Annotated in this window: 38 protein-coding genes, 1 tRNA gene and 1 pseudogene (2 of these 40 running past the window's edge); 25 read left to right on the top strand and 15 right to left on the bottom strand. The window is 70.5% G+C overall.

Annotated elements, in window-relative coordinates:
• The 4 genes from WMF20_RS07660 to WMF20_RS07645 form a co-directional block, all read left to right on the top strand.
• Positions 1-1401 carry the 3' portion of a DUF1592 domain-containing protein gene (locus tag WMF20_RS07660; protein WP_437611952.1) on the top strand. Its footprint begins 222 nt before the window's first position, so the window shows 1401 of its 1623 coding nt (coding positions 223-1623); its start codon lies beyond the left edge, outside the window; the stop codon is at positions 1399-1401.
• A 35-nt stretch (positions 1402-1436) separates the two neighbouring features.
• Positions 1437-2783: a DUF1552 domain-containing protein gene (locus tag WMF20_RS07655; protein ID WP_437617089.1), complete on the top strand. Its 1347-nt coding sequence runs from the start codon at positions 1437-1439 to the stop codon at positions 2781-2783.
• A gap of 84 nt (positions 2784-2867) precedes the next feature.
• Entirely contained in the window at positions 2868-2996 is a 129-nt protein-coding gene (locus WMF20_RS07650) for a hypothetical protein (RefSeq protein WP_437611950.1), read from the top strand.
• Between the two features lie 19 nt (positions 2997-3015).
• The gene (locus WMF20_RS07645; protein ID WP_437611948.1) at positions 3016-3777 is read left to right on the top strand and encodes a hypothetical protein; all 762 of its coding nucleotides are present in this window, start codon (positions 3016-3018) and stop codon (positions 3775-3777) included.
• Between the two features lie 269 nt (positions 3778-4046).
• Here WMF20_RS07645 and WMF20_RS07640 read toward each other — a convergent pair whose 3' ends face one another.
• The 4 genes from WMF20_RS07640 to WMF20_RS07625 form a co-directional block, all read right to left on the bottom strand.
• Entirely contained in the window at positions 4047-4970 is a 924-nt protein-coding gene (locus tag WMF20_RS07640; RefSeq protein WP_437611946.1) for a hypothetical protein, read from the bottom strand.
• A 255-nt stretch (positions 4971-5225) separates the two neighbouring features.
• Positions 5226-5705 (bottom strand): SRPBCC domain-containing protein, encoded by a 480-nt coding sequence (locus WMF20_RS07635; RefSeq protein WP_437611944.1) that lies wholly within the window; start codon positions 5703-5705, stop codon positions 5226-5228.
• 164 nt (positions 5706-5869) lie between these two features.
• A complete protein-coding gene (locus WMF20_RS07630; RefSeq protein ID WP_437611942.1) occupies positions 5870-6271 on the bottom strand; it encodes a hypothetical protein in 402 nt (133 codons plus the stop codon).
• A gap of 127 nt (positions 6272-6398) precedes the next feature.
• Complete coding sequence (locus tag WMF20_RS07625) at positions 6399-6821, bottom strand: hypothetical protein (RefSeq protein WP_437611940.1); 423 nt, start codon at positions 6819-6821, stop codon at positions 6399-6401.
• 19 nt (positions 6822-6840) lie between these two features.
• On the opposite strand from WMF20_RS07625, the gene WMF20_RS07620 reads away from it, so the two are divergent.
• The 3 genes and pseudogenes from WMF20_RS07620 to WMF20_RS07610 all read left to right on the top strand — a co-directional run bounded on the left by WMF20_RS07620 (position 6841) and on the right by WMF20_RS07610 (position 8889).
• On the top strand, positions 6841-7086 hold the full coding sequence (locus WMF20_RS07620) for a hypothetical protein (protein WP_437611938.1): 246 nt from the start codon (positions 6841-6843) through the stop codon (positions 7084-7086).
• Between the two features lie 111 nt (positions 7087-7197).
• Positions 7198-7373: pseudogene (locus WMF20_RS07615) on the top strand (helix-turn-helix domain-containing protein); the annotation flags it as partial.
• 85 nt (positions 7374-7458) lie between these two features.
• Positions 7459-8889: an ATP-binding protein gene (locus WMF20_RS07610; protein ID WP_437611936.1), complete on the top strand. Its 1431-nt coding sequence runs from the start codon at positions 7459-7461 to the stop codon at positions 8887-8889.
• Between the two features lie 454 nt (positions 8890-9343).
• On the opposite strand, the gene WMF20_RS07605 is transcribed toward WMF20_RS07610, so the two are convergent.
• The gene (locus WMF20_RS07605) at positions 9344-10210 is read right to left on the bottom strand and encodes a hypothetical protein (protein ID WP_020733588.1); all 867 of its coding nucleotides are present in this window, start codon (positions 10208-10210) and stop codon (positions 9344-9346) included.
• Between the two features lie 649 nt (positions 10211-10859).
• Here WMF20_RS07605 and WMF20_RS07600 point away from each other — a divergent pair.
• From WMF20_RS07600 to WMF20_RS07540, 13 genes are all read left to right on the top strand, one after another.
• Positions 10860-11057: a helix-turn-helix domain-containing protein gene (locus WMF20_RS07600; RefSeq protein ID WP_437611934.1), complete on the top strand. Its 198-nt coding sequence runs from the start codon at positions 10860-10862 to the stop codon at positions 11055-11057.
• On the top strand, positions 11054-11758 hold the full coding sequence (locus WMF20_RS07595; RefSeq protein WP_437611932.1) for a hypothetical protein: 705 nt from the start codon (positions 11054-11056) through the stop codon (positions 11756-11758). The genes WMF20_RS07600 and WMF20_RS07595 overlap by 4 nt, the downstream gene beginning before the upstream one ends.
• Complete coding sequence (locus WMF20_RS07590; RefSeq protein WP_437611930.1) at positions 11758-16020, top strand: protein kinase domain-containing protein; 4263 nt, start codon at positions 11758-11760, stop codon at positions 16018-16020. The genes WMF20_RS07595 and WMF20_RS07590 overlap by 1 nt, the downstream gene beginning before the upstream one ends.
• Positions 16017-17186, top strand: a complete 1170-nt coding sequence (locus tag WMF20_RS07585; protein WP_437611928.1) for an AAA family ATPase — start codon at positions 16017-16019, stop codon at positions 17184-17186. Before WMF20_RS07590 ends, WMF20_RS07585 begins: the two co-directional genes overlap by 4 nt.
• A complete protein-coding gene (locus WMF20_RS07580; RefSeq protein ID WP_437611926.1) occupies positions 17180-17806 on the top strand; it encodes a DUF4276 family protein in 627 nt (208 codons plus the stop codon). Before WMF20_RS07585 ends, WMF20_RS07580 begins: the two co-directional genes overlap by 7 nt.
• Positions 17803-21636 (top strand): BREX-2 system adenine-specific DNA-methyltransferase PglX, encoded by a 3834-nt coding sequence (gene pglX, locus WMF20_RS07575; RefSeq protein ID WP_437611924.1) that lies wholly within the window; start codon positions 17803-17805, stop codon positions 21634-21636. Before WMF20_RS07580 ends, pglX begins: the two co-directional genes overlap by 4 nt.
• Positions 21633-25334, top strand: coding sequence for a hypothetical protein (locus tag WMF20_RS07570; protein WP_437611922.1), 3702 nt, complete (start codon positions 21633-21635; stop codon positions 25332-25334). The genes pglX and WMF20_RS07570 overlap by 4 nt, the downstream gene beginning before the upstream one ends.
• Positions 25331-28105, top strand: coding sequence for a BREX-2 system phosphatase PglZ (gene pglZ / locus WMF20_RS07565; protein ID WP_437611920.1), 2775 nt, complete (start codon positions 25331-25333; stop codon positions 28103-28105). Before WMF20_RS07570 ends, pglZ begins: the two co-directional genes overlap by 4 nt.
• A complete protein-coding gene (gene brxD, locus WMF20_RS07560) occupies positions 28102-29415 on the top strand; it encodes a BREX system ATP-binding protein BrxD (protein WP_437611919.1) in 1314 nt (437 codons plus the stop codon). Before pglZ ends, brxD begins: the two co-directional genes overlap by 4 nt.
• On the top strand, positions 29415-31556 hold the full coding sequence (locus WMF20_RS07555) for a DEAD/DEAH box helicase (protein ID WP_437611918.1): 2142 nt from the start codon (positions 29415-29417) through the stop codon (positions 31554-31556). The genes brxD and WMF20_RS07555 overlap by 1 nt, the downstream gene beginning before the upstream one ends.
• Positions 31553-32350 carry a hypothetical protein gene (locus tag WMF20_RS07550; protein ID WP_437611917.1) on the top strand — a complete coding sequence of 266 codons (798 nt, stop codon included), beginning with the start codon at positions 31553-31555 and terminating at the stop codon, positions 32348-32350. Before WMF20_RS07555 ends, WMF20_RS07550 begins: the two co-directional genes overlap by 4 nt.
• A gap of 68 nt (positions 32351-32418) precedes the next feature.
• A complete protein-coding gene (locus WMF20_RS07545) occupies positions 32419-33345 on the top strand; it encodes a PD-(D/E)XK nuclease family protein (protein ID WP_437611915.1) in 927 nt (308 codons plus the stop codon).
• Positions 33329-33874: a hypothetical protein gene (locus tag WMF20_RS07540; protein WP_437611913.1), complete on the top strand. Its 546-nt coding sequence runs from the start codon at positions 33329-33331 to the stop codon at positions 33872-33874. The genes WMF20_RS07545 and WMF20_RS07540 overlap by 17 nt, the downstream gene beginning before the upstream one ends.
• Before the next feature lie 50 nt (positions 33875-33924).
• Here the strand turns inward: WMF20_RS07540 and WMF20_RS07535 are convergent, their stop codons facing one another.
• The 7 genes from WMF20_RS07535 to WMF20_RS07505 form a co-directional block, all read right to left on the bottom strand.
• Positions 33925-34236: a hypothetical protein gene (locus WMF20_RS07535; protein ID WP_437611911.1), complete on the bottom strand. Its 312-nt coding sequence runs from the start codon at positions 34234-34236 to the stop codon at positions 33925-33927.
• A 49-nt stretch (positions 34237-34285) separates the two neighbouring features.
• Positions 34286-36562 carry a DUF262 domain-containing protein gene (locus tag WMF20_RS07530; RefSeq protein ID WP_437611909.1) on the bottom strand — a complete coding sequence of 759 codons (2277 nt, stop codon included), beginning with the start codon at positions 36560-36562 and terminating at the stop codon, positions 34286-34288.
• Positions 36559-38298, bottom strand: a complete 1740-nt coding sequence (locus WMF20_RS07525; RefSeq protein ID WP_437611907.1) for a DUF262 domain-containing protein — start codon at positions 38296-38298, stop codon at positions 36559-36561. The genes WMF20_RS07530 and WMF20_RS07525 overlap by 4 nt, the downstream gene beginning before the upstream one ends.
• 334 nt (positions 38299-38632) lie before the next feature.
• Positions 38633-39319, bottom strand: a complete 687-nt coding sequence (locus WMF20_RS07520; RefSeq protein ID WP_437611905.1) for an ABC transporter ATP-binding protein — start codon at positions 39317-39319, stop codon at positions 38633-38635.
• Positions 39312-40532, bottom strand: coding sequence for an ABC transporter permease (locus tag WMF20_RS07515; protein WP_437611903.1), 1221 nt, complete (start codon positions 40530-40532; stop codon positions 39312-39314). Before WMF20_RS07515 ends, WMF20_RS07520 begins: the two co-directional genes overlap by 8 nt.
• Position 40533: 1 nt before the next feature.
• On the bottom strand, positions 40534-41742 hold the full coding sequence (locus tag WMF20_RS07510) for an efflux RND transporter periplasmic adaptor subunit (protein WP_437611901.1): 1209 nt from the start codon (positions 41740-41742) through the stop codon (positions 40534-40536).
• 149 nt (positions 41743-41891) lie between these two features.
• Positions 41892-41967: transfer RNA gene (locus WMF20_RS07505), tRNA-Asn, on the bottom strand.
• A 194-nt stretch (positions 41968-42161) separates the two neighbouring features.
• On the opposite strand from WMF20_RS07505, the gene WMF20_RS07500 reads away from it, so the two are divergent.
• From WMF20_RS07500 to WMF20_RS07485, 4 genes are all read left to right on the top strand, one after another.
• A complete protein-coding gene (locus WMF20_RS07500) occupies positions 42162-43793 on the top strand; it encodes a lipopolysaccharide biosynthesis protein (RefSeq protein ID WP_437611899.1) in 1632 nt (543 codons plus the stop codon).
• Positions 43794-43996: 203 nt separating this feature from the next.
• The gene (gene ettA, locus WMF20_RS07495; RefSeq protein WP_129573686.1) at positions 43997-45670 is read left to right on the top strand and encodes an energy-dependent translational throttle protein EttA; all 1674 of its coding nucleotides are present in this window, start codon (positions 43997-43999) and stop codon (positions 45668-45670) included.
• A gap of 94 nt (positions 45671-45764) precedes the next feature.
• A complete protein-coding gene (locus WMF20_RS07490) occupies positions 45765-46877 on the top strand; it encodes an endonuclease/exonuclease/phosphatase family protein (RefSeq protein ID WP_437611897.1) in 1113 nt (370 codons plus the stop codon).
• Positions 46878-46911: 34 nt separating this feature from the next.
• The gene (locus WMF20_RS07485) at positions 46912-51399 is read left to right on the top strand and encodes a translocation/assembly module TamB domain-containing protein (protein ID WP_437611895.1); all 4488 of its coding nucleotides are present in this window, start codon (positions 46912-46914) and stop codon (positions 51397-51399) included.
• A 17-nt stretch (positions 51400-51416) separates the two neighbouring features.
• Here the strand turns inward: WMF20_RS07485 and WMF20_RS07480 are convergent, their stop codons facing one another.
• Positions 51417-52220 carry a phosphate/phosphite/phosphonate ABC transporter substrate-binding protein gene (locus WMF20_RS07480; protein ID WP_437611893.1) on the bottom strand — a complete coding sequence of 268 codons (804 nt, stop codon included), beginning with the start codon at positions 52218-52220 and terminating at the stop codon, positions 51417-51419.
• 323 nt (positions 52221-52543) lie between these two features.
• On the opposite strand from WMF20_RS07480, the gene WMF20_RS07475 reads away from it, so the two are divergent.
• Complete coding sequence (locus WMF20_RS07475; RefSeq protein ID WP_437611891.1) at positions 52544-56137, top strand: POTRA domain-containing protein; 3594 nt, start codon at positions 52544-52546, stop codon at positions 56135-56137.
• 106 nt (positions 56138-56243) lie between these two features.
• On the opposite strand, the gene trpA is transcribed toward WMF20_RS07475, so the two are convergent.
• A complete protein-coding gene (gene trpA / locus WMF20_RS07470) occupies positions 56244-57068 on the bottom strand; it encodes a tryptophan synthase subunit alpha (RefSeq protein ID WP_437611889.1) in 825 nt (274 codons plus the stop codon).
• On the bottom strand, positions 57065-57671 hold the 3' portion of the coding sequence (gene trpB, locus WMF20_RS07465) for a tryptophan synthase subunit beta (protein ID WP_129573682.1). It continues 587 nt past the right edge of the window; only the last 607 of its 1194 coding nucleotides appear in the window; its start codon lies off the right edge, out of view; the stop codon is at positions 57065-57067. The genes trpA and trpB overlap by 4 nt, the downstream gene beginning before the upstream one ends.

The following is a 57671-nucleotide window of genomic DNA, read 5'->3' as shown; positions in this document are numbered from 1 at the left end:
GGCAACGACGCGGACACGCTGTCGGTCTCGAGCCTGCTGGCCGAGCAGCTGGGCACCGTCGCGGAGGGCGTCGCCCAGCGCGCGACCGCCACCCCGGAGGCGCTCGCGAAGCTCGCCCCCTGCGCGCGCAACGTGGCGGGGGCGGACGAGGAGGCGTGCGCGCGCACGATCATCGAGAGCCTCGCCCCGGTCGCGTACCGCAGGCCGCTCGCCGGCGGCGAGGCGGAGGAGCTCCTCGCGCTGTACAGAGTCGGCAGGACCGACGCGACGTTCGCCACCGGCGTCGCGACGGTGATCGAGGCGCTGCTCCAATCGCCAGACTTTCTCTACCGCATCGAGTGGGGCACACCCGACCCCGAGCGCCCCCAGCTCCGCCGGCCGACGGGCGACGAGATGGCGACGCGGCTCTCGTACATGCTCTGGGGCACGATGCCCGACGAGCAGCTGCGCACGGCCGCGCAGGCGGGTGAGCTATCGACGAAGGAGGGCGTGCGCGCGCACGCCGAGCGCATGCTCGAGGATCCCCGGTCCCGGCCCACCATCCGGTTCTTCTTCGACAACCTCCTCCCCATCAGCAGCCTCGCGGATCTCGAGCGGAACGCGGAGGCGTTCCCGACCTTCTCTCGCACCATCGGCTCGCTGATGCGCGAGGAGACACAGCGGCTCATCGAGCACGAGATCTTCGAGGGGGGCGGGACATGGCCGTCCATCTTGACGGCCCCGTACTCGTTCATGAACGAACGGCTCGCGGCGTTCTACGGCGTCTCCGGCGTGACGGGCGACGAGTTCCAAAAGGTAGAGATCGACACGACCCAGCGCCTCGGGCTCCTCACCCAGGCGGGCGTGATGGCCGGGACGACGCACTCGAACAACACGAACCCCGTGGTCCGCGGCTCGTTCGTGCTGCAGAAGCTCATGTGCATCCCGATCCCGCTCCCCACCGGCGATATTTTGGAGAAGGTGAAGCCGCCGGATCCGTACTCCGGCGCGACGGCGCGCGACCGCTTCAGCCAGCACAGCAAGGACAAGGCGTGCGCGGGGTGCCACCAGTTCATGGATCCGGTCGGCTTCGCGTTCGAGAACTACGACGCGGTCGGGCTGTACCGCACCACCGAGAACGACGTCGTGATCGATCCGAGCGGCACGGTCCCGGGGACGCTGGGGGACGTGAGCGGGCCGATCGAGCTGGTGCAGAAGCTCGCCGCGTCGGAAGAGGTGCAGCACTGCTTCGCCAAGCGCTGGAGCGAGTTCGCCTACGGCCTCACCCTGCGCAGAGAGGACCAGTGCACCGAACAGGCTGTCACGACCGCCTTCGAGGCGTCCGGGTACAACGTGAAACAGCTCCTGATCGATCTCACGCAGACGGACGCTTTCCACTATTTGGCTTCAGGACAGGAGTGAAGGTCATGTCGAATTTTCGTTTGAGCCGACGTGCCATGCTGCGGGGCGCCGGCGCCATCGCGGTCTCGCTCCCCTGGCTGGAGATCATGGGCCCCGAACGCGCGGCGCACGCGGCCCCCGCCCCCGCCAAGCGTTTCCTCGCCGTCTACACGCCCGGCGGGACCGTGATGAACCGCTGGAGGCCGACCGGCTCGGAGACGAGCTTCACCCTGAGCCCCATCCTGGCGCCGCTCGCGCCCGTGCAAAACCGGCTGCTCGTCGTCGACGGCCTCGACATGAAGAGCGCGCGCGGCGAGCAGCATCAGGCCGGGATCATCGCCTGGCTCACGGGCACGGCGCAGGACGGCGCCAACAACGGCGGCTACGGGAGCGGGCCGTCCATCGATCAGGTGATCGCCGCCCGGATCTCCGCCGGTCAAAAGGCGAAGGCCAGCATCCAGATCGCGTTGCGCTGGGCCACGGGCAAGTCTCACGGCCTGCTGTCGCCGATGAACGCCGTGAATTTCGAGAACGACGCGCCGCACAAGCCGATCCCGCCGCGCCTCGATCCGGTGGAGATCTTCACCGAGCTCTTCGGCACGCTGAACCCGAACGACGGCAACGACGCCGCCCGTCGCCTCGCGCGGAAGCAATCGATCCTCGACTTCCTGGATCGGCGCTACGCCACCCTGTCCGGGAAGCTCGGCGCCGCCGACAAGCAGAAGATCGACCAGCACCTCACGAAGATCCGCGAGATCGAGCAGAGCCTCAGCAACATTCCGGTCGAGACGAGCGCGTGCAAGGTGCCGACGAGGGTCGACACGTCCGACTACAACCCGCGCACGGGGCTCAACTCGTCCGACAACGGCTCGATCAAGGACACCTCGACCGACGCGGCGATCCCCAAGGTCGGCAAGCTCTTGACGGACATGATGGTGATGGCGCTCGCCTGCGACATCACCGCGGTCGGCACCCTGCAGTGGAGCGACACCGAGGCGAAGCACACCTTCCCCTGGCTCAACCTGACCGAGCACCACCATTTCTACCAGCACGACGGCGGCTTCAGGCCGAACGAGTGCGAGGCCATCTGCAACTGGTACTCGAAGCAGCACCTCTATCTGCTGCAGGAGATGGAGAAGGTCGACATGGGCGGGCACTCGCTGCTCGACGAGAGCGTCGTCTTCTTCGGCTCCGAGCTCTCGGATCCGCCGACGCACAAGAAGAACGACATGCCGTTCCTGCTGGCCGGCGGCGGCGGAGGCCTGCGCACCGGACGCTGGGTGCGGTACCCGAACCTCCCGCACAACAACCTGCTCGTCTCGATCTTGAACCTGTTCGGCGACACCCGGACCACGTTCGGCGACCCGCGGGACTGCACCGGGCCGCTCACCAACCTGACCTAGCCCTTCGAACGAGGCGCGGCGCGCCGTGCGCCATGGGTCCCCGTTCCTCTGTCTCGACCGGTCGCACCGGCAGCCTCGCCGGCGTTGCAGGACGACGCCGGCGCGCGCTGGGCGAGGAGGATCCGGCAGCGGGACGCCAGCTGGTTCGACATCGACGAGACGAAGTTCGACGGTCCCGACTTCTATCCCGGCGTTCTCGCCGGACTGGTGTGAAATGAGAATCTCTCTGTTCGTGATCCCTGTGACGATGGTCCTTCTTGCCTGCGGCTCCGAGGCCGACCCGCCCGCGAACGACCAGGCTACTTCCAGCGCGACGGGCGCTGGGGGCTCGGGCGGGGGAGCCGCGACGGGCGCCAGCACGAGCGCCTCCAGCAGCGCGAGCTCCGGCGGGGCCGGCGGCGGCGGCGGGGCCGGCGGCAGCGGCGGGGCCGGCGGCAGCGGCGGAGCCGGCGGCAGCGGCGGCGGCGAGGACCCGCGCGCCGCGGCCGCCAGCATCGACGGCTTTCGCTGGGAGCTGCCGTGCGACCAGGACCCAGGCAACCGTGACGAGTGCTCGTCGTCCGCGCGGGTCGACGAGACGAAGACGTTCGGCGGCTCGCCCGACACGACCTACCAGGTGACTGTCCGGCTGCGCGGCGTCGTCGAGCCGATGACGTACCAGGGCGGCACATCCGACGGCATGCACTTCCGCGTCGGCGGTTCGCCCAGCAACCCGACGTACAACATCTACAGCTTCGCTGTCTCCGATCCGCCCGAGGTCTACTATCTCAACGATAACCCCAACGTGGGTCACGACACGTTCATCATCGACCACACGAAGACCATCCCGATTCGGGGTGGAGCCACCGTGACTTTCGTCGGCGACGGTCAAAACGGCGTCGAGATCGCCAACTTCAAGCACCTCGTCGTGGACGGCATCCCCCCGGCACCCGAGCCTTTCATCGGTCAGTTCATCCAGCTCGACGTGCTGTCGGTCGAGGCGGCGCAGCCCTGACCGTGCGCCGCGCAGGATGAGCTCCTCGTAGCGGCCGTCTCACCGTACAACCACGCTGCACGCGCGGGTTGACATAGAACACCTTCCGCGCTCCACCTCCCTCCTCGCGTAGGTCGAGCTCCTGGAAGGCATCGACCGCGTGCCGGCTCAGCCGCCTGCGCGCGCTGTCGGCGAGCCGGAGCGGACGGTCACTGCCCCGGTGTGCCTTGCTCATCTCTGTCGCTCCCGGCGGCGGTGCTCCCGCATGGCTATGCCGATTGCGGCTCCCGTCAGGAGCTCGCCGGCGCTCCTGACGGGAGCCGCAGGGTCGCCTTCCCATCCTCGTAGGTGGTCCAGCTGAGCAGCCGTCCTTCGGCGGTCGTCTGGTACTGCTCGATCCGTCGCGAGCCGCGCGTGCCGATGACTAAGACGGTACCATCGTGGTCGTCGTCCTCGTCGCCGTACTCAAAACGGACGGCATCGGGGGCGGCGCTCCACGAGCCCGTACGAGGGATGCTCGACTCCTCGTCGGCGGACAGGCGAACCACCGTCGCCCCCACGCGGTGGACGCTCACGCGGGGCGATCCGACGACGTGGGCAGCCGACTCCAGGATGGCCGCGACGTGCTCGAGCGCGGGGGCGAGCACGAGGTCCGCGCGCGCCTCGTACACCTCCGGCTGCCGGTAGTGGCGCAGGAGCACGCCACCCGAAGCGAAGTAGGCCTGATACGCGTCGGTCGCCTCGGAGACGACGGTGAGACCGAGCGACGCCGCGAGGGCGTCGCCCGTCGCGGGGCGGACCTTGACCCGGTATGCGCGATGCGCTTCCGCGGCCGAGAGCAACGCGCGCTGCTCGATGTATTTCTCGATCGAGGCGCTCTTGACGTTAGGCTGGGCGATCACCTCTCCCGCCTCGTTCATGAACAGGCCGCAGACCCCCTCGCTGCCGATCGGCACCATCGTGCCGTCGAGGTCGAGCGGATCGTTCTCGTCGCGCATCGGTTCGTCATCGTAGATCCCGAGGGTGTCCTCGCCCCACGACAGCCCGCCGTAGAGTTGCTCGAAATCGATGGCCGCAGCGAACAGCGGCCGATGGCACTCGGCCAGCCGGCGGGAGACGCTCTCGCGATCGCGTGCGATGTCGTCGCGCTCCGCGGAGAGGAGGAACTGCTGAGCGCGAGGGGAAAACAGGTGCAGAGGCAGGGGAGGTCGCATGGGCGGTCTGTCAGCGGAACACGGGCACGTTCTGGATGGTGAACACCTGGGCGATGTTGGGCATGGCCTGCGCGGCGGCCTGCGGCGTCATGACCCGGTTCCACAATCCGTACGCCGTCGAATGTCACCTCCGCGACGAGCCAGGCGGTCCTTGAGCGACTCCGCGAGCCCCGCGTCGTCGCGTAGCGCCTGGGAGAGGGGCCCTCCGAGGCTCCGCATCGCGGCGGCCCGGTCGCTCCGCGCGAGAGGCAGGCGTCACCCCAGGTAGCGCGCGAGATTCTCCAGAGACGATCGAAGGCCGGCGTCGTGGTCGGCCTGGCTGATGCCGGGCGGGACGTTCTCCGCGGTGATGGTGATGCGGGTCCCTGCGGGCAGCGGTTCGAACGACCACGTCATCACCATCTCGCCCGCGAACGAAGCGTCCGACGACTCGAACTCGACCGACTGGGCGATGCGCTTGCCCGGCTCCAGCGAGAGGAAGCGCCCGGTGCTGACGTCGGTCCGCTCTGTGGTCTTGCCCCCACCGGAGGGCGCTGCCTCCTCGTAGGTCAGCTCGACGCGGTAGCGACCGCCCTCGCGGAAGTCGTAGTCGAGGACGCGACCGGTCATGCTCTCGGGCGGGAGCCACGCCATCAGCGCGTCGGGATCGGCGAAGGCACGGTAGACCGCGTCGGGTCGGGCTGCGACGACGAGCGACGCGGTATCCGTTCGACCTCTGGCGGCTGGATCTCGCACCCGCACAAGCTATCGCGCCACCGGTCCTCTGGCCAGACCGAAGAAGCGGTTGGCAGCTTCACCGGTTCTGTCGGCGGCATCGACCCCGGCCGGGTCGGCGCCGCTGCTGGTGACTCCTGCTCGACGGCGGAGGATGCCCCGGCCTCGATGCGGAGCGCCATGGTTCAGACAGCCGGCTTCTTCCAGCGAAGCTTCGGCGGACGGCGCTTCGGGTTCGCCAGGTTCGCCAGCGCCTCGCGGAGCGCGGGAGGCGGCTCGAAGCCTTGATCGAGAACGCTGGCCAGGCGCATCGTCTCGGCGTCGCTCAGCGTGAGGCGCTCGCCCATCGGCGTCTGCCGTCTGGCGCGGAGGCGCTCGATCGCCGGATGAACGAGCGCCTCCACCTCCTCGCCACGGCGCGCCTCGATGGCTCGCCCCTGCTCGGCCTGCCGCACGACCCATCCGGCGAGCGCGGCGACCTCACGCAGGAGGTCGGCATTCTGGTTGGGCTCGAGCCCGAGCCGCTCGCGCAGCATCTCCAGCTCGGCGTCGAGCACGCTGTTGGTCAGGGCCTGGAAGCGGGACATGACGACCTCCGGACGAGTCAAATATTACTCGCCGAGGCAATCGGCACGAGGACGTTCGGAGAGCCTGCCGACGTGCGTCCCCCTGCGGCATGATGGGCGTTGAAGCCGCCGGCCCGCCGGCCGATGTTTAGGGCGTCGTGGGCGCGGGGGTCGCGGGCGCGGACGCCGCCGCCGGCTTGCCGTTGGCCTCCGCCGGCTTGCCGTTGGCCTGTCCGGCCTCGGCGGCCTTGCGGGCCTTGTCGCGCCGCGCCGCCGCGCGCCGGCGCCGCTCGTAGGCGCTCGTCACCTCGCGGGCGATCTCGGGGTGGCGCCGGAACACGTGGGCCGCGGTCTTCCGGATGGCGCCCACCCGCTCGACCATCAGGTGCAGCAGCTGGTTGCGGGTCGTGGTCGCCGCGGCCGAGGCGCCGGCTTCGGGGGCCGCCTCCAGCGCTCGCCGTTGCAGGTCCTCCGCGAGCTTCCTGGTCGGGGGGACGTCCAGATGGGCGGGGAGGACGTCCGGAGACGGCGGGGGCGCGCGAACGGCCGGAGCAGCGTCGACGCGCCCCACGGCGCCGAGGGCCTTGCGCGTGGGTGCCTGGCTCGCGCGCGGCCGTGACCTACGCCTTCTGCTGGCGCTCGACCTCTGCGCGAAGGCGTTCCTCCTGGGCACGGAGCGCCGGTGTGAGCTCCTTGCCGACGTCTTCGCCTCAATGGCGCTCGAAGCCGTCAATGCCGCCGAGCCGATGGCCGAACGGCCCGTCCGGTCGGCGGCCCACGCGGGGACGTGGGCCCCGCAGCCGACGGTGAAGGCGTCCGCCATGCGGCGCGGGTAGGTTCCGGGCCACACCTGTTCTTCTCGACTCTAGTCGGGTCTTGTCGGCAGAGCTCGGCCCGGGTACCCTGCTCCGGTGCACAGGGGATTCCACGCGACCGGAGCGGCGCCGATGACGACAGAGCGTTGGGCCTCGGTTGAAGACGTCGCCAGGCACCTTGGGGTGGCGAAGGACTCGGTCTACCGATGGATCGAGACCCGGAGCCTGCCGGCGCACAAATAGGATGCCTCTGGAAGTTCCAGCTTTCCGAGGTCGACGAGTGGGTGCGAGGGACCGAGGAATCGAGACGGAAGAGCAGTTCGACGCTGCGCTGGCTGGCCTGCGCGATGAGCGTGCGCGCCTCATCGGTGCGGGCAAGAAGGTGGTGCTTTCGTGACGGCCCGCATCGACCTCGTGGAGCTCGCGAGACGAGGGAGCGAGCAGACGGAATGGAAAGAGAACGTCGCTGACGTCAACGACGTCGTCGAGACGCTCACTGCCTTCGCGAACGACCTCCAGAATCTGGGCGGCGGCTACGTGGTGTGCGGTGCGAAGGAGGAGAAGGACGAGAGCGGATTTCCCAAGCTCGTTCGCACGGGGCTGACCGCAGCGCGCTTGAAGGAGGTCGAGAACACTGTCCTGACTCGGTGCAGGGATCGCGTCTCTCCGCCTCTGGCGCCGTTGGTCGAGGAGCTCGAGTCGGACGATCCGCAGCGGCGGATCCTGGTCTTCCTCCAACCTGCCACGGGCTCCGCGCACACGTTTCGCCGAAGCAACGAGGGGGCGAAGCACTTCGTGCGGGTGAGCCGCTCCACCATCGAGGCGCGGAACGGGCTCCTCAAAGACCTGCTCGTTCGCAAGGGGGCTCTGGAGCCCTGGGATCGGAGGCCGTGCAACGCCGCGACCGTGAACGACATCGACCTCCTCACGCTGAGGGACGCGCTGCAGCGCATGGGGGTCTTCACGCTCGACCGTGGTGTCGATCCCTACCTGGTCGACGGGGTTCAGCTCTCGCCGTTCGTGCCGTCGCTGTGCGTGGCCGAGCCGCTCTCCGGCGTGCTGCGTCCGAGGAACTTCGCCGTGTTGCTCTTCGGACGAGAGCCCCAGCGCTTCATCCCCGGCGCGTTCTCGATCTTCTCCGCGTACCCGGGGCTCGATCGCACCGCTCCCGTCGCTCGTCGCGTCGAGATCCCCGGGACGCTGCTCGATCAGGCGCGCCGCCTTCAGGAGCTCCTCGACGCCGAAGCCGTGACGCTGTTCGACAAGACCGACCTCGAGGCACCGAATGCGCAGAAGTATCCACGGCGAGCGCTCCAGGAGGCGATGGTCAATGCGCTCGCGCATCGAGACTATGAGCTCGTCGATCCTGGCCGCTTCACCTCGTACCGTGATCGCATCGAGCTCGTCTCACCGGGGCCGCTTCCCGTCGGTGTGACGCTGGAGAACCTCCGTACGGGCTCCGTCACGCCCCGCTGGCGAAACCAGGCGCTCGCCTGGTTCCTCTCTCGCCTCCAGCTCGCCCAGGCGGAGGGACAAGGGATTCAGACCATCCGCAGCACGATGAAAGCAGCGGGCTGTCCCCCGCCCATCTTCGATGCCACGGAGGTCTCCGTGACTTGCGTCCTCCGGGCCCATCCCCGCTTCGAGTCGGCGGAGCGAGGGAAGACCATGTCGAGAGGCGGAGCCGCGAAGCCCGCTGCTTCGAAGAAGACCAAGCCGAAGGCAAAGACGGCCAAGTCGACGTCGAAACCCGCGGCGAAGCCCAGGAAGACGGGCACGAAGGCGACGCAGAAGAGCAGCAAGAAGGGGGTGCGTCGTGGATAAGGACACCCCGGGCGGGAGCCACGCCATCAGCGCGTCGGGATCGGCGAAGGCACGGTAGACCGCGTCGGCCCCTGCCCCTGAACACGGGCGTCCCCACCCGCTCCTTGAGCATCGCCGTCCCGTGCGCGGCCTCCGCCGATGAGCCCGGCAAGCCGGCCGCTCGCCATCACGCAGCCCACGCGGCGCCGGCCATGCCGGCGGCCTCGGGGATCTCGGCAGCGGCGGGAGGCGCCATCGCGAGAAGGGGATCGCCCCTCGTCCGAGGTGGCATCGCATCGGGTCGAAGGGGGCCGCATCGGGTCGGAGGGAACTCGGCCCGGCCCGATTCTGTGACGATCGCGGGAGACTCCCCGTAGGGCGGCGAGCCCGTCGGCGAGCTCCAGCCGGCCGAGCCGTCCACGTTCTGCTGCATCGCCTGAGCTCGCCGGAGCCGCCGCCGCCGGGCGGCCGATGCTTAGGGGGTCGTGGGCGCGGGGGTCGCGGGCGCGGGCGCCGCGGCCGGCTTGCCGTTGGCCTCCGCCGGCTTGCCGTTGGCCTGTCCGGCCTCGGCGGCCTTGCGGGCCTTGTCGCGCCGCGCCGCCGCGCGCCGGCGCCGCTCGTAGGCGCTCGTCACCTCGCGGGCGATCTCGGGGTGGCGCCGGAACACGTGGGCCGCGGCCTTCCGGATGGCGCCCACCCGCTCGACCATGAGGCGCAGCAGCTGGTTGCGGATCGTGGTCGCGGCGGCCGAGGCGCCGGCTTCGGGGGCCGCCTCCAGCGCTCGCCGTTGCAGGTCCTCCGCGAGCTTCCTGGCCTCGGCGATCACGCGCACGTCGAACGCCTCGTCCGCCTCGACAAGGCGGTCCTTGAGCGACTCCGCGAGCCCAGCGTAGTCGCGGAGCGCCTGCGAGAGGGCGCTCGAGCGCTGGCCGTCCTGCGCGTGGAACTCCTTGATGCGCGCGAGCTGCGCGTCGGCGGGCTCGTCGACGTCGTCGTCGAGCAGGAACTCGAGCGCCGACTCGAGCTCATCGACGACGAACCGGGCGCGCTCGCCGAGATCGGCCACGGCCGGATCGACGATGAGCAGCAGCCGCGTCTGCGCCTCCTGCACGGCGTGCACGATGGAGAGCAGCTCCTCGCTGCTCGAGGCGGGCAGGCGGTTCTTGACCCGCTTGAGGCCCGGGCGATCGCCGTCGGGCTCCCAGTACTTCTTCACGAACGCCGCGGCGACGACCGCCTCGCGCACGGCGATGTCGTACGGGATGTTCAGCGGGTTGTCGGTCCGCTCCGACTTGGCGGCGACCTTGACCCAGCGATCGAAGTCCGTTGCTTGCTTTGCCATGATGACGTTGACCCCTCCTCCTGCGACCCGCGCCCGTCGGGGCACGACGCAGAGCGGCAAGGATGAGCTCGGTCGGGAGGACGTCCAGCGCGGAGCAGGGTCTGGACGGGGGTGGGGGGAGCCGGGTGGTGAGGCGGCGGGGTGGGATGTCCGGGTGGGCGGGAGGGATGTCCAGATGGGCGGGCGGGGTGTCCAGATGAGCCTGCCCCCTGTCCAGATGGGCGGGCGGGGTGTCCAGATGAGCCTGCCCCCTGTCCAGATGGGTCGGGGGGTGTCCAGATGGGCGGGGGTCGCGAGAGAGGCGGGCGCGCGAACGGCGGGGTCGGCGTCGATGCGCCACACGACGTCGATGGCCTTGGACGTGGGCGCCCGGCAGGCGCGGGTCCTTGAGCTCGAGGCCGTCCACGGCGTGGAGCCCCTGCGTGGAGCCCCTGCCCGAGCAGACGCTCCGAGCGGCGGCCACGCCGGGACGTAGGCCGAGCAGCGGACGGCGTGGCTGGGCATCTCGCCAGGCCTGGTTGATCAGTCCGGCCGCCTTGGCCTCCACGAATGCAGCCGGAACACTCGCGTCCGTTGCGACCCCATACGTGCCTGGTGTACGTCTGGCAGAGGCTGGCGACCCCTGCCAACTGCTGCGGAGCTTCGCTCGATGACGGATGAAATCCTCACTCTGCCTGAAGTCGCACAACCGCTGAAGGTTGCGGAGAAGACCGTCTGCACGATGACCCAGAAGGGGGAGCCGCCAGCGTTCAAGGTAGGAGGGCAGTGGCGCTTCCGCCGCATGGCCTCGGACGCCTGGATCGACGCGAAGACCCGCCGCGCCGCTGGCGAGGAGGAGTCGACGTGACGAGCCCCCTGACCCCACAGGATCGCTCCGCCTTCTATGGCGCTGCCGTGCTCGGCCTTCGCGCGCTCGACGCCCGCGAGACCACGCCGCGCCGCTTCGGCGCCGATGCCGAGGCGCGCTGGACCCAGTTCGCCGGAGCGCTCGGCGCCGGCGACCGCATCGACATCCTGCTGCGCGACGCCGCCGGGACGTGGGGCGCCGCGTTCTCCCCCTCGGAGTGCTTCGGCTTCTTCGGCGTCGCCGACGACGAGCCGTTCGGGCCCGACTGGGGCGGCATCGACGACAACGCCGCGAAGCGATTGCTGGCCGAGCCCGACGCTCCGGCGACGCTCGATCACATCGCCTACGGGCTCGGCGTGAAGGCGGCGGGGGTTCCCGTTCCGCCGATCTCGCCGTCGACAAAGCTCGTCGTCGCGGGCGGCACGGCGATCATTTCGGTCGCCAAGGTGTTCGCCGAGAACCGCGCGCTCTCGTGGACCGATCAGGTCGTTGTGGTCGCCGACAAAGCGGCGTGGCGCCAGCTCGCGGGACTTGCCGCCGTGCTTCTCGGCGCGCGCGGCCGCACCGTCCTCGTGCGCCCGAGCGAAGGCGCGGACACCGCCCTGCGCGCCGCGGGCTTCGCACACCTCGACGCGGCGGTCGTCTCGCCCGACGCCGAGCCTGAAGCCGCCGAGCTCGCGCGGAAGGTTGGGGGTAGATAATGGCGCTCTCCGAGGGACGCATCCATCGCGGTCGCGCGACGCCGTACCCGTGGGAGCGGCAGGCGCTCGACCTCGTCTACAAGCACGCGTCCCTCTCGGACACCGACCCGCACCAGGCGTGGGAGCTGCACGAGCTCTACGACCCGTCGTCGGGTCGCCTCTACGAGATCGATTTGCTCTTCCTCTCGCGCCAGGGTCTGTTCCTCGTCGAGATCAAGAGCCACCCCGGCGTGCTCACCGGCGACATCGTCGACTGGACGATCACGGAGGACGGTCGGCGGCGCACGATCGAGTGCCCGTATCCCGGCGCGAACCACAAGGCGAGGGTGCTCGGCGCTCTGCTCGAGCGGCAGCTCGGGGACGAGCGCCCCTACGTCCACGCGGCGGTCTTCCTCTCCAACGTCACCGAGGTTCGCCTCGACGGCGGTCGGCCACCGTGGCTGCTGCTCCCCGGCGACGTGGGCAGCAAGCTCGTGAACGGGCTCGATGGACGCGACGCGCCGCGTATCGTGAACCGCCCGATGATGAAGCAGCTCCTCCAGGCTGCGCACAAGATCGGCCTGCGCCCGAGCACCACGGCGCGCGTGGTGGGCGGCTATCAGCTCGGCGAGCTGCTCGACGAGGGCGATGGCTACCAGGAGCACCTCGCGAAAAACGCGGCTGTCGAGCGCGATCAGGCGCGCGTCCGCAGCTACCTCGTGCCCGCCGCCACGTCGGCCGAGCGGCGCGCGCAGCTTCACCGCGCCGCCCGTCGCGAGGCACGGACGCTCGCGCAGATCGGCCAGCACCCGGGCATCCTCACGTATCGCTCGTTCATCGACGACGGGCCGCTCGGACCGGCGGTGCTCTTCGAGGCCTTCGAGGACTCGCTGCCGCTGCACTCCTTCCTCCGCCAGGAGCCGAACCTCACCTTCGACGAGCGGCTCGGGCTCCTGCAGCAGATCGTCGAGGCGGTCGCGCACTGCCACCGCGCGGGTGTTCTGCACCGCAACCTGTCGCCCGCGTCCGTGCTCGTCCGGCGCGCCAGCGACACCCGCGTCCACGTGCGCCTCCATCGTTTCCAGACCGCCGCGTGGATCGAGCACTCGAGCGTCGGCACGCGCCACTTCCACGACCTGTCGCAAGCCGTCGATCGCCTCTACCAGGCGCCCGAGGTCCTCGCCGACCCTGAGAAGGCCACCTACGAGAGCGACGTGTTCTCGGTGGGTTGCCTCGCGTGGCTCGTGCTCACCGGGCAGCACCCGGCCACGACGCTCCCCGAGCGAGAACAACGTATCCAGGGCGTGAAGGACGGCGAAGGCGGCCTGCGCCCGTCGGCGGTTCGTGCCGACCTCGCGATCCTCGACGAGGCCATCGCGTTCGCGACGCAGCCGAACCTCCACGCGCGCGCCGACGATATCTCCGACTGGTTCAACACCTTCGTCCTCGAAGCGCTCACGCGCCCGACCGTCGACATCAGCGCCGGCGCCGACCCGCGCGAAGCGCAGAAGGGCGACACGCTCCAGGGCGGGCTCCGCGTCGAGCGGCGTCTCGGCTCCGGCGGCACGGCGCTCGTGCTGCACGTGCGCCGGGAGGGGCGTGACTTCGCGCTCAAGGTCCCGCACGACGCGGGCTGCGGCGAGCGCCTGCTCTCCGAGGCGAAGACGCTCCGCGACCTGCGCCACGAGCACATCGTCGCGCTGCGCGACGTCGTCACGCTGGGCGGGCTCCCGTGCTTGCTCCTCGAGTTCGCGGGCGACCGGAGCCTGGGCGACGTGCTGCGCGAGCAGGGGACGCTGCCGCTCGAGCTCGCGCGCCGGTACGGCGACGACCTGCTCTCCGCGGTCCAGTACCTCGAAGAGGCCGGCGTCACCCACCGCGACATCAAGCCGACCAACGTCGGCTTCACGAGCCTGTCGAAGAAGCAGAGCCACCTGCTCTTGCTCGACTTCTCGCTCTCGTCGGCCGACGCCACCGCCATCACGGCGGGCACGGCCGAGTGGCGCGATCCGTGGCTCTACCTGCGCGGCGCGTGGGACGCCGAAGCCGACCGCTATGCCGCCGCCGCCGTCCTCTATTACGCGCTCACCGGCGCTCGGCCCACGCTCCCGCAGGGCGACGCGACCGCCGAGGTCGTGGTCGAGGCCGAGCGCTTCGACGCGGCCGTCCGCGATCGGCTGACCGCGTTCTTTCGCAAGGCCTTCGCCCGCGATTCGAAGGCCCGCTTCGCGAGCGCGGAAGTCATGCGCCAGGCGTGGGTCCAGGCGCTCTCCGCTCCGGCAGAAACGGACGACGGTGCCTCGGCCATCGCGCTCGACCAGGTTCGCCCCGAGACGCCGGTCGACGCGCTTCCGCTGTCGGCCCACGCGCGCAACGCGCTGGATCGCGCGGGCGTGTCGACGGTCGCCGAGCTGCTGCTCCTGCCGCGCAACCAGCTCTCCGTCGTGCGCGGTGTCGGCACCCACGTCGCCCGCGAGATCATCCGGTGCGCCGATGAGCTCCGGCCGCGCTTCGAGGTCGAGAGCGGGCCGGTCCTGGTGCCTGGCTTCGCGCGCCCGCGATGGGTCCTCGATGAGCCCGAAGCCGGACTCGACGCCAGCACGGTGGACCGTCTGGTCGCCGCGGGCCTCAAGACCACGGTCGACGCCGCGCTCGCGCCGTCGGTGCGCGTCGAGAAGCTCCTCGGGAAAGCGCGCGCCGAGGCGCTGCGTGACCGGCTCGTCGCCATCGCCGCCGCCGAGCCCACGCCGGGCTCGCTGGGTGACTGGTCGCGAGAGCTCATCGGACGCGCCAGCGCCAACGAGGCGAACCGTCGTCTTCGCGTGCTGGTGGGTCTCGACCCGCTCCCCGACGAGCGCCCCGACACGGGCCTACCGGCGGCGCGCACCGTGAGCGAGGTCGCAGGGGCCTTCGGCATCGAGCCGGCGCAAATCCACTCGAGCCTTCAATTTTTACGCAACAAGCGCTGGGCCGACAACGCGGCGGCGAACGCGCTCGCACAGAGCATCTCGTCCGCGCTCGACGCGGCCTCTCCCGCGACGCCCTTCATGGATCTCGCGACGGCGCTGGCCAGGGCGCGCACCGACGGCGCGCCGACCGACGACGACGTGCGCACCGCCGCCGCGCTCGTGCGCGTGGCCCTCGAGCTGCGCCCGAACCCGCCCGCCGTGTGGCGGCGCATCGGCAGCACGCCCTGGGTGGCGCGCGATCCCGAGGTGCTCGACGCGCTCGCCGCGCTCGCCGTGGCCGCCGACCACCTCGCCGTGACCGAGCCGCTTCCCTCCTCCGAGGCCGTGCGCAGCAAGCTCGCCGAGGTCGCCCTGGGCACGCCGCTGGCCACGCTGCCGGCGGACCAGCGCCTCACGCTCGCCGCGCGCGCCAGCACGAACGCCGCCGCTTCGGCGCGCCTCGAGCTCTACCCGCGCGGCATGAACGCGGCGCGCGCGCTCGCCCTCAGCCTCGCCGCGCTCTCGGGCGCGGGCCTCACGCCCGACGTCGTGAAGAAGCGCGTCGCCGCGCGCTACCCCGAGGCCACGCCGCTTCCCGACCGTCCAGCGCTCGATGCGCTCCTTGCGCCTCACGGGCTCGTGTTCCTGGCGGACGTCGGCGCGGGCGAGTACGCGCGCCCTGGGCAGCACGCGCACACGTCGATGACCGTCTCGCTGCCCTCGCGAAAGCCCACCGCACCGGGCCTTCCGCAGCGCCGCAGCCCCGAGGCCCAGCGCGCGGCGGCCTTTCAGGACCAGCTCGATCGCGGCATCGCGGCGGGCCGGTTTCGCGTGGTGCAGGTACGCGCCGACCTCGCGAGCCCCGCGACCGACGCATTGGCCACCGCGCTGAAGACGCAGGCGATCTCGTTCGACCACGCGCTCACCGACGCCGCTCGACGGACGGCCGAGGATCTCGGCGTCGCGTGGACGAACGTCCAGGCCGCCGATCGCCAGGGCCCGGGTGGTCCCGACTGGCCGCTGCTCGTCGAGCTCGTGCGCCGGGCGACGGATCGCGTCGTGGACGAGCTCCTCTCGCGCCGCGAGCCGACGCTGGTGCTCGCGTGGCCCGGCGCGCTCGCGCGCTACGGCCTCGCCGGCGCGCTCCAGCGCATCGTCGACGGCGCCGAGCGCGGTGATGCGCCCGCGATCCTCCTCGTGGTGCCGTCGCACGCCGACGGCATCGCCCCCTCCATCAACGGCCGGCTGCCCGTTCCCGCGCCGCTGCCGAGCCAGCGGCTCGTCATGCCCGATGCGTGGCTGGCGAACGCCCACAGGGCCGAGAGTTCCCCATGATCGAAGAGATTACTCTCACCGACTTCCTCTCGTTCGGACCTGGTGCTCACACGCTGAAGCTGCAATCCCTCAACGTGCTGATCGGCCCCAACGGGTCCGGCAAGTCGAACCTGATCGAGGCATTCTCGGTGCTGCGCGCGGTTCCGAAGGACTTGCCGCTGCCGATCCGCCAGGGGGGCGGCGTCGACGAGTGGATCTGGCGTGGAGGTGCTCACGAGCACGCTGACTCCGCGGCCATCGAGATCATCTTCGTGCCCAAGGAGATCGCGTCCAGGGCAGTTCGGTACCGTGTCGCGTTCGGGAGCGAGGGAGGAAGCTTCGTCGTGCTCGACGAGCGTATCGAGAATCGCGACGGGTCGCCCAAGCCCTACTTCTACTTCGGCTACGAGAACGGACGCCCCATGCTGAACAGCGCGAAGACGAAGACGAAGACGCGCGCCCTCGAGCGGGCCGACATCGACCGTACGCAGTCGATCTTGTCGCAGCGTCGCGATCCCGAGATCTATCCGGAGGTCGCGGCGACGGGAGATCGGCTCAAACAGATCCTCATCTACCGAGCCTGGAGCTTCGGGCCGCAGAGCGCGATTCGTGCGGCGTGCGGCGCCGACGTGCAGACCGACCGGCTCCTGGAGGACTTCTCGAACCTGCCTGCCCGGCTGGCTGTCCTGAAGCGCACCCCTGCGACGAAGAAGCGACTGCTGGAGTTGCTCTCGGAGGTGGCTCCCGGCTTCACCGACGTGGAGGTCATCCCCGAGGGCGGACAGCTTCGGCTTTACCTCACCGAGGGTGAGCGCAACGTGCCTGCGCACCGGCTGTCGGACGGGACGCTGCGGTTCCTGTCGCTGCTGGCGATCCTCATCGATCCTGGCCCCGCGCGCCTGGTCCTCATCGAGGAGCCGGAGCTCGGCCTCCACCCCGACGTGCTGCCGGCGCTGCGTGACCTGCTCGTCGAGGCGAGCTCTCGCTTCCAGCTCGTCGTCACCACGCATTCCACGCAGCTCGTCGACGCGATGACGGAGCACGCCGCCGCGGTCGTCGTCTGTGAAAAGGACGGGAGCACCTCGAAGATGACTCGCCTCGACGCTGACCAGATCGCGCGTTGGAAGGAGTTCGGCTCGCTCGGTCCGCTCTGGCTTTCCGGGCGCATCGGAGGGACGCGATGGTGAAGAGCAGCCACCCCACCCCGCGGCGCGCTCGCGAGCTTTACGTCGAAGGTGGCGGCGACAGGAACCCGAGCCTCGCGAGCGAGTGCAGGAGGGCCTTCAGCAAGCTCCTCGAGCGCGCGGGCGTCACGCAGAGGCCAAGGGTCATCGCGTGTGGCGGCCGCGGGCTCGCCTACAAGCAGTTCTGTGACGCGCACGCGTCGTCGGAGGCCGACACCTGGCTGCTCGTCGACGCGGAGGAAGTCCCGAAGGCGCAGTCGCCGTGGGACCACGTGAAGGCACGAACGGGCGATGGCTGGGATCGCCCAGGCAACGCGAGCGACGACCAGCTCCACCTGATGACCGTCTGCATGGAGACGTGGCTCGCCGCCGACGTCGCTGCGATGAAGGACGTCTTCGGACCGAAGCTGGATGACAGCAAGCTCCTGGCGCTCGATCGGCTCGAGAACATGGACAAGAAAGCGATTTACGAGGCGCTCGCAGCGGCCGCCAAGCCCACGAAGGCCGGTGCGTACGCCAAGGGCTCGCATTCCTTCAAGGTGCTTGAGAGGATCTCACCCGAATCGATCCGCAAGCTATCGTGGGGCAAGCGCTTCCTCGACGCGATGGGAGCGACGAAGTGACCGCGCCGACCGGTTTGCCGAAGCTGCTGCAGCCCGCGCTGAAGGCGCTCGAGAAGGACCTCCTTGCGCGCGCGAAGACCGAGCGCGTCGAGGCCGGCCTGAAGAAGGCGTGGGAGGACGAGCAGAAGGCCGGGCAGACGGGCCTGGGCTTCGACCCCTGGCGGCGCGAGCGCGTGACCCAGCTCGCGGTCGCGTGGATCTTGTCGGTCGTCTTCGTGCGGACGCTCGAAGATCGCGGCTACGTCGATCCGCGCGTGGCGGGTGCGACGGCCGACGCGCTGCGCGCCGCCGAGGACCGCGAGGCGCTCTTCCTCCAGGTCGCGCCGTTCCTCGGGCCGCGCGAGTACCTGCTCGCGGTGTTCCGCGAGCTCTCGAAGCTGCCGGGCGCGCGCGACGTGTTCGACACGAGGCACAACCCGGTGTGGGTGCTCTCGCCGTCGAGCGAAGGCGCCCGGGCGCTGCTCGACTTCTTCCGCAAGCGCGACGCGAGCGGTGCGCCCACGCTGGTGTTCGCGGGCGGCGACACGCGCTTCCTCGGCGACCTGTACCAGGACCTCTCCGAGGCGGTGCGCAAGCGCTACGCGCTCCTGCAGACGCCGGAGTTCGTCGAGGAGTTCATCCTCGACCAGACGCTCGATCCGGCCATCGCGGAGTTCGGACTGAAGGAAGTGACCCTCATCGACCCGACCTGCGGCTCGGGGCACTTCCTCCTCGGAGCGTTCCGGCGGCTGCTCGGTCGCTGGCAGGAGGAGGCGCCGACCGAGCACATCGCGGACCTCGCGCGCCGCGCGCTCGACCAGGTCTACGGCGTCGACATCAACCCCTACGCGGTCGCCATCGCGCGCTTCCGCCTCGTGCTCGCGGTGCTCGACGCTGTGGGCATCAAGCGGCTCGAGCGCGCGCCCGACATCAAGCCGAACGTCGTCGTGGCCGATAGCCTGCTGCATCGCTTCGACCAGCGCGTGCTGAGCGCCGGGGAGATGTCGATGGACGACGACCTGCGTTGGGGAGACCGGCTCTTCCGCCTCGAGAACCGTCGGGATGTTGAGCGCGTGCTCACCAAGCGGTTCCACGCGGTGGTCGGAAACCCGCCGTACATCACGGAGCAGGACCCGTCGAAGCGCAAGAAGTACCGCGACATGTACGAGAGCGCCTCGGGCAAGTACTCGCTGTCAGCTCCGTTCACGGAGCGCTTCTTCGACCTCGGTGCCGAAGGAGGCTTCGTTGGGCTGATCAACAGTAACGCTTGGACCAAGCGGGACTTCGGCAAGACGCTCATCGAGAAGGTGCTGCCGCGACTCGACGTGCAGAAGATCATCGACACGTCTGGCTGCTACCTGCCCGGCCACGGCACGCCGACCCTGCTGCTCTTCGGGCGGAACAGGAAGGGAACCGAAGCAGCGATCGTTGCCGTGCTTGGTAAGCGCGGAGAGCGCGACGTACCCGACGACCCCGCGACGGCGCCGGTCTGGAGCGAGATCACTCGCTGCCACAACGACGTCGGTTTCGATGGCGACTACGTATCGACTGAACCGGTATCGGCTCAAGAACTCCGGCGGCACCCCTGGGTAATGGCTGGTGGCGGCGCGCGCACGGTGCTCGGCAAGCTTGCGTCCGCTGGCGACGCTCTCTCGTCGCTGGTGGAGAGTATTGGATTCATGGCCATCACCGGCGCGGACGACGCTTTCAACCGACCGATGAAGGGTTGGCTCCGGGCTGGCGTCGACGCTGAGTGGTTGCGCCGGCGGATCGCTGGATCGGACATCCGAGACTGGTTGGCCGAATCCGAGTCGGCGGTGCCGTTCCCTTACCGGAACGCGCGATTGATTGACCGGCAGTCAGCGGATGCCGCACTCGGGCGCCCCCTGTGGGCGTGTCGACGAGTGCTTCTAGATCGGCCTGACTTCAGCGGCGGGAAGTACCTCGACGTTGGTCGGACGTGGTTCGAGTTCCACCAGGTACCGCTCACGAGGCTGAGCGCGCCGTTTCTATTGGCATATGGCGAGATAGCGACGCACAACCACTTCGTAATTAGCAAACACAACGAGGTTTTCGATAGAACTGCGCCCGTCGCCATCCTCAAGAGCCAGGCGCGCGAGGATTATCGCGCGGCCATCGGATACCTGAACAGCTCGACCGTGGGCTTCTGGGGGCGACTCAACTTCTTCCAGAAGGGTGGAGATCAGGTCGGCGCAGGGGCCCGCTTGTCCAAGACCCCGTGGCAGGACCGATTGCAGCGAGCAGGGAACGTGCTTCAGCAGCTTCCGGTCCCGAAGCTCAAGGACCTGCGCGACAAGCTTCTCGATCTCGTCGTCGCAGCAGAAGAAACGGTGCAGAAGCTGGCCGAACAGACGCCCGACAAGCTCGTGATTGCCACGCTCGCTGCAACGCCCACGCTCGCAGCACTGCGCGATGCGCGTACGAAGAGCCTCGCTGAGCGCGCACGGCATCGGGGTCTCCTCGTGTCCCTTCAAGAGGAAATGGACTGGCGGGTGTATGGGATCCTCGGCCTCTCCACCGTGGAGGCCCCCTCCGTTGACGCCGTGCGCGTCGTTGTGGAACCGAACCAGCGACCCTTCGAGGTTCGTCTCGCGCGAGAGGTGCGCAGCGACGTATCGGCGTCGGAGTGGTTCCGAGTGCACAAGCGCGACGCGCCGAAGGATGTCGCTGGTCCGCTCGCCGATCTCTATCGCCAGCGCCTACGCCTCCTCGACGACCCCGAGCACGGCGCCCAGCTCCGGCTCCTCGAGACGCCCGAGACCAAGCGCCGCTGGTCGCCGCTCGACGGCATCAAGGCGTTTTCGGATGCCGTGCGCAGCTGGCTCCTCGAACGCATCGAGGCGTCGTTCCGCGAGCAGTCGCAGCCCGAGCTGCGCACTGCACGCCAGCTCGCCCTGGAGCTCGGGCGCGATCCGGCCGTGACCGCTGCCCACGAGCTGCTCACCGAGGAGAGCGGCCTCGACCTCGTGAGGCTCGTCTCCGAGCTCGTTGACGCCGAGGGCGTGCCCTTCCTCGCCGGCTACCGCTACGCCGAGACCGGCATGGAGAAGCGCGCGAGCTGGGAGGAGACCTGGCGCCTGCAGCGCCTCGAAGACGAGGGCAAGCTCGCCCCCGAGCTGAAGCGCTTCAACCTCAAGGCCATCCCGCCGCCCGACAAGTACGCTCCCAAGGACTTCCTGCGCCACTACTGGAGCCTGCGCGGCAAGCTCGACGTGCCGAAGGAGCGCTTCGTCACCGTGCCCGGCGGCAACACCGACGAGGACACGACGCCGCTCGTCGGCTGGGCGGGCTGGGACCACCTGCAGACTGCACAGGCGCTTTCCGGCCTCTACCAGCGCCGCAAGACCGAGGACGGCTGGCAGAAGAATCGCCTCGTCCCACTGCTCGCCGGGATCGCCGAGCGCGTGCCCTGGCTGCTCCAATGGCACAACGAACCGAACGATGCCTTCGGCGGGATGAAGCTCGGCGAGTTCTTCCGCGATTTCGTCGTCGGGGAGGCGCACACGCTGGGCATCGCGGTGGACTTCACGAAGGCGACCGACGACCTGCGCACGTGGACGCCGCCCGCCGCGCCGAAGCGCACGACCGTCGACCCGAGCGAAGTGCTCGCCGCGCTCCAGAGCTGGAAGCCCGAGGTCGAAGAGGACGAGGACGACGACGGCGAGGACGCCGAGCTCCCTGAGGGACCGACGGACGTCGAGCTTGCGAGCGCCGTGGGTGTCACCAAGGCGCTTGTCGCCAAGGCGCTGAAGAAGCTCATTGCCGACGGGCTTGTGGAGAAGCTCTCCGGGCGCCCTGCTCGGTACGTGGCCACGGGAGACCAAGCATGACGAAACGCATCCACGACCTGCTCGACCTTCCGGAGGCCGTCCGCAAGGGCGACTTCGTGCAGGATCTCACCGGCGGCATCGCTCAGCCCGAACGCACGGTGAAGGACTACGCGATCACGCCGAAGATCGTGCAGACCTTCGAGCACGCGCTGTCGATCATCGGAAGCGCGCTGCGCGACGGGCGCAGCCAGGCGGCGTACCTCCACGGGTCGTTCGGCGCGGGCAAGAGCCACTTCATGGCGGTGCTCGACCTGATGCTCGCCGACCACCCCGCGCCGTGGAGCCGTGGCGAGCTGCACGCGCTACGCGGCAAGAACGCGTGGATCGGCAAGAAGAAGCTCCTCCAGCTCCCGATCCACATGCTGGGCGCGCAGGACATGGAGTCGAAGATCCTGGGCTCCTACGTCGCGTGGGTGGCCAAGAACCACCCCGACGCGCCGACGCCGGCCGTCTACGCCGACCAGGGCCTGTTCGACGACGCGCGCCGCCTGCGCACCACGCTCGGCGACGACACGTTCTTCGGCAAACTGAACGGAGGCGTCCAGCAAGCGGCGAGCGGCTGGGGCAAGCTCGCCGAGACGCGCCAGTGGAATGCCGCGTCGTTCGAGGCGGCGGCCTCTGCGACCTACGTCGGCGAGGGCGACCGGGACGCCCAGAGCCCGCGCGCCAAGCTCTTCAGCGATCTGGTGCGGACCTTCTTCACATCGTGGACCGCGCAGCAGGGCCGCTTCGTGGACCTGGACACCGGACTCGGCGTCATGAGTCGCCATGCGAAGTCGCTCGGCTTCGACGCCATCGTGCTCTATCTCGACGAGCTGGTGCTGTGGCTCGCGGGCAACTCGAGCGATCTGCCCTTCGTCGGCCGCGAGGTGCAGAAGATGGTGAAGCTCAAGGAGGCGCAGGACGCCGACCGCGCCATCCCCATCGTGAGCTTCATCGCGCGCCAGCGAGATCTGTCGCAGTTCCTCGGCGAGCAGGCGCAGGGAGCGGTGCGGAGCGAGCTGTCGCGCAACCTCTCGCACCACGACGGTCGCTTCGAGACCGTCACGCTCGCCGACTCGAACCTCCCGGCCATCGTCGCCCACCGCGTCGTGCGCCCGAAGGACGAATCCGCAGCGCAGCGCCTCGCCGACGACTTCGCCAAAACGTGGCGCGCTGCCGGGCAGGCGCAGAGTGTGCTCATCGGCAGCGAGGGTGACGAGGCCGACTTCAAGAAGGTCTACCCGTTCTCGCCCGCGCTCGTCGAAGCGCTCGTCGCGCTCTCGGATTGCCTGCAGCGTGAGCGCACGGCAATCCGAATCCTGATGGAGCTGCTCGTCAACCACCTGCCGGACCTCGAGCTCGGTCGCGTGGTGCCCGTGGGAGACGCGTTCGACGCCCTCGCCGAGAGCGAAGACCCGATTGACGACCCGGTGATGAAGGCGCGCTTCGATCGCGCGCGCGACCTCTATCGCGAGAGCTTCCTGCCCATCATCCGGCGGCAGCACAACACGGACAACCCGGCCGCGTGCCAGCGCCTGCGGGAGGACCACGACCGTCGCCTCGGCTGCAGCGGCTGCCAGCAGCGCATGTGCCGCAACGACAACCGGCTCGCCAAGACGCTGCTGATGGCGGCGCTCGTGCCCGAGGCCAGGCCGTTCAAGGGGCTGACGGTGAAGCGGCTCGCGCACCTGAACCACGGCACCATCGCGTCGCCCATCCCCGGCGCCGAGATGCAGGTGGTCGCGCAGCGGCTTCGCGACTGGGCGAGCCAGATCGGCGCGCTCCGTCTCGGAGAGCAGGCCGATCCCGAGGTGGGCATCCACCTCGCGGGCGTCGATCTCCAGCCGATCCTCGCGCAGGCCGCCGAGGCCGACACGCCCGGCGCGCGCAAGAACGCGATGCGGCGCCTCCTGTTCCAGGCGCTCGAGCTCGACAGCGAGGGCACCGTGGTCGAGGCCGAGCTGCCCTTCCATGGCACGCGCCGCAAGGGCCGCATCCGCTACGGCAACGTCCGCGAGATGGACGACACGACGCTGACCTGTCCCCGCGAGTACGAGTGGCAGGTCATCGTCGACTATCCCTTCGACGAGCGCGGCCACGGTCCCGACGAGGACCTGCGCACCGTCGAGCGCTACCGCGACACGCGCCCCGCCGACGCGCCGCCGAACCCCACGGTGGTGTGGCTGCCGACGTTCTTCTCGCACGCGCTCGAGCGCGAGCTCGGCGAGCTGGTCGTCCTCGAACACATCCTCGACGGCGACGCGCGCAAGTACCTCGGGCATCTGCGCGTCGAGGATCAGTCGACGGTCCGCGCCGACCTCGCGAGCCTGCGCGCGCAGAAAGAGGCGCTGGTGAAGCGCACGCTGGCGCAGGCCTACGGCCTCGCGATGGCGAACGACAGCGCGTTCCTCGACCGGTCGCGCACGGTGGACGAGCACTTCATCCCCCTGCTCGGTGACCTCGACATCCGCGCGGTCCTCGCCGGCACGATGAAGGACGGGTTTCGCCAGGTCGTCGACACGGTGCTGTCGAAGAAGTACCCGCACCACCCTCGCTTCGATGGGCCGGTGTCGGCGACGCGCATGGAGAAGGTCGGCGCGCTCATCGAGAAGCTGCTGGACGAGCGCGACCGCCGCATGAACGTCGACAAGGGCGAGCGCAACGACCTGCGTGCCTATGCCGATCCGCTCGGCATCACCGAGACGGGCGACGTCGCGGTGCTGCTGCGTGAGCGGCCCTTCCAGGACATCGATCAGCAGCGTCAGCAGGCCGGCATCGACACGCCGACCGTGGGCAACGTGCGCGGCTGGCTCGATCCACAGCGGACACGCGGCCTGCCCGCCGAGGTGCAGGACGTGCTGATATCGCTCTACACTTCTTGGAGTGGTCGCACCTTCCGGCGTAACGGTAAGAGCTACGCGCTGCCACGGCCCGGCCAGCTCCCGGACGACGTCGAGCTCCTCCGCCCCGAGCTGCCGACGCTGGCCGAGTGGACGGAAGCGCTGAACCGCGCGGGTGGCCTGTTCGGTGTGGCGATCGGTGGTCGATCGCTCAGCGCACGCAACCTCTCGGCCTTCGCCGACAAGGTGAAGGAGAAGCTGAACGAGGTACGGGACGCCGGCGACCTTCCCGCCGCGCTCGAGCCGAAGGTGCGCGACTGGGCCGAGCCCGAAGCGGCGCCCCGCCTGGTCACCGCTCGGGCATCTACGGTGCTGCTCACGCAGCTCGCGCGCGGCGACGGCGCCTCCATCGTGCGCGACCTCGCGAGCTTCACGCCGAAGACGTCGATCGCCGCGATGGACCGGAACTTCAAGACCGCCGCTGCCAACAAGCACCTCCTCGAGGAGGACGCGCGCTGGATCCTGTTCCGGCAGGTGAAGGGGCTCCTCGGCGACGCCGAGCGCGGCGAGCGTGCGAGGTCGCTCCTCGCGGACCTCGCCGCGCTGCTCACCGCTGACGAGGTCAACAAGATGCTCGCCGACGGCCTGAGCGGCCTGACCCGCCGCGCAGACGAGCTGCTGCGTGTGCCGACGAAGCCCGAGCCGCCGAAGCCGCCGGCGGGTGAAATGGTCGTGCTCGAAGCCTCGAACGACCTCGCCTCTGCCAAGGCGGCGGCGAAGGCGCTGCGTGAGCTGGCTGAGCGCCTCGAAGCGGAAGGGCGGGACGCCTCACGCATCGAGATCCGCATCAGGGCGTGGAAGCGGAGGCCGGAATGACCGAGTCGCCGCTCCTCTCGGAGGCCGACGTTCGCTTGGAGGTGGAGCGGCTGTTCCGGCGCGACCATCGCTCGAAGCTGCTCGCGCTCTTCGGTCGAGGGCAGCCCGGGCGCTTCGAGCTCGATGGTCTCGAGTGGGACATCATTCCGACGGCATGCGAGCTGGAGCTTCGCGCGAAGCTGCCAGCCCCGGGCGAACAGCGTGCGACCGGGAGCGTGTACCTGGTCGACTGGGCCGAAGACGCACTGCCGCTCGATGTCTCGTGTCGGCTCGCGGGCGGGCGCATCTACCACGTCGCGCGCGACGCGCGGCTCGCCGCCCTGTTCGGCGCGCGCCAGATCGATCCGGGCCTGTCGTCGACAGCGCTCGCGCGGCTCGTGCTCTCGGGGAGCGTCGAGGGGCTCCGCAAGATCACCGGGCTTCGGCTCACGCGCAGCGACCTCTGGAAGCGCGTGCTCGAAGCGCGCTTCGGGATCCCCGAGGGCGCGCTCGAGACAGCGGCTGCGTGGCTGCGGTGGGTGCGCAGCTCCGACGCGGGCCCAGCGTTCGTCAAGGCGTGTGAGGGCGACGACCTCCTGCGGGCAGTGCGCCGCGAGCTGCTCGACTGGCTCGAAGAGCGGCTTCCCGCCGTCGGCGTGCTCGGCTTCCGCGCGTGGGAACTCGGCCTCATCGACCGCGCGCTGCAGGCGCTCTTGCTCCTCGCGGCCGTCGAGCAGAACGAGGACGCCTACCTGCGTGGGCTCGTGAACGGACAGATCGCGAGCATCGCGCCCGGGCTCGCCAAGGAGGTCCGTGCGGCGCATGCCGGCGGCGCCGCGCAGGCGCTGCTCGAAGCGGTGCTGTCCGTCGAGGACGCCGGCGATCGGCGGCTGCTCGACGAGGCGGAAGCACATGCGGTCAGCGGCGGCGCCTCCGCGCTCGCCGCGGCCAGCGACTGGCTGCCGGCTGGCCACGTCGCGCGCGAGGCTGCCGTCGCGACCGCCCTGACCAGGTTCGTCGAAGCGCCCAGCCCCGAGGTGCTCGAAGCGCTGCTCGCGGCCTTCGACCGCCTGAGCGCGCACCGTCTGGACCACGCGATCCGTCGCTCGGAGCATGTCGAGGCGCGGAAGATGGCGGCGCGCCTCTCCGCGTGGCTCCTCGCGCGCCGGGTCCGCCCGCAGCTCGCCGAGCACGGTACCCCCTACCAGGCGGCGGTCGACCTCGCGCGCCGCTACGCCGAGGAGGGCGGCTTCCTCGACTGGGCTCGCCAGAGCCTTCGAGGCATGCGCGGCGCGGGTGACGCGCTCATGGCGGCCGTGCGTCGCCTGAACGAGGCGGTCGACGAGGTCGCGCGGGCCGACGATCAGCGCTTCGCCAGGGCGTACGTGGCGTGGGTCGATGCCGGGAAGCCCTCGAACGAGGTGCTGCCCATCGAGCACGTCACGAAGCGCGTCGTCGCGCAGTTCCTCAAGGGCGGCGAGCACCGGCGACTGCTCCTCGTGCTGATGGACGGCATGAGCTACGCGGCGGCGGTGCAGGTGCTCCAGCGCCTGCGCGACCAGCGCCGCTGGAACCCGATCGCGTGGCGCACGCCCGGCTGGAACGGGCTGCTCCCGATCCCGCCCGTGCTGGCGGCGGCGCCCACGCTGACCGAGGTGAGCCGCGCTGCGCTCTTCGCGGGCGTGGCCGACCCCCGCTTCGGCGACCAGGGCACCGATAAGGACGATTCGCGCTGGGCGTCGAACCCTCACCTACGAGAGCTGGTCGGCGACGAGCCGCTCAAGGTGTTCTTTCGCCGCGACATACACGCCGGGCACGAGCTCATCGACGAGGTGAAGCAGGCCGTGGCTGGGGACCAGCGCGTCGTCGCCGTCGTCGTGAACGCCATCGACGAACAGCTCAAGGGCAGCCTCCAGGTCGCCGTCGACTACAGCAGGACACCGATTCTCCCGCTCGAGGCTCTGCTGAGCGCGGCGGACGGCGCGGAGCGCGCGGTGCTGCTCGTGGCGGACCACGGGCACGTCCCGGGCGACGCGATGCGCGTCGCGAGCGGCCGCATCCCCGCGGGCCGCGAGGGGGGGCCCCGCTGGCGCGCGCTGGCCCAGGGCGAGCAGCCGCAGGACGGCGAAGTGCTCCTGCCCCGGACCTCGTGGAAGCCGCGCGGAGCGGCCGGCATCGCCGCGCTCTGGGACACGGCCCTCGCGAACCGCGCGCCGCACTACGGCGAGCACGGTGGGCTGTCGCTCGCCGAGGCGGTCGCCCCCGCATTCCTCATCGGCCCCGAGTGGCTCGATCGCGTCGCGGGCGAGGACGTCGAGCTCTCGTGCCGCGTCCTGCCGGAGCCCGACTGGTGGGCGCTCAAGATCGCGCGGCCCGCAGCCCCGCCCGTGGCGGTGGAGGAGCCCAGGGCACCCGCGAAGGCGCAGCTCCAGCTCCTCCCCGTCGAGCCCGCCAAGACGCCCACAGCGCGCCCCCCCGCGCCCACGGAGCCCGCGCTCGTGACGCGCCTGCGTGTGTCCAAGCTCTTCACGCAGCAGGTCGCCGGCGTCCCGAAGCCCGACGTCGAGCGCGTGCTCACCTGGCTCGCCGTGCTCGTCGAGTCGGGCGGCAGCCTGACCGCCGCCGACTTCGCGCGGCTGTGCGGTGTGCGGCCCCACCAGGTCGGCGGTGTCGTCGCGCGCATGGGGGTCCTGAACGCTGACGGCTTTGCCATCGTCGAGCACGACGTCGCAGGCCGCCGGGTCGTTCTGCACAAGGCGAGGCTGCTCTCGCAGTACGGAGTGACGGAATGAGCAAGCCCAGCGTGCTGCTCCGCAAAGACGTCATCGAGGCGCTGCGCCGAGGAACGGTGCCACGGCGCGGACTCGACCTGTTCGCGGTGGGAACGGACCGATTCGAGGTCTCCTTGAAGGAGGAGCTGGAGCGCTGCGCTACGGGCGGCGCCGTATTCAAGGCGCTGCGCGGCGACTTCGGTTGCGGCAAGAGCTTCACCGCGCGCTGGTACCAGCAACAGGCGCTGGCGCGAGGCTTTGCCGTCGCCGAGGTGCAGGTCTCCGAGAACGACACGCCGCTGCATCGCCTCGAGACGGTCTACCGCCGAGCGACGGAGGGACTGCGCACGGCCGAGTGGGACACAGGCGCGTTCCGCGCGATCACCTCGCAGTGGCTGATGGGCCTTGAAGAAGAGGTCTCGCGCACGCTTGGCGATCCCGACGACTTGAAGGCGCTGGCCGACGGTGTCGGCAACCTGCTCGAGGCGCGCCTGAAGGACGTGAGCGCAGTGCAGCCGCAGTACGCGGCGGTGCTGCGCGCCTATCACGCCGCCGAGGTGGCCGAGGACCACGCGCTCGCCGAGGGGCTCATCGCGTGGCTGATGGGTCAGCCCAACGTCAGCGCGGACATCAAGAAGCGGGCGGGCATCAAGGGCGAAATCGATCACACCGGCGCGCTTGGCTTCTTGCGTGGACTGCTCGCGGTCTTGCAGCAGTGCGGGCGACCGGGTCTTCTGCTGGTCCTCGACGAGGTCGAGACCATCCAGCGCGTTCGCTCCGACAGCCGCGACAAGAGCCTCGAAGCGATCCGCAAGCTGATCGACGATCTGTACGGTAGTCGCTTCGCGGGGCTCTACATCCTCATCACCGGCACGCCCGCCTTCTTCGACGGGCCGAACGGCGTGAAGCGCCTGCCGCCGCTCGCGCAGCGTCTACACGTCGACTTCTCGGGCGACCCGAAGTGGGACAACCCGCGCGATGTGCAGGTGCGCCTCTTCCCGTTCGACCGGGAGCGGCTCATCGAAGTCGGACGCCGGGTGCGGGACCTGTACCCGACGGACCACCCCGAACGAATGAAGGCGCGCGTCACCGACGCGGTGCTGAGCGGGCTCGCCAACGAAGTCGCGGGGAAGCTCGGCGGCAAGGTTGGCGTGGCGCCGCGCATCTTCTTGCGGAAGCTCGTCGCGACCATCCTGGATCGCGTCGACCTGTTCCCCGACTTCGACCCGGCCAAGGACCTTGACATCCGCATCGAGGCCGAGGAGCTCACGCTCGAAGAGCAGGCCGCAGCCGTCGGCATGAAACCCGACGACATCGAGATCGATCTGTGATGACGCGCCCGGACGCCATTGATCGCCTGAGCCCCGCCGTTCGCTACCAGATCGCGAACGGGCTGGGGTGGAGCGGTCTGCGTCCGGTGCAGGCGCTCTCGACCGAGGCAATCCTCGACGGAGCCAACTGCGTCGTGCTCGCGCCCACCGCAGGTGGCAAGACCGAGGCGGCGTTCTTGCCGCTCCTCTCGAAGATGGACGTCGAGGACTGGCGCGGCGTTTCGGTGCTCTATATCGCGCCGATCCGCGCGCTCCTCAACAACCAGGAGGCGCGGCTCTCGAAGCTCACGGGGCTCATTGGAAGGCGCGCCGGCAAGTGGCACGGGGACGTGAAGGAGCCCGCGCGCAAGCGCCTCGTCGGCGACCCACCCGACGTGGTGTCCATCACGCCCGAGTCGCTCGAAGCGATGCTGCTCTCGACGCGTACGCCCGCGCGACGCTTCCTCGCGCACGTGCGCGCCGTCGTCATCGACGAGGTACACGCCTTCGCGGGAGACGATCGCGGCGCTCACCTCGTGTCGCTCCTCGAGCGCATATCGCGCATCGCGGAGACCGACATCCAGCGCATCGGCCTGTCGGCGACCGTCGGCGATCCCGAGATCATCGTCACGTGGCTCAGCGGCAGCAGCATGCGGCCCCAGCGCGTCGTCGACCCAGGCGGTGCGCGTAAGCCGCCGGAGCTGGTCCTGGACTTCGTCGGCACGCTCGACAACGCGGCGCTGCTCATCGACCGCCTGTACCCGGGCACGCGGCGCCTGGTGTTCGTCGACAGCCGCAGGCGCGTCGAGGAGCTCGGTCATCGCCTCTCGCAGCGCGGGGTCGACGTCTACCTCTCGCACTCGTCGCTCGCGCTTTCGGAGCGAACGGCCGCCGAGAAGGCATTCGAGGAGGGCACCAACTGCGTCATCGTCGCGACGAGCGCGCTGGAGCTGGGCATCGACGTCGGCGACCTCGATCACGTGATTCAGATCGACGCGCCGACCAGCGTTTCGTCCTTCCTGCAGCGCATGGGGCGTACGGGCCGACGCGCGGGTTCGACCGCCAACTGCACCTTCCTCGCAACCGATCACGACGCGCTCCTGCGCGCCGCCGCCATCATCGATCTGTTCAGAAACGGCTACGTCGAGCCCGCAAGGCCCTCGGCGTGGACGCCCCACGTGCTCGCGCACCAGGCCATTGCGCTCTCGATGCAGGAGCAGGGCTCGGCGTCGCACGGCTGGTGGAGCTGGCTCGAGGGCTGCGCGGCCTACCGCGACGTCTCCGCGCAGGAGCGCGAGAGCATCGTTCGCCACATGGTCGACAACGACATCCTCGTCGAGGCCGACGCACGGCTCGCGCTCGGCGCACGAGGCGAGCGGCTCTATGGCGCGCGGAACTTCCTCGAACTCTACGCCGTGTTCTCGACGCCCCGCGTAGTCCGCGTGATGCACGGCCAGACGGAGGTCGGCGTCGTCGACGCTTCGTTCCTCCAGGACAAGGAGCGCCAGAGCCCGAACTTCGTCCTCGCCGGACGCCCATGGCGGATTGTCGGCGTTGACTGGAAGGGCGGCACATGTTCCGTAGAGCCCGCAGAGGCTGGCGCGTACCCGCGCTGGTTCGGCCAACCCGTGAGCCTCGAGCGCTCACTTTGCCAGGCCATGCGCCGTGTCCTCGCGAGCAAAGACACCGACCCATCGTGGTCGAAGCGCGCTGTCACCGCGCTCGAGGCGCAACGTGAATCGCACGCCTTCCTCGACGACGGCGCGCTACCCCTCGAAGAAGACCCCGATGGCCGCTGCCGCTGGTGGACCTTTGGCGGCGGCGCCGGCAACCGCGTCCTCGCGGGCCTCTTGGAGCTGGAGCTCGGCGCCCGCGTCTCGCCCGGCAACACCTTCCTCACCTTCGCCGAGGGCGCCGCCGAGAGCGCGGTCGCGATCCGGCAGGCCATCGACGCGCTCGCCGCCCGTGCGTCGCTCGGCTGGGCCGACGCCGCGCGCCTCGTCGATCCTGGCCAGCGCTCGCGCGTGTCGAAGTTCCAGCCGTGCCTTCCGCCGGAGATCGAGCACGGCCTCATCGCCCGCGAGACGATGAACGTGGACGACGCGAACGCGACCCTCGCGGCGTGGAGGCGCGGTGCGACGAACCAGGAGAAAGAGACATGAAGACGCCATGCTCCGCTGCCGATTCGGCCCTGGGATGGCTGCATCAGGTTGCTGCCGAGCAGGCGATTAAGGACCTGCTCGACGAGCTGCTGGCTCTTTCTGCGCGCGTCGTCGCGTTCGACTTCCCGTTCTGCGTTCCCCACGCGCTCCTACGGGACGCCAAGTTCGCCGCGGACGTCGGCATCAAGGACGGCGCGCTCACCGGCTGGCGCTCCTTCAACTGGTTCGTCGCCCAGCACCTTCCGCTCACCGACCCGCTCGACTTCAGCGCGCGGCTCTGGACGAAGCGCGCGACCGACATCGCGACCGGTGGTCAGCCGCCACTCAAGGACAAGTTCCAGGCAACGTTCCAGATGACGCTCCTCAGGAACGCCCTTCTCTCGAAGCTGTGGGAGTCGTACAAGTACCGCGTGCTCCCGTTCCCCGGAGGGCGCGGCGCGGGCGAGATCATCGAAGTCTACCCCGGTGCGACGCTGCGCACGATTGGGCTCGCGAGCTACAAATCCCGGCCCGAAGAACCGGTGCGCTGCGGCATCGCCGCGTGTACCGCCGCAGGCATTAAGCTCGACGTCGACCTCCGGCTGGTCGGGCTCTGTTGCCGCTACAGCTCCGGCGGGAGGACGCCCGACTACGGCGTGGCCGACGCGTTCGTCGCCCTCTGCACCGCGATCCTCCACGCCGAGGGGGCGTGTCGGCCTGCTATCGCCAGCGACCCCATCTGGCAAGAGCGGCTGTTGAAGGAATGGGAGGGAGCCATCTGGGTCCCGGCCATCGCGACCAGCGCGCTGGCGTAGCGCCGTGACTCGCAGCGAGTCACGACGACGGTTGACACGCTGGAGCCGATCGCGCGATGATACACACGATGGTCACGCCCGTCGTTCCTGATCCAGCAGAGCGCCTCGCCTACTACAGGCAGCTCGCTGAACGTTGGACCGCGAGCCGGCCACCTGCTCCGATGCTCTTCGTCGACTATCTACGTGAGCTCGCGCGCCGTGCCATCTCCGTGGAGGCTCCCGCCGCTGTCGTCGACGAGGACCTGGACCTGTTTCGTCGCCTCGTGATGGAGAGGCCAGAGGACCTCCGTCGTCGGCTCTTGGGTGCGAACGTCCAGCGCCTGCGAGCCCTCGACCGTGAGCAGCGTGCGGCACTTCGCACGCTCGAAGTTTCACCGGACTTGCTCTCGCCGCTCGGCGAGCTGCGCTACGAGCCGGCTCATTCACGGTTGCTCGGCTATTTTCTGGATCGCCGCCGAGTTCCCGGCCTCGCTGAGCCACTCCTCGAAGCAGTGCTCGCCATGATCGAAGCTCCGACCGAAGCAGTCGACGACGACAGCCTCTCGGCGGCGGTCGCTTCGACGGAAGTCGTGGTTCCCGGTGGACGTGTGGACCTACAGATCGAGAGCCCCGCGCTGCTCGCGTTCGTCGAAATCAAGGTCCACGCCACCGAAGGGCCATCTCAGCTGCAGCGTTACCGGACCGCACTCGATGCCCGCGCCGGTGCCCGAGCGAAGGTGCTGGCCTTCCTGACGCTTCCCGGCGCAGAAGGACCGCCGACGGGCCTTTCGTGCATACACGTCACCTTCGCCGACCTGCTATCACGATGGCTGCCGCTCGCGCGATCACACGATGACACTTCCGCGTTCCTCGCTCGCTACCTGAGGTCGGTTGCGCGACTGCTGGGGTACGCGGGACAGGGCCCATTCGAACACTGGACGTTCGCCGACCAGCGAAGCGCACTCGACTTCGTCTCGCAGGTGGGTGCAGGAGGATTCCGTGACGGTCATCTCTGATGTCTTCGCGTTCGCGGCGCAGAACGCGGACTACTGGACCGAGTTCTTGTCCGGTGGCGACTACCCGAACGAGCTTACGGATGACGAAGCACGCGGGCTCACTGCTGCACGCGCGCACATCGACGTCCTAGTCGTCGAGCTCCTTCACGAGACCGGCGCGCAGCTCGCCACGAAGCTCGGCGAAGCCAAGCTCACGAAGCCCCGGTTCAAGCCAGCCAGCACAAGCAAGAATCGAGCGGTTGCCCTCCCGGCACCGACGGGCCTTGATGGGAAGCTGTATCGAATCGAGTTCTCGTTGGACCGCAGCGAGGCGGGCACGGCAGTGGAACTCTATGCCTCGCTGGTTGTGAAGAAGGGGGCGCTCGACGCGCTTCGCCAGTCGCTCGGCGAACGTAACGTGGAGCACAGCGTCGATGGATACTACGTCTACGCCAAGGGCCTCCCGCTCGTCGTCGGCACCAAAGTGAGCGAGCTTGCGGCGCGTTCAGCACAGCAGGCCATCGCTCTGCTCTCGGGCGTCGATGCCTGACCCTGCGCTCAGTCCACCAGAGGCGAATAGCCGCTTTCTCGCCAACGCAGCTACTCGATGTTCGACGCCGACCGACGACGCTTGCTGCCGTTCGCCGCCGCCCTGCCCGCGTCCAACTTCTCCATCTTCGCGTTGAACGTGCGAGCGGGCATGCCGAGCAACGCGGCCGCCTTGGCGCCGCTGCTACCGACCGCGTGCACCGCAACGAGCAGCCGGCGCTCCCACTTGTCGACCGCCACGGCGCCCCGCAGGACCGTGCCGGCATCCCGAACCTCGCGCAGGTAGTCCTCACACCGCGCGACCGTGGGTAGTAGTTTATCGACGATGACGGCCGGACGTTCCGGCTCCGTGAGGGTCATCATCGACGGCGCCACCCGCCATGAGCACCGGCCGCGATCGACGTGCGAACCGCTACAGCCCGGCGTTCACCAGATCGCGAAGGAGCGCGGCGCCGAGCTGCACCCGGTCCTTCGTGTCGAGCTGGCGCCCGCCTACGGTGACCTGCGGAACCTTCAAGCGAAGATCGGGCCCCACCCCGTGGACCTCGCAGACGCGCGAGAACGCCTTCGCGTGCGGCGCAGCAGCAGGAGCGCGCAGCTCCAGCCCATCCTGGACGCACTGCATCTCCGCGCCACTCGCCGCGAGGCGCATCCAGCGCGCTTCCGTCTCGTAGCCCGTGAACCAGGGACCACCGGACCCGTCTTGCCAGACAGCTCCGTGGACGGCGGTGTCCGCGACGCCGCTCAGCTGCCGGATCGCAGAGAGATATGGATCGCGGTAATAGCTGCTCATCGCCTTCTTATCCAGCATGCACACGTTGTAGCCCAGCGCGCCGCTCGCGCAGGCATAGATGCCAGACTGGCCCGCGCGCATCTCCGGGTAACGCACGAAGTACCAGCGCCAGTCCAACCCGTTCGCGTCGTCCTGGCTCTTCAGCCAGCGGTTCGTGAAAGACTCGAGCGCCGACCGCACATCACCATCTCGCTCGACAACGGCGTCGAGGAGACGTCCGAGCGCGTCGCGTACTCCTACGAGGTGCGCGCGGCTGGCGCCAGTCAGAATTTTCTCCCTCCATTGCGAGACGTTGCTGACCGAGCCGAGCTGCAAGAAGCGATGGTTGACGCGACGCGAGTAGTCGCCTGCGGCGAGCAACGCCCCGGAGAGGACGGGCAGCAGGCCCGACTCGGCGAAGAGCTCGTGGAAGGCTCGTGCCCGGCGCTCGAACACCGTGGCATCGAGCTCGAAGGCGGCCAGGCAGCCGCGCAGGAGCGGGTGATCCTCCAGGTGGAAGAGATGGCGCTCGAGAGTCGGCGCCTTGCTCAACATCTCGACCTTCAACTGTTCGTCGGTGACCTGCGCCTGGTTGAAGCTCGAGACATCTCCAAGCGCCCCCTCGACAATGAGTCGCCGCACATCCGAGAGCAGCGCCGGCATCTTCTCCGCGCGGAGCTCGCTGCTCGACGCCTCGATCAGGTTCCGCAGCACGCGGAGCCTGCGCGGAAACTCCGCGGCGTCGTGCAGCCGGTGGAGCAGGACGGCGTAGAGGAGGAGCGTCCGCGGCCGGTCAAGGCGCGCCTCGCCCTGGCAGCACTCGGCGAACAGGTTGACCGTGCTCCCCGGCGCGCCGAAGAGGACCACCTTGCTCGTGTCGTCCGAGTCGAGCGGGGCCGGCGTCGGGGAGAACGTCTCCGAGAACGCGGACGCTGTGTCCACGTCCACCCACGTATCGAAGCATCGCACGAGGAAATCCAGGTGCATCGCGGCCTTCTCGTTTCCCGGACCGTACACGCGCTCTGCGAGCGTCTCGATGTCGTCCGGGGGAGGCCCTCCGTCCTGCCACGCGCAGACGTCGGTGATGAACTGGAAGTAGCGCAGGAACTCGTCATCGACGATGTCGTCGCTTCCTCGGAACGGCCAGAGCAGGTCTGCCCACGCGCCGTCGACCTTCTGCGCGAACTCCTCGACGCGGTCGGGGCAGGAGCGCTCCAGGAGCTGCTCGAACCTCGCCTTGAAGTTCTCGAATGGGGTGAGCGGCTTCCCGCGCGAGTTCATCTTGATGTAGAGGTCCTCGTTCAAGCCCACCGACTCGATCGGCAGCAGGTGGAACGAGATCGCGGGCGCCGCGGGGTCCACGAGCCGCTCCCACGCCGCGGCGCAGTCGGCGCCTGCGAAGCGCTCATGGATCGCCTCGAGCATCACCAGCATCGACTGGATCGTCGGATCGTACTGCCACGTGTGCTGGAACCAGTGCTGATCCTCGAACCAGGCGCGCAGCTTCGCGTCGAAGGGCGGCTTCGACGCGACGAGGCACGCGCAGAAGCGTCGGGCGCTCGGGCGAGTGGCGTACTCGAACCGCTTCCAGCCCTGCTCCTGCTCGAGTCGGTCCGCGCGCCACGCGAGATACCAGTGCAGCAGGAACAGGGTGGTGAGGCGTTGCTGACCGTCGAGAGGACGAAGCGTGCCGCCCACGACGTCGCCGTAGACGAAGTCGAGGCTGATGGGCATTCCGGTCGTCACCGCGTCGTGCAACACGCCGAGGAAGTTGGCACGGATGCGCGCGACCGCGGCGCTGTCTCGCCCCTGCGCGTAGTCCCGCTGGATGATCGGGATCTCGATGCGCTCCACCACGGGGGCGTCCGCCGCGCGCCGAGCGAACAGGCCGGTGTAGGACGTGACATAGCTCTTCATGACAGCGGCTCCTCGGGCTTCAGGTAGGCGCCCACACCGCCGTCGGGCGAGAGGATCGCGTTCAAGTAGGCTTCGCGGTCCTGAGTGCTCCAGAAGTGGACCTGCTGCGCGTCGGCGTCCGTGTAGTACTTGAGGAATACTTGGCGCGTGCAGATGGGGATGTACGCCCCCTGCCGATCGAGCTCGAGCATGCGCCGCCGCTTGACCTCGAACACTGCGTTGCTCAGCGCGCTGTTGTGGCCGTTCGCGAGGAGCGCGAGGTTCGACACCGAATGAACCGAGTGCTCTGTCGTCGCGGTCGATGCGTCCACGCGCGTGAATGCCGCCACCACGTCGCGCGCGAGCTCCTGGAACACCTGCCGATCGATCTTGTCGCCGACGTTGTCGATCCGGCGGAGGAGTTCTTCTCGGCGGACTTCATCGAACGAGGGAAGGTCCGCGAGCGCCTCGCGGTGAAGCCGGAGCCACTCCTTCCACTGCTCGGCCTTCGTGAGGCTCTCCGCGTGCTGCGCGTGGATGTGCTCGAGCGACCATGGCTGGCCGCGATGGTTACGGAACGAGTAACGCTCGGTCGAGTCCTTCATTCGCCTCACCGTCTCGACGTTCATCAAGAGAAGGAGGCGCGCGCACGTGCGCGCGTCGGACTCGTAGCTCAGCGTCGTCACGCCGGAGGGCGTGAGGTCGAGGGTGTCGCTAATCAGATCGTCGAGGGCAGCCCCGAATTCGCTCTTCGTCCTGCCTCTTGCGAGCGCGACGAGATCGCCGAAGCGCTGCCCCACGGCCACGAGGTAGCCAATCTTGTGGTAGTGGTCCCGCTTCTCGTACCAGCCGAGAACGCGCGCGTGGAGATCGACGACCTGGTCCCAGACCGCCGTCGGAGAACTCTGCTCCCCCTTCTCCCGCAGGACGTCGAAGGTGTGGAACCGCGGACGCGCTCGACCGCGAGGCCCCCCGGCGATCGTGTCGAGCAGCAGGGTGATGCGCGTCGGGCTCTCTGCGGCCGCATCATCCGCGACGAACGCCCAGACATCGGGATGCTGGAGATCGCGCTCGATGCTGTCCCACTGCGCGGCGATCTCGTGAGCCCTGTCCGTGGTCCCGGCGCCGCCCCGACTGCGCGCGAGCAGGAGCGCCTTGAACAGCTCTGCGTCTGTGAGCGGAATCCTCCCGACGTTCAGGCGGGTGAAGAGCATCGTCGAATCCAGCCCCTTCGGCGCCTCGTACCAGATCACGCGGACGCTCTTGCAAAGGCAGCGAAAGACGTCGTCGGCGACTTCCTGCCTCTTGAGTGGCGTCGGCCCCTTCTGCTCGAACCAGGCGCGGATACACGCGTACGCCGCGTGGATGTGGAAGAAGTCGATGTTGCTGTCGGCGAGCGCGGGGTCCAGCGATTGCAGGTAGTTCCCGCTCTTCGCCCTCGTGTCGTAGCTGATGGAGTATGGCGGGCCGACGTTCTTGAGCCCCGCGCGCTGCATGAACACGAAGATCAGGTACAGCGTCGTCAATCGCTGTTGGCCATCGACCAGTTCCCACGCGGTCTCGCCGTCGCGCTTCACGACGACCGGCTGAAGGTTGTAGGGCTCGCCCTTGCTCTCCCAGATGTCGTTGAGCAGGCGCTTCACTTCGAGCTCGCCCCAGCGATAGCCTCGCTGGTACCTCGGGACGCGGAACGATCCAGCGATGTCGCTTATCAGCTTGAGCTCGAGGAGCGCGCCTTCCGTCGTCTCGCCAGCCACTTCAGACAGCCCTTTCCGACGGACGGCCCTCGCCGAAGTCCGCGTTGTCGCCGTGTAGCCTCATGGATCGCGAACGATACCATGGGAGCAGGCTGCGGCGAAGGCTGAGCTCGCGGCGCCGGCACGCCGTCGGGCGAGTTGCTCGTGCGGGCGAGCGCGTCGCGCCGTCGGTCCTCCTGTGGCGAGGAGCCGTTGGACGATTTTTCTTTTGAAGGACTCTGAGTACTCTCTCGCCTCAAAGCCTGTCTCCGCTCCCCGGAAACGGTGACCAGATCCTCCGTAAGCGGATCAAATCAGGCTACAACTTCTCTGACACGGGGGGCCAGGATGCCCCTCATCCGCGGTCGCTGGCGATGCGCCCGTCGACGATCTCGATCACCCGGTCGCACTGCTCGGCGATGCGCGGATCATGGGTGACGACGAGGAACGTCGTCCCCAGCTCCCGGTTGAACCGCCGCATCAGCGCGAACACCTCCGCCGACGACTCGCTATCGAGGTTCCCCGTCGGCTCGTCCGCCAGGACGAGCGGCGGCCTTCGCGACAGCGCGCGCGCGATGGCCACGCGTTGCGCTTGGCCGCCCGAGAGCGCGGTCGCCCTGAAGTTCATCCGCTCAGCGAGCCCCACCGCCCCGAGCAGCTCGGCCGCGCGCGCCTTCATGGTCGACGAAGGGAATCCCTCGTCGCCCCAGGCGGGCAGCATCACGTTCTCGAGCGCGGTGAACATCGGCAAGAGGTGGTGGAACTGGAACACGAAGCCGAGCGTCCGCGCGCGAAGCCGGGTGAGGCTCGCCTCGTCGAGCCCCGTCGTGTCCTTGCCGTCGACCACCACGCGCCCGCGCGTCGGCCGGTCGAGCAGGCCGATGATGTTGAGCAAGGTGCTCTTGCCGGAGCCGGACGGGCCGATCAGCGCGGCGAACTCGCCCTTCTCGATCCGGAGATCGACGCCGTCGAGCGCGCGCGAGACGACGGCCTGGCCGTATTCCTTCACCACGCCTTCGACGACGAGCAGCGGATCAGCCATTGCGGATCGCCGACGCCGGATCGAGCCTCGAGGCGCGCCGCGCGGGGAGCACGGCGGCGAGGAGCCCCACGCTGACCGCGAGGGCGGTCGCGAGCACGAAGAGCTCGAGATCGAGCTGCACGGGGAACTTCGGGGCGCCGTCGGGCCCGCGCACGAGGCCCTCGAAGAGCTTCGACAGGAGCGCACCGAACGCCGATCCGACGAACGACCCGAGGAGCCCGAGCACCGCGCCCTGGATCAGGAAGATGCGCAGGACGCGGCCCCGCGACGTGCCGACCGCGCGGAGGACACCTATCTCGCGCGACTTCTGGACGACCGACACGATGAGCACGCTCGCGATCCCCAGCGCGACCGCGAGGACGACGAAGAACTGGATCATGCTCTTCGAGCTGCTCTGCGCCGAGAGGCCGGTGAGCAGCTCGGCGTTGATCTTCATCCAGCTGTCCGCCTTCAGCCCCGTCCTTCCGCGCAGCTCGCCCGCGACGGTCTCGGCGGCGAACACGTCGGCGACCTTGAGCTCGATCGAGGTCGCGCCGCCGGGGAGCGCGTAGAGCGTCTGCGCCCTGCGGAGCGACGTGATCACCCACGTCTTGTCGACCGCCTCGTTGCCGAGCGAGAAGACGCCCGTGATCGCGACGACATCGTCGATCCCTTCGGTGGTCGTGATCCGGATCTTGTCGCCGACGCCGACGCCGAGCTCGCTCGCGAGCACGGCGCCGATGACCGCGTCGCCCCCGGCGACGTCGAACCGGCCCGCGCGCATGCGCCTCCGGACGTCGATGATCGCGAGGAAACGCTCGGGATCGACGCCACGCACGACGATGGCGTTCTTCGCCTCGGCGCGGACGGCGAAGCCGGCGCCCACGATCGCCGGCGACGCGGCGATGACGCCGGCGGCGCGCTCCGCGTCGGCCATGACGAGCGGCCACTGGTCGATGGAGCGAAGGCGCTGCGGCGCGGGCTGCACGGAGCGCGCGACGGCGCGATCGTGCGAGGGGTCGACGAGCGGACGCGGCGCTTCGCGCGGCACCTGCAACGTGATGTGCGGCTGCGAGCCGAGCGTCTTGTCGATGAGCGACCCCTGGAGGCCGTTGATGAGCGCGGAGAGGAAGACGATCACGCTCACGCCCACCGACACCGCCGCGAGGATCAGCGCTGTCTGCCCCTTCGCGTCGCGCAGGTAACGGAGCGCCACGAACCACTCGAACGGCATCTCAATCGAGCTCCGTGCGCACGCGCTCACCCGGCGCATGGACCCGTCCGTCGGGCAACACGACGACGCTCCCCTCGTCCAGGCCCTCGACGACCTCGACGGCGCCCTCTCCGCGGATGCCCAGCTTCACGTCCTTGCGCACGAGGCGATCGCCCTCGACCGCGAACAGCCAAGGCGCCGGCGTCGCCGCGTCGCGCACGGCGTCGCTCGGAACGACGAGCGCATTCTCGCGCCGAGCGACCGAGAGATCGATGGAGACGGTCATATCGGGCAAGAGAAAGGCCGGCGCGCTCGGCACCGCGAGGCGCACCTCGACACTGCCCCTCTGCGGATCGATGGAAGGCGCGATGTAGCTCACCTCGGCGTCGAACACCTGTTGCGGATAGGCGTCCGCAGACGCGCGCGCCTTCTGCCCCAGCGCGATCCATGCGAGGTTCCGCTCATCGGGTTGGAAGACGAGCTGCGGGCTGCCGTCCGCGGCGAGCACCATCAACGTTCGCGCCGGCTGCACGACGTCGCCGGGCTCCACGGAGCGCGCGAGCACGACGCCGTCCTGATGCGCCACGATCCGCGTCTGCGCGAGGCGAACGTTCGCGCCGACATACTGCGCCTGCGCCTGGAGGAGCGCAGTCAGCGCGACGCGGGAGTCCGCGCCCATCGGGGTCGAAGCGATGCGTTGCGCCTCCGCCGCGACCTTTTGCGCGCGCGCGAGCTCGACGCTGTGCTGGGCGTTGTCGAGCTCGGCTTGAGCGACCGCCCCCGACGCCGAGAGCTCTCGCACCCGCGCGAGCTCGACCTCGGCACGCTCGAGGTTCGTCTCCGCCTGACGAAGCGCCTCCGTCGCGACGATCGCGCCGACGCGGCGGAGCTGCTCGACGCGCGCGTTCGCCTGGTCGACGGCGGCCTTCGCCTGCGATGCCGCCGCGCGCGCCTCGGCGTCGTCGATCTGCACGAGGAGATCGCCCGCCTTCACGCGTTGCCCCTCGATCGCGCCGACCGCGACGACGAGGCCCGGGACCTGCGCCGCGACCTGAACGCGCGTCGGCACCCTCACCCGTCCGCTCGCGACGACGCGCTGCTCGAGCGCCTTTCGAGCGGCCACGGCGACCTTCACCTTGGGTCCACGCGCGCGCACCGCGATCACGATCGTGGAGGCCGCGAGCAACGCGATCAGGATCCAGAGCCCAGGGCGCCGGAAGAGCGTCCGCATCGGCCGGACGGTCTACCACCGAACCGGCGCGGCCTGCGAGGCCCGTCACGCGGAACGTGGGCGCGGGAGAAACGACGAAGCCCCCGAGGCATGTACCTGGTGCGCTCCGTGAACCGCGCGTCGCTGCGAAGTTCGCAAGGAGAGAAGAGTGGCTCCAGCTGCTGGACTCGAACCAGCGACCCGGCGGTTAACAGCCGCCTGCTCTACCAACTGAGCTAAGCTGGAATGCGTCGGAGACGGGCGCGAGAATAGTCGGCCAGCCCTTCCCGTCAAGCGAATCCGCACCGCGCTTCACTTTGGTGACACGCGCGTGAGCTCGCCCGCTCCCTCCCCTCCTCTCCTCCTGCCCGCGCTCCGCCTTCCCCCTCGCCCGCTCCCGCGAGATTGCCCGCCTGGCGTGCTTCTGCGAGAACCGCGCCGTGTCGCGCGCCGCCGAGCCCCTCCCGCCGCCCGAAGCCTCCGCCCCCTCGCAGGCCCCTCCGGACCCCGCGCAGGCCGCCCCGTCCCCCGCCGCGCCCTCTCCCGCCCCCTCCGCCGCCCGCTCCGCCGGCCGCGGCGGCCTCGCCATCGCCGGCGCCAAGGTCTCCTTCATCGTCTTCGGCTTCGTCCAGCAGCTCATCCTCCCCCGCCTGCTCGGCACCGACGGCTACGGCGCCGTCTCCGTCGTCTTCGCCGGCGTCGGCGTCGTCAACAACGTCATCGTCGCCACCGGCATCCAGGGCGTCTCCCGCGCCGTCTCCAGCGTCGCCGACCGCGACGCCGCCGAGGCCTTCCGCCGCACCCTCGCCCTCCACGCCGTCCTCGCCGTCGCCGTCTCCTCGGCCTTCGCGCTCCTCGCCGGCGCCATCGCCGACTTCTCCGAGGCCCCGCACGTCGCCGGCCCGCTCCGCCTCGCCGCCCTCGTCGTCCTCCTCTACGGCCTCTACGCCCCGCTCGTCGGCGCCCTCAACGGCCAGCGGCGGTTCCTCACCCAGGCCGGCTTCGACGTCGGCTACGGCGCGCTCCGCACCGCCAGCATCGCCGCCGGCGCCCTCCTCTTCCTCCGCGCCGGCCACAGCGGCGTCCTCGGCGCCATCGCCGGCTTCGTCGCCGCCGCCGCCATCATCGTCCCCCTCGCGGCCCTCAAGACCGGATTCGGCCGCCCCGGCAACGCCGGCCCCTCGATCCGCGAGCACCTCGTCTTCCTCCTGCCCCTCGCCGTCTCGCAGACCTTCCTCAACTTCCTGCTCCAGACCGACTTCTTCCTCCTGCGCCGCTTCCTCGGCCAGGCCACGAGCGGCCTCGCTCTCGGCGCCAGGGCCGCCGACGACCTCATCGGCGTCTACCGCGGCGCGCAGCTGTTCGCGTTCCTCCCCTACCAGCTGCTCCTCTCCGTCACCTTCATCCTCTTCCCCATGCTCGCCCGCGCCCACGCCGAGAACGATCGCGCCGCGGTCCGCCGCTACGCCATGACCGGCGTGCGCCTCTCGTTCCTGCTCACCGGCCTCCTCGTCGCCCCCATCTCGGGCCTCGCGCCCCACGTGCTGCGCTTCGCCTTCCCCGTCGAGATCTGGAGCCGCGGCGGCGACACGCTCCGCGTCCTCTCCCTCGGCATGGGCGCCTTCGCCATCCTCGGCGTCGCCTCGGCCGCGCTCACGAGCCTCCACCGCGAGCGCACCGCCGCCGCGCTCACCGCCGCCACGGTCCTCCTCGTCGCCGTCGGCTGCTCCGTCTCCGTGCCCCGCGCGCCGTTCGGCCCCGACATGCTCGTGAGCTCCGCGACCGCCACCTCGCTCGCCCTCGCCACCGCCGCGGTCGTCGCCGGCGCCCTGCTCCACCGCGCCGCCGGCGGCTTCGTCCCCGCGGCGACGGCGCTCCGCGTGGGCCTCGCGCTCGCCGCCGCGATCGCCGTCGGCGCGCGGCTGCCGTGGCTCGGCAAGATCGCCGTGCTCGGCGAGGCGATCGCCGTCGCCCTCGTCTACCTCGCCCTCCTCGTCGCCACGCGCGAGGTCGGCCGGGACGACCTCGCCGTCCTGCGGCAAGCGTTCGGCCGCAGAGGCCGCCCGGTATGAGCCGAGCGGCGATCGCCGCCCCGCCAGCGCCGCCCCCGACGCCCGCCGTCGACGCCTCTTGACCGACAGCCGGCAATCTCGCATACGCGGGTCTCCCCGATCCCGAACGCGGCCGGAGCCCGCTCGGTCGACGCGCGGTCGACCCGGCGCTCGCCCTTCCCCGCTCCCGTCTGCCCGCCGGGCTCGCACACGCAGGAGATACCGTGGCGCCTCAATTCATCTTCACGATGCAGGATGTCCGGAAGGTGCACCCCCCGAACAAGGAGGTGCTCAAGGGCCTGTGGCTCTCCTTCTACCCGGGCGCGAAGATCGGCGTCCTCGGCGCGAACGGCGCCGGCAAGAGCACCCTGCTCCGCATCATGGCCGGCGTCGACAAGGAGTACCTCGGCGAGGCCAAGCCCGCCGACGGCATCCGCATCGGCTACCTCGCCCAAGAGCCGCAGCTCGAGGCCGGCAAGACCGTGCAAGAGCACGTCGAGATGGCCGTCCACGACGTGCGCTCCCTCGTCCAGCGCTTTGAGGAAATCGGCGCCAAGCTCGGCGAGTCGCCCCCCGACATGGAGGCGCTCCTCGAGGAGTACGCCGCGCTCCAGGACAAGATCGAGGCCGCGAACGGCTGGGAGATCGACCGCGTCGTCGAGCGCGCCATGGACGCCCTCCGGCTGCCCCCGCCCGACGCCGACGTCACGAAGCTCTCCGGCGGCGAGCGCCGGCGCGTCGCCCTCTGCAGGCTCCTCCTCGAGAAGCCGGACATCCTGCTCCTCGACGAGCCGACAAACCACCTCGACGCCGAGAGCGTCGCCTGGCTCGAGCGCTTCCTCCACGAGTACCCCGGCACCGTCGTCGCCGTCACCCACGACCGGTACTTCCTCGACAACGTGGCGGGCTGGATCCTCGAGCTCGACCGCGGCGCCGGCATCCCGTACGAGGGCAACTACACCGGCTGGCTCGAGCAGAAGAAGAAGCGCCTCGAGCTCGAGCAGAAGCAGGAGAGCGCGCGCAAGCGTACCCTCGAGCGCGAGCTCGAGTGGGTGCGCATGGCCCCGCGCGCCCGCCAGGCCAAGAGCAAGGCCCGCCTCGCCGCCTACGAGTCGCTCCTCGCCGAGGACAAGTCGAAGAAGGTCGAGGAGAACGAGATCGCCATCCCCGCCGGCAAGCGCCTCGGGAACGTGGTCGTCGAGGCCGACCACCTCCGCAAGGGCTTCGGCGATCGCGTCCTCATCGACGACCTCACCTTCTCGCTCCCGCGCGGCGGCATCGTCGGCGTGATCGGCCCGAACGGCGCCGGCAAGACCACGCTCTTCCGCATGATCATGGGCCTGGAGCAGCCCGACGGCGGCGCGCTCCGCATCGGCGAGACCGTGGAGCTCGCGTACGTCGACCAGTCGCGCGACGCCCTCAACCCGACCAACAGCGTCTGGCAGGAGATCTCCGGCGGCGAGGACCGCCTGGTCGTCGGCAAGCGCGAGGTCAACTCGCGCGCCTACGTCGCGAGCTTCAACTTCGCCGGCAGCGACCAGCAGAAGAAGGTCCGCGACCTGTCCGGCGGCGAGCGCAACCGCCTCCACCTCGCCAAGCTCCTCCGCCGCGGCGGCAACGTCCTCCTGCTCGACGAGCCCACGAACGACCTCGACGTCGACACGCTCCGCTCGCTCGAGGAGGCGCTGCTCAACTTCGCCGGCTGCGCCGTGGTCATCAGCCACGATCGCTGGTTCCTCGACCGGATCGCGACCCACATCCTCGCCTTCGAGGGCGACAGCAAGGTCGTCTGGTTCGAGGGCAACTACGCCGACTACGAGGCCGACCTGAAGCGCCGCCTCGGCGCCGACGCCGCCGAGCCCCGCAAGATCCGCTACCGCAAGCTCACCGCGAGCTGACGTGGCGCAGAGCACGGCCGCCCGCGGCGCACCACCCTCGGAGCACGGTTCCGAGCTGGCGTGACGCGGGCGCCCGCACTAGCTCTTTCCCCGCATGGTCCGGAGCCCCCTTCGCGCGTGGTGCGCATGGCTCGGCGTGGCCGCCGCGGTCGCGACGACGGCCGTGGCCGGCTGCCGGGACGCCGCCGAGATCCGCTCGCCGTTCACGGCGTCCGCGTCGCACGCGGGCGGTGGCGGGGCCGCGGGAGAGGGCGGCGCCGGCAGCGGGGGCGCGAGCGGCGTCGGCGGCTCGGGCGGCCACGGCGTCGGCGGCTCGGGCGGCCACGGCGCCGGCGGCTCGGACGGCGACGCCGGGCCGGTCGACCCGCCGCCGGAGGCCGCGCCGCTCTCGATCGTCACGTGGAACACAAAGGATTTCTTCAACGATCGGGAGGACACCGAGGGCGGCGGCGAGATCGTGCTCAGCACCGCGGAGTATCGCGAGAAGCGCGAGGCGATCGCGGCGGTGATCGAGGAGCTCGATCCCGACGTGGCGGTGCTCCAGGAGGTCGAGCACCTCAGCGTCCTCAAGGACCTGAACCGCATCGAGCTCGGCGGGGCGTACCCCCATGCCGCGCTTGTCGAGGCGTACGATCCGCGCGGGATCGACGTCGGCGCGCTCTCGAAGATCCCCTTCGACAAGGTCGTCTCGCACCGGGACGACCGCTTCACGCTGCGCGGGACATCGGGGCCCGTGTACACGTTCGCCCGCGACTGCCTCGAGCTCCACCTCACCCGGGGCGGCCGGGAGGTCATCCTGCTGGGGGTCCACTTCAAGGCCAAGTCGGCGCCCGACGACCCCGACCGGCGCCTCGCCGAGGCGCAGCACACCCGCGCCATCGCCGACGCGCTCGCCGCGGAGCGCCCCACCGCCGTGATCGCCGTGCTCGGCGACTTCAACGACGTGCCCGGCTCCCCCCCGGTCGAGGCCGTCGCCGGCGCCGGCCCGGGCGCGTTCGAGGACGTCGCGGCCGCGGCGCGGCCCGCGGACCAGTGGACGTATGACTTCCGCGGACAGCTAGAGCTCATCGACCACCAGATGGTCAACCCGCTGCTCTGGCCGATGCTCGACCCGCGCTCGATCCGGATCCCCCACGGGCCGTCGATCGAGGACGCGAGCGACCACGCGCCAATCTTTTCCGCATACAGGATCACCCCGCCCACGTAAGCGTTCCACCGCGCATCAGCTAAGCTGCGCCCCGATGCACGGCACGAGGAGAAAGGGCTCCCCGCCGAGAGCCCGCCGGGACTGGGGGCGCCTCGCCGTGCGCGTGCTGTGCGTCGTGTTCGCGGTGATCGGGGCGGTCCCGCTCGCGGTCGGCTTCCTCGTGCGCACCGAGACGGTGCGGGCCTGGGCGGCGGCCGAGACGGCCGCGCTGCTGGAGAGCAAGCTCGGCATCACGGCCCGCTACGACGTGCGCGTCCAGGCCTGGCCGCTCATGGTCGGCCTGAACCGCCTCGTGGTCGACTCCTCGGACGGCGGCGCGCCGTTCCTGGAGCTGGAGCGCGTGGCGATCCGCCCGCGCCTGTTCTCGCTGCTCGCGGGGCGCATCGACGCGGGCGACGTCGAGATCATCGGGCCGCGCGTCCGCGCGGTCGTGAAGGACGGGGAGCTCCGCAACTTCAAGCTCCCCGAGACCGGCAAGAGCAGCAGCGGCGGCGGGCTCGACCGCGCGCCGCTCTCCTCGGTGGCCATCACCGACGCGCGGGTCGACCTGACGATCGACAACGTCCGCGTCCAGGCCCGCGAGGTCGACGTCGACGTCTCCGCCGAGCCGTCCGACGTGTTCGAGATCGCGATGCGCTCCGGCCTCGCCTCGGTCGTGCACACGCACCCCGCGCCCGGCCGCGAGGCCGAGGAGGACAGCGTCGACGAGGACGTGATCTGCCGCTTCGACACGCGCATCAGCGTCGAGCCGGACCGCGCCCTCGTCCGCCGGCTCATCCTGGAGGGCGCCGCCGACTTCGATCCGGATCCCGGCACCGCGCCGCCGTGCGATCTCCAGGGCGGCGACTGGCGCCGGGTGGAGCTCGAGCTCGGCGCCCTCCGCGCCGTCGGCCTCGGCGGCGGCATGCCCCACCGGATCGAGGGCCGCGTGCGGGCGCGCCTGCCGGTGCCGATCGTGCACCGCTTCGTCAGCCTGCCGCCCGCGTCCGGCTCGGTCGCGATCGACGTGGACGCCGAGTACGACGCGGCGGCCGCGCCGCTCGGCCTCGCGCTGCCGCGCGTGAAGGGGACGCTCGCGCTCGACCAGCCGGGCCTCGACGGCCGGGTCTTCGTGACGCGCCTCTCGGGCAAGCTCTCGACCACGCCCGACGCCGTGCAGCTCTCCGACGCCGACGTGGCCTGGGCCGACGGCACGCTGAAGATCTCCAGCGCGGAGATCAAGCCGTTCGAGAAGGGCATGCCGCTCCAGGCGGGGCCGATCGACCTCGCCGACATCGAGCTACCCGGCCTGCTGCGCGACCTCGGCGTGCACCCGCAGGCGCACGTCGCCTGGACGCTGCGCGAGGGCCGTTTCGATCGCTTCGGCGGCACGCTGGTCCCGCTCTCCCTCGAGGGCCCGCTCGCCGTGCAGACGCGCGGGTTCGACATCTTCGATCGCCCGACCAAGGACCCGGCGCGCCAGCGCCTGATGGGCGTGAAGGAGGGCGCGGTCCGCGGCTCGTTCCAGGTGCGGCCGAACGCCGTCGTGCTCTCCGGCTTCTCGGTCGACACGCCGAGCTCGCACCTCCGGGCCACCGTCTCGCTCGGCTTCAACGACCAGCTCGGGGTCGAGGTCCACCCGGGCTCGCGCGTGGATCTCGCCGAGGTCTCGCCGCTCGCCGCGCTCGAGCTCGCCGGCGTGGCGTCGCTGAGCGCCTCGATGCACGGCTCCTACGCGCACCCGAAGCTCAAGGGCGAGGTCGGCATCGAGAAGTTCGTGTTCGCCGGGTTCCCGGTCGGCGACCTCGAGCCGTCGCCGGTCGCGTTCGAGCCGCTCGCCGTGACGCTCGAGAACGCGCGGGTGCGGCACGGGGCGAGCCGCGTGCGGGTCCCGTCGCTCAAGGTCGACTTCGACCCGGCGGGCAACCTGCCGAAGGGCCGCCCGCTCGACAGCTCGTCGGGGATCGTGGTCGTGGACGCGGCCGTGGACACGCGCGAGGCGCCGCACCTCGGCGCGCGCGACCTCCTCGAGATGCTCCGCCTCGACAAGGATCCGCGGTTCGCGGCCTACAAGGCGACCGCGAGCGGGACGGCGCGGGCCCACTTCGCGCTGGGCGGCCGCGAGGACCGCTGCGGCGGCGGCTACCTCGCCGTGAGCGCCGGGATGCGGCTCAGCGGCATCGAGCTGCTCGAGGAGCGCTTCGACGAGGGCGAGGTCGACCTCAACCTGATCTGGGACGATCAGGCCGCCGGCGGCGACGGGATGCGGCTCGACGTCCGCTCGGCGTCGCTGCGCAAGGGCACGGGCTCGGTGCTGGCGAGCGTGTCCGTCGCGCACGGCGGCGCGCTGAAGGGGAGCGTCATCGCGAGCGGCCTCCCGCTCACGCGCATCGACGCGCTCGGGCCGGCGGGGTCGCTGTTCGACGGCTCGGTGTCGCTCGTCGCCAGCCTGGGCGGCACCGTGAGCAGGATGGCCGGCTTCGCGGACGTCCACGTCTCGCGCATCGGCATCCGGCGCTCGCACGCGAGCCTGCCCCCGTCGCGCGTCGAGCTCACGATCGTGCCCCAGGACAAGCCGCCCAAGGTCCTCGGCAGGACGCCGATCTGCGGCAACCCGGTCGGCGCGCCGTTCGACCCGGCGGAGTTCGAGCGCGACCTGCCCGACGGCTCCTTCGTCGCGAACGGCTCGCTCTTCGGCGGGCAGGTCGCGCTGGAGGGGGTCCGCGTCACGCGCCAGCAGCGCAAGATCGTGGACGGCAGGGCGCGCATGGACGCGCTCGACCTCGGCACGCTCGCGAACCTGATCCCGGGCGTCGCGTTCTCGGCGGCGACGCCGAAGGGGACGCTGACCGCGTCGCTCGACATCGAGCGGCTCCCGCTCGCGGATCCGAAGCAGGCGGCGCTCACGCTGACGGTGGGCGCGCTGAAGCTCGAGCGGGAGGGCCAGGGGGTGCACCTCACGGCCCCGAGCGGGCCGATCCGCCTCGCGGGCAACGCGCTCACGGTGCCGGAGCTCCACATGGAGGCGCACACCGCCTCGCGCCTGTCGGCCGCGTTCACCGCGTCCGGCGAGGTGAAGCGGGTGTTCACCGCGCCGGACCTCGACGTCGCGATCCGGGTCAGCCCGACGAAGCTGGCGCGGCTCAGCGCCGACATCCCGCAGATCCGGCACGCGCGGGGGACGGTGCAGGCCGACGTCCGGATCACGGGGCCCCTCCAGGGGCTGCGCTACGCGGGCTCGGCGACGCTCAAGGAGGGGGAGCTCGACGTCGTGGGGCTGCCGGTGTCGCTCGACGACATCGACGTGGAGATCGCGATCGACGACGATCTGGTGCGCCTCACGCGGGCGACCGCGCGGGTCGGCACGGGCACGGTGAGCGCGGTCGGGAACATGCCGGTGCGGGGCCTGAACCTCGGCATGGCGACGGCCTCGATCGTGGCGACCGGCGTGAAGCTGCCGGTCGCGGACGGGGTGAACCTCACCGCGAACGCGAACCTCGTGGCGCGCTTCCAGCCCGGCGTCGAGGACGACGCGTCGGGCGAGAAGAACCTCCCGCACGTCGAGGGCAAGATCACGCTCACGTCGTTCAACTACACGCGCCCGATCCTGATGAGCATGGACCTCGGCGACCTCACGGGCCGCCAGCGGACGACGGTGCAGACCTACGACCCCGCGGCCGACGCGGTCCGGTTCAACGTGGTCGTGCTGTCGCCGAACCCGCTCCACTTCTCGAACGATCTCGCGGACATGCGGCTCGAGGTCTCGCCCACGGGGCTCGAGCTCTCGGGCACGAACCAGCGCTTCGGCGCGCGCGGGTCGCTGCGCATCCTGCCCGACTCGAAGCTGATGCTGCGGAGCACCGAGTTCAACGTGCGGGAGGGCTACGTCCGCTTCGACGACCCGTTCCGCATCGCCCCGAAGGTCGACGTGCGCGCCGAGAGCGAGTACCGCCGCTACACGGCGATGAGCAGCTCCGCGGCGGACTCCGGCGCGGAGGCGCCGTCGGCCGCGAGCGCGGGCATCGGCGCCGGCGCGAACGCGAGCGGGCACTGGCGCATCAAGCTGCACGCGCAGGGCGACGCCGACAACCTGCAGCTCAACCTGACGAGCGATCCGCCGCTCAGCCAGGAGGACATCGTCCTGCTCCTGACGCTGGGGATGACGCGCGCCGAGCTCAACCAGGGGGTGGTGTCGTCGCTCGGCGAGACGATGGGCCTCGAGGCGCTCTCGTCGCTGACCGGCGCGGACAAGGCGGTGAAGACGATCGTCCCCATCATCGACGAGTTCCGCTTCGGCACGGGCTACTCGTCCAAGAACGGCGCGCCGGAGCCGACGGTGACGCTGGGCAAGCGCATCACGGACGCGGTGCGGGCCAACGTCACGACGGGGCTCTCGCAGGGCAGCCAGGTGCGCGCGGGCGTCGAGGTGAAGCTCAGCGACCGGATGAGCGTGCAGGGGTCGTACGACAACGCGAACGACGCCACGAGCTCGCCGCTCGGCAACGTGGGCGCCGACCTCCGGTGGCGGCTCGAGTTCGAGTGACGTCCGGGCGGCGGCCGTCAGGCGGGCGCGGCGAGCGCCGCGTCGAGGGCGCCGTAGCGGTCGTCGCGGCCGGACACCCACTGCTTGTGGCCCATGAGCTCGAAGATGCGCCGGTGCTTCGGGTTCTTCCAGGTCATGCTGAGCAGCGCGCGCTGGAACGCCTCGGCCTTCGCCTCGGGCAGCGCCGGCAGCGCGTCGAACATGGCGAAGTCGTAGGCCGGCGTCGTCCAGAGGACGTCGACCCGGCGGAGGTCGATGTGGCCGCTCGCCTGCTCGGCCAGCCACACCGCGTCGCCGACCGCGGCCGCCTGCGCCTTGCCCTCGTGCAGCGCCGCGAGCGCCTGGACCTCGCTCGTCGCGGTGTCCCCGTGCTTACCGAGGTCCACCTCGAACGGCATGAGCTGGATCTTGTCGACGGCCACCCCCGCCTGCCGGAGGAAGTGGAGCGGCAGGATGCGCGCGTGCGCGGAGTCGGCGCTCCCCACCGCGAGGACCTTGCCCTCGAGGTCGCTGAGCGCGCCGACCGCGGCGTCGCGACGGACGAGGAGCTTGCTGTGGAAGTCGCGGTCGATCTCGCGCATGGCGAGCGAGCGGGAGCGGCCCTCGGTGTGCCGCTTCACCCGCACGTGCGAGATGGCGCTGTTCCAGGCGACGTCGATGTGCCCGCGGATCAGCGCCTCCGCCTGGCGCTCGTAGGTAGAGAAGAGCGCGAAATCAATCAGGATTCCATGTTCTCGGAAGTGCTCGCGCAGGCTATCCCACAGCGTCACCACCTTGAGGTCGTGCGCCACGGCGCCGACAAGCATCGCCAGGTCCTTCATCCGGTGCCTCGCACGGGCGGCGACGCTAGCACGAGGTCCGCCCGCCGAGAGCCCCGCGTCTCGCACCTCGGCGCCTCGAGGCGTCGATCGGGTCGGGCCTGGGCCTCCGGGGCGCTGGAGCTCGCGCGTCCCGTGTTGGGGCGCGAACGGGGCGCGGCGACGGGCGGATGGGGGCGGGCGCGCCGCGGCGGCGCGGGGCGCGGCGGCGAGGTGGCCGCGCGGGCGGCCTCTTGCCAAAACGCGGCCCAACCGGGCTACGCTGCGCTCCTCGTGCACGCCGGCGCCGGTTCATTTCGTTTTCGTGCCCCGGCGCTCCGCGCCTGATGGCTCGCTTCCGCTCCGTCCTCATTCCCCTGGCGCTCGGCCTCTTGCCGCTCGGTGTGCTCGCCGTCCCCGCGCGCGCCGACGAGGCGCCCGTGCGCGTGGCCCAGGCTGACGAGGAGGACGCTGGCAGCTCGAACCAGGTTCAGGTCAACCCGGGTCGGGGCAACCCCAACCTCAACCCGGGTCGGGTCAGCAACCCCAACCCCGGTCAGGTCAACCCGAGCCCCAACCCGGGTCGGGTCAGCAACCCCAACCCGGGTCAGGTCAACCCGACCCCCAACCCCGGTCAGGTCAGCAACCCCAACCCCGGTCAGGTCAACCCGGCCCAGCCGAACCCCAACCCGGGTCAGGCCAGCCCCGCGGAGCGCGCCGGGCCTCCGGGCGACGCCGGCACCGAGGCCACCGACGTGCCGTCGCTCCAGCAGCCGGTCGCCCTCGGAGAGCTCGTCGGCAAGCCGATCGTCCGCATCGACGTCGCCGCGCTGGGCGACCGCTGGGTGATCGTCTCGCCGGTCACCAGCGTCGAGCTCGGTGAGCCGCTCAGCCCCGACGCCGCACGCCGCGCGATGCGCGAGCTGCTCGCCTCCGGCAACTTCGCCCGCGCGTCGGCCGAGGCCTACCTCCTGCCGGACGGCGCCGCGCTCCGGATCACCGTCGTCCCGCGCCGGCTCATCGCGACCATCCAGATCACCGGCGGCGCGCTCGATCGGCAGGACACCCTCGAGGCCGCCAGCATCGCCGAGAACGGCGAGATCACCGCCGCCGCCCTCGCCGAGATCGGCCCCCGCATCCGCGCGTTCTACGCGCAGCACGGCTACCCCGCGGCCGCGGTCACGGTCCGCGCCGTCGACACCGACGATCGGTCGCAGATCGTCCTCGCCCTCGACATCGAGGCCGGCGCCCCGCGCGTCGTCTCCCAGCGCGTCTTCGTCGTCGACCCGCGCGCGGGCCGGGAGCTCGGCGCGCTCAAGGACAGCTACCGCCTCGGCGTCGGCGCCCGCGTCGACGAGCCCGCCCTCGCCGAGGCCGACCGCGAGATGGCCGAGCTCCTCCGCCGGAGCGGCTTCCATGACGCCGAGGTCTCCCACCGCGTCCTCGCGGTCGGCCCGAACAACTACCTCTACGTCTACCTCGACCCGGGCGCGCGCATCGTCCCCGCCTTCGACGGCAACCGCGCCTTCGACGACGACGCCCTCGAGGACGCGCTCGGCCTCGGCGAGACCACCGAGACGAAGCCGGACGATCTCGCCGACCGGCTCACCGCGTTCTACATCGCCCGCGGCTTCCTCGACGCCAAGGTCACCCCGTCGCTCGGCGGCAAGCCGGAGGATCCGGTCCGCCACCTGACCTTCACCATCCGCGAGCACGAGCAGGTGCGCGTCACGAAGCGCGTCTTCCCCTGCCTCACCGGCGACCTCAGCCCGGACGACCTCGGCCGCGAGATCGAGAGCTTCCTCGAGGAGGACCTGCCCGGCGCCGACGCCTTCTCGATGCCCGACCCGCGCGGCATCTCGGACCTGTTCGGCCCGACCCGCGGCGCCGGCGGCCGGGCCAAGCCGGTCGAGCTCATCCCGGCGATGACGTACGCGCAGGAGACCTACGAGCGCGCCCTCAAGCACCTGCGCGACCTCTACTTCAGCAAGGGCTACCTGAACGCCGTCGTCGGTCCGGTCTCGGTGCTCCGCGCCACCTGCTCGCGCCGCTCTCCGCCGGGCGCCTGCATCCCCGAGCCGGTCACCGAGCGCGTCACGGCCCAGTGCCGCACCGACGCGCTGGGCCTCCCCGTCCCCGAGCCGCCCGTCCCCGCCGCCCTCACCTGCCGGCCCGACCCCGCGCGGCACATCGCGTGCGCCCCCGAGGTGACGCTCCGCATCCCGGTCCACCCCGGTCCGCAGACGCGGCTCTACGATCTCGCCTTCGAGGGGAACAAGGGCTTCTGCGGCCAGCCCGGCCTGAGCGAGCGGGACCGGAATTTCTGCGCCGAGGAGAGGCCGTTCAGCGAGCGCTGGCTCGGCCAGGTCGCGGACCTGAAGGTCGGCCAGCCGCTCTCGACGCTCGACCTCGACGCCGCGCGGCTGCGCATCCTCGATGCCTACCGCGACCTCGGGTACGCGTTCGCCGAGGTCCGCACGGCCATCGAGCCCTCGCCCGACCGCACCCGCGCCCGCGCGCGGTTCATCGTGTCGGAGCGGGATCGGGTGATGGTCACCGGCATCGTCGTCAAGGGCGCCGTCCGGACCGACGAGCAGCTGATCCTCCGCCGCGTGCTGCTCCGCGAGGGCGCGCCGTTCCGGCAGTCGCAGGCGCGCCTGAGCGAGGAGCGCATCGCCACGCTCGGCCCCTTCTCCAGCGTGTCCATCTCGCTGGAGGACCCGGAGGTCCCGCAGAAGAACAAGCGGGTCATCATCCACGTGGTCGAGCAGCTGCCGCAGTACCTGAACCCGCAGATCGGGTTCTCGACCGGCGAGGGCGTGCGCTTCGCCTTCGAGTACGGACACCGCAACATCGGCGGCCTCGCCATCGGCCTCACGATGCGCGTCCAGCTCAGCTACCTGTTCGAGTTCATGGTCGTGGACCCGGCGGCGCAGCGCCACTACCACGAGCTCGACGACGACGATCAGCTGGAGCGCCGCAACACGATCTCTGTCACGCTCCCGGACATCGGCCTCGGCCCGCTCGTCAGCCTGTCCCTGTCGGGCATCGACGTGCGCGACAACCAGCTCGACTTCGGCTTCACGAAGCAGGCGCTCATCCCCGCGCTCACCTATCGCCCGCGGCGCGCCATCACGACGCAGCTCGCCGTCTCGACCGAGATCAACGACGTCGGCTTCTTCCCGGGCGCCGTGGGCACCGAGAAGCGGGACATCCTCGATCAGCTGCGCATGCCCGAGGGCCGCACGATCGCCCTGGCGCAGCGGATCGATGCGTCCTGGGACACGCGCGACACCCCCTTCGCCGCGACCCGGGGATTCCTCCTCTCCGGCGGCATCGAGCACGTCGACGCGTTCGACGCGTTCGCCTCGGCGAGGGCCCAATCGAGCTTCCCCGAGAGCCATTTCTTGCGGTTCACGGGCCGCGTTTCGGGCTACATCCCCCTCGCGCCCCGGTCGCGGCTCACCCTCGCGCTGAGCCTGTCCGGAGGGTACATCCAGCCGCTCGTCGCCCAGAGCGGGACGTACCCGGACCGCCTGTTCTTCATGGGCGGCGTCGACTCGCTCCGCTCCCACCTGGCCGAGTCGCTGTACCCCGAAGACGGGCTGAAGGAGGCGAGGAAGGCGCTCGGCCCGAACGCCGAGGTCTCGACCGACGATATCCCCCGCGGCGGAACGGTGATGGTGAACCCGCGCGCCGAGCTGCGCATTCCGCTGACCGATCTGCTCCAGCTCGGGCTCTTCCTCGACGCGGGCAACCTCTGGATCCAGGCGAGGAACGTGAACCTCGACCCGCGGCGGCTCCGCTACGGGCTCGGCGCCGGCCTGCGGGTGAACACGCCCATCGGCCCCCTGGCCTTCGATTACGGCTTCAACCTGGCCCCGCGCGAAGAGCTCGACGAGATCGGCGGCGCCCTCCACTTCTCCGTGGGGCTCTTCTGACGGGCGGCGTCGCGGCCGCCGGCCGACCCGACCGAGGTTGAGCCTCGGGGGGCGCCGGCCGACCCGACCGAGGTCGAGCCTCGGGGGGCGCGGGCGGCCGCCCCTGTCAGCGCGCCGTGGCCGCCTTCATCTCGCGGACGAAGCTCGCGATGGAGCGCGCGGCCGCCTCCGGATCGCCGAGGTTCGCCGCGACCCGCTGCACGACCGCGGACCCGCTGACCACGCCGAACGCCCCGGCGGCGAGGGCGTCGCGCACGTGCTCGGGCTTCGAGATGCCGAACCCGAGGATCGTGGGCGGCGCGCCGAACCGACGCAGCGTCTCGAAGAGCCCCCCATGGCTGAGGCGCAGCTGCTCGTCCGCCCCCGTCACGCCCTTGCGCGTGACGCAGTAGGTGTACGCACCGCACCGCTCCGCGAGCAGCTCCAGCGTCGACTCCGAGGCGTTGAGCGGCGCGATCAGCACCGGCGCCACGCCCGCCGCGCGCGCCGCCGCGACGTACGGCTCCGACTCCCTCACCGGCACGTCGGCGACGAGCACGCTGTCGACCCCCGCCGCGGCCACCGACGCATAGAAGCCCTTGAGGTCGCGGTGCTTCACCAGGTTCGCGTAGGTCAGGATGCCGACCGGCACCTCCGGCGCCTCCGCCCGGAACCGCGCGAGCAGCTCGATGCAGTCGGGCGGCCGCACCCCGGCCGCGAGCGCCCGCACGGCGGCGGCCTGGACCGTCGGGCCGTCAGCGATCGGATCCGAGAACGGGATCCCGACCTCGATCGCATCCGCGCCGCCCTCCACCGCCGCGCGGAGCAGCCGCGCGCTCGTCGCGAGGTCGGGATCCCCGAGCATCAGGAAGGGGATGAACGCCCCCTCGCCCCGCTGCCGCAGCCGCTCGAATGCGCCATCGTAGCGCGTCTTCACCGCCACCCGACTCATGCCGACCTCCCGGGATCGAGCAGCCTTTGCGCCTGCTCCATGTCCTTGTCTCCGCGGCCCGACAGGTTCACGACGAGCACCGTCTCTCGCCCTGCCTGCGCCGCCTCCGCCGCCATCTTCAGCGCGTGCGCGACCGCGTGCGCCGACTCGAACGCCGGGATGATGCCCTCGCTGCGCGCGAGCCGCTGGAACGCGTCGAGCGCCTCGTCGTCCGTCGCCGCCACGTACGTCGCGCGGCCCGACGTCATGAGGTGCGCGTGCTCCGGCCCGACGCCGGGATAATCGAGGCCCGCCGACACGGAGTGCGTCTCGGCGACCTGCCCGTGCTCGTCCTGGAGGATGTAGGTCTCCGACCCGTGCAGCACGCCCGGCCGGCCCTTGAGCAGCGTCGCGCCGTGCTTGTCGGTCGACAGGCCGTGGCCGGCGGGCTCGACGCCCACGAGCGCCACGCCCTTGTCCGGGATGAACTCCGAGAAGATCCCCATCGCGTTGCTGCCGCCGCCCACGCACGCGACCACCGCGTCGGGCAAGCGCCCCTCGATCTCCAGGATCTGGGCGCGGGCCTCGCGGCCGATCACCCACTGGAAGTCGCGCACGATGGTG

Origin of the sequence: Sorangium sp. So ce834 (assembly GCF_051521425.1) — a bacterium.
GTDB lineage: Bacteria > Myxococcota_A > Polyangia > Polyangiales > Polyangiaceae > Sorangium > Sorangium cellulosum_D.
Note: the sequence above shows the minus strand (reverse complement) of the source record. Positions and strands in the feature narration are given on the sequence as shown.

Bases quoted from the DNA above. Each gene is read 5' to 3' on its own strand.
- WMF20_RS07655 (WP_437617089.1), top strand. From the start codon at position 1,437: ATGCTGCGGGGCGCCGGCGCCATCGCGGTCTCGCTCCCCTGGCTGGAG.
- WMF20_RS07640 (WP_437611946.1), bottom strand. From the start codon at position 4,970: ATGCGACCTCCCCTGCCTCTGCACCTGTTTTCCCCTCGCGCTCAGCAG.
- WMF20_RS07630 (WP_437611942.1), bottom strand. From the start codon at position 6,271: ATGTCCCGCTTCCAGGCCCTGACCAACAGCGTGCTCGACGCCGAGCTG.
- WMF20_RS07605 (WP_020733588.1), bottom strand. From the start codon at position 10,210: ATGGCAAAGCAAGCAACGGACTTCGATCGCTGGGTCAAGGTCGCCGCC.
- WMF20_RS07600 (WP_437611934.1), top strand. From the start codon at position 10,860: ATGACGGATGAAATCCTCACTCTGCCTGAAGTCGCACAACCGCTGAAG.
- WMF20_RS07590 (WP_437611930.1), top strand. From the start codon at position 11,758: ATGGCGCTCTCCGAGGGACGCATCCATCGCGGTCGCGCGACGCCGTAC.
- WMF20_RS07585 (WP_437611928.1), top strand. From the start codon at position 16,017: ATGATCGAAGAGATTACTCTCACCGACTTCCTCTCGTTCGGACCTGGT.
- WMF20_RS07580 (WP_437611926.1), top strand. From the start codon at position 17,180: ATGGTGAAGAGCAGCCACCCCACCCCGCGGCGCGCTCGCGAGCTTTAC.
- WMF20_RS07570 (WP_437611922.1), top strand. From the start codon at position 21,633: ATGACGAAACGCATCCACGACCTGCTCGACCTTCCGGAGGCCGTCCGC.
- pglZ (WP_437611920.1), top strand. From the start codon at position 25,331: ATGACCGAGTCGCCGCTCCTCTCGGAGGCCGACGTTCGCTTGGAGGTG.
- brxD (WP_437611919.1), top strand. From the start codon at position 28,102: ATGAGCAAGCCCAGCGTGCTGCTCCGCAAAGACGTCATCGAGGCGCTG.
- WMF20_RS07555 (WP_437611918.1), top strand. From the start codon at position 29,415: ATGACGCGCCCGGACGCCATTGATCGCCTGAGCCCCGCCGTTCGCTAC.
- WMF20_RS07550 (WP_437611917.1), top strand. From the start codon at position 31,553: ATGAAGACGCCATGCTCCGCTGCCGATTCGGCCCTGGGATGGCTGCAT.
- WMF20_RS07545 (WP_437611915.1), top strand. From the start codon at position 32,419: ATGGTCACGCCCGTCGTTCCTGATCCAGCAGAGCGCCTCGCCTACTAC.
- WMF20_RS07535 (WP_437611911.1), bottom strand. From the start codon at position 34,236: ATGATGACCCTCACGGAGCCGGAACGTCCGGCCGTCATCGTCGATAAA.
- WMF20_RS07530 (WP_437611909.1), bottom strand. From the start codon at position 36,562: ATGAAGAGCTATGTCACGTCCTACACCGGCCTGTTCGCTCGGCGCGCG.
- WMF20_RS07520 (WP_437611905.1), bottom strand. From the start codon at position 39,319: ATGGCTGATCCGCTGCTCGTCGTCGAAGGCGTGGTGAAGGAATACGGC.
- WMF20_RS07515 (WP_437611903.1), bottom strand. From the start codon at position 40,532: ATGCCGTTCGAGTGGTTCGTGGCGCTCCGTTACCTGCGCGACGCGAAG.
- WMF20_RS07510 (WP_437611901.1), bottom strand. From the start codon at position 41,742: ATGCGGACGCTCTTCCGGCGCCCTGGGCTCTGGATCCTGATCGCGTTG.
- WMF20_RS07490 (WP_437611897.1), top strand. From the start codon at position 45,765: ATGGTCCGGAGCCCCCTTCGCGCGTGGTGCGCATGGCTCGGCGTGGCC.
- WMF20_RS07485 (WP_437611895.1), top strand. From the start codon at position 46,912: ATGCACGGCACGAGGAGAAAGGGCTCCCCGCCGAGAGCCCGCCGGGAC.
- WMF20_RS07480 (WP_437611893.1), bottom strand. From the start codon at position 52,220: ATGAAGGACCTGGCGATGCTTGTCGGCGCCGTGGCGCACGACCTCAAG.
- WMF20_RS07475 (WP_437611891.1), top strand. From the start codon at position 52,544: ATGGCTCGCTTCCGCTCCGTCCTCATTCCCCTGGCGCTCGGCCTCTTG.
- trpA (WP_437611889.1), bottom strand. From the start codon at position 57,068: ATGAGTCGGGTGGCGGTGAAGACGCGCTACGATGGCGCATTCGAGCGG.